The sequence below is a fragment of the Litoribrevibacter albus genome (assembly GCF_030159995.1).
Lineage (GTDB): Bacteria > Pseudomonadota > Gammaproteobacteria > Pseudomonadales > Litoribrevibacteraceae > Litoribrevibacter > Litoribrevibacter albus.
Genome location: NZ_BSNM01000006.1, coordinates 1 through 56,256, shown reverse-complemented (window position 1 = coordinate 56,256; position 56,256 = coordinate 1). Strand labels below are relative to the sequence as shown.

Genomic DNA, 56,256 nt, shown 5'->3' with positions numbered 1-56,256 from the left:
GCTGAACAGAAAAGCGTCAGGCACAAAAAAGCCCGTAACGACGGGCTTTAGGAGAGTAGTGAAAAGCTTACCAACACAGTTATCCACACCCTATGTGAGTAACTTATTTCACGGCGGACTGCTTTTTTCAAAGCGAAGTCACGCCTCGAATAATCTCAACATAATCTTGAGATTGTCATTGGCCTGGGATTGAACAGAGGTTTGTGCCTGTTCCTTAACCAATTTCGCCGCAAGTTCAGAGATCTCTTTGGCTAAATCTGCATCAGCAATTCGACTGTTCGCTGCGGCTTCATTTTCCACATTCACCTGTAAGTTACTGATGGTGGATTCGATACGATTCTGGGTTGCTCCAAGATTCGCTGCCGTCTCATTAGTAGCGTCTAACGCATCGTCTGCCAAACCAATGGCCGACACTGCACCGCTCTGAGTAGAAATATCAATATCCGCGATACCAAGGTCTTCCAACGCTTGCTGGAGATTATTACCACTCACACCTAATTGATCATCGGCATTCGGGCCAACCTGAAACTGCAGATCACTGTCATTATTAAGCAAAGAAATACCGTTGAAGTTACTGTCTTCAATGGTGCTGGAAATGTTTTCCACCAGCTGATTTACTTCGGCCTGTAACCCTTGTCGGTCGGTATCCGACAAAGTGCCGTTTGCAGACTGCACTGACAACTCACGAATTCGCTGCAAATCATCACGCACCGAACTCACCGCCCCCTCTGCCGTTTGAGACAAGGAGATGGCATCGTTACTGTTACGAATGGCCTGCTCTGAACCAGAGATGGAGGCATCGAAGCGGGTACTGATGGCAATGCCCGCCGCATCATCGGCCGCCGAATTAATCCGACTGCCCGAGCCAATTCGCTGAAAGTTCTGGCTTGGGTCATTCTGAATCCGATTCTGAGCAAACGCAGCTTGTTGAGCTCCGGTATTAAAACTCACTGCCATAACGCACTCCACTGATTAAATTTCATACAACTTTTAGTGTGAACCTTAATGAAGTAATCAACAAGCATCTCTTAGCAACAGTTCGTTATCAAAATGTTACCTGTTATTGCTTAGGAGACTATCTACAGTGAATCCGGTCACCCACTCCGGAAACAACCGCATTTTAAGATCACGACGCCCTGAGCGCCGTACCCCAGTCAATGCCTGAACACAGGTTTCATAGTTCGCCAACACAGCCCCACCACGGTTGAATGATGAGGGTGTCGCCCAAATACCCACCTGCAAAGCTTGAGTTTCTTTCGTGGCCCCAGGATCACCTTTCATAGCTCCAGGATCACCTTTCGTAACCCTAGATTCACCTTTAGTAGACATGGGTTCATACAGAATCGCCAACCCATTGGACTCCAACCACCGTTGTGCAAACACTCTGGGTATCGCGGCCGCAAAGACATCGCCATGCAACAACAGTGTCATCACCCCCTGATACTGATCAGAGTGCAACACAGTTAGCTGATCCTTAGTGACCCCTAGCATTGCCAGCTGAGCCAACGGACGCTGATAACCGATGAGGGAAAGTTCTGACAACAGAGCTACTCGTTCACCGATGAGACTTTCTATTCCCCCGCCCAACGCCGTGCGGCGAATGACCCAAACACTGTCCAAATCTTCAGACGTCAATTCTATTGGCACGAGTAAAGGCGCATCCTGCAAAGCCGAACCCTGACGATCCGCACGGACATCAAACACCAAATCCCCTTGTGCGCCATCAAGCTGCGCCACCACGTCCGCTTTACAGCCCTGATCGAGCAACCAACGCTCCAGTGCTGCCTGATAGCGAGGCTTCACGAGGCCACCTTCCGCCGTATTAATACCGAATTTCAGAGGCTCAGCGTAGCTGTCCACAGAACCCACAAGAGAGAACTGAACGCATAACAGAAGTACAAAAAAAATGCCCGTATGAATCCATAAGGGCAAAGGAGGGTTAGAAAATGACAAGTGAGGTACCAGCTTTCGTACAAAGCAACGAAGCATACAGAGAGGGGTAATTGTCGCCATTGCTTGCACTCGCATACCTGACTGTTTTACTAGGTTAATAGAGAAGTATGAAAGACGCCATTGATCCAGATCACTTTTTAATCATTTCACAACTCTTACGTTCTCTCAAAAGATTCGACAGTCCGCTAAAAACGCTGGCATAGTAATGCGAACAAAAAGACCCGATCAAAAAAACGACCAAGCCAAAGAACTTTAACGCTGAGAACGTCACAAAAGATACTGGGTACAAAAATTGAATAATGAAACCCTGAGGATGCTTTGAGATGGGATAAAACGCCCATCTAAGAGTCTAAGACACGTCGGCAGGGCTGATCTTCATCTAAACTTAACAGAGACAAACAAAGGACACAGGTAGCATCAAACGAGAGATAACCTCATGGATTTATTGGTATTTCTCTGACAACGAATAAAAACAAACTCCAATGACAGACACGCATAGGACTCAGGTAGGAGACATGATGTCAGACTCTACAACAGCATTCGAACTTATTCTATTTGGTGCAGCGGGTGACCTATCCTTGCGCAAATTAATTCCGTCACTCTACTGCCTTCACCTCGACCAGCGTATTCATCCGGAGGGGCGAATCATTGCGGTAGCCCGCCGAAATTATGAACGGGAAGACTTCCTGAAAGTGGTCAAAAAAGCGTTGATCAAACATCTCAACGTCGACTTATTTGATGAAGAAACCTGGAACAGCTTCGCTAAGCGACTTAGCTACGCGCAGATGGATATTACCGATCCGGCAAGCTACGACACCACGTTGAAGCATTACCTCAATCGTCCCGATACGCCTAAAGTCTTTTATCTGGCCACCCACAGCGACATGTACGGCGTGATTTGTCAGCACTTATACAGTCATCAAATGCTGCGTGGTGAGGCCCGTGTGGTTTTGGAAAAACCCATTGGCATGGATTACCAAAGTGCCGTGGAGGTCTGTAAAGAGGTCGATAAATACTGCAATGAAGAACAGATCTATCGCATCGACCACTACTTGGGCAAAGAAACCGTGCAAAACCTATTGGCGTTGCGTTTTGCCAATTCCATCTTTGAACACCAGTGGAATCAACGCTACATAGACCACATTCAAATCACCATCGCCGAAACATTGGGGGTTGAACAACGTGCCGGTTTTTATGAAGCCGCCGGCGCCATGCGGGACATGATGCAGAACCACCTGTTGCAACTCTTGTGTATGGTGGCGATGGAACCACCGGCTCAGCTCAATGCCGAATCCATCCGTGATGAAAAAGTAAAAGTGCTTAAAGCACTGAAGCCTATTACCGGCGAACTGATCAATGCCAACGTCGTGCGAGGACAATATCAGGAAGGCTCGCTGAACGGACAGCCAACCCCGGCCTACCGTGAAGAACCGGGAGTCAATCCACACTCAGATACCGAAACCTTTGTCTCAATGAAGGTGGAAATCGACAACTGGCGCTGGGCAGGCACGCCCTTCTACCTAAGAACCGGAAAACGGCTACCCGATCGGGCTTGTGAAATCGTCATCCAGTTTAAAGAAGTGCCGCATTCGGTGTTTGAATTACAGCATCCGGCATCGATGGCCAACAAACTGATCTTCCGTCTACAACCGGACGACGGCATTAAATTACAGCTCTGTGAGAAACGGGTCGGCAAAGGCATGAGCGTCAAACCGGTATTACTCAACCTCACCGCCGAACACGCCCGAAAAGACCGGGTACCCGATGCCTATGAGCGCCTGTTATCGGATGCCATCGAAGGCAACCCGACGCTGTTCCTACGGGAAGATGAACTGTTGACCGCCTGGCAATGGATCGATCCGATTCTCAAAGCCTGGGAGCACAGTGGCTCTAGGCCGGAGTTTTATCACGGCGGCATTTGGGGGCCTGCGGCCTCAACCTTGTTACTCGCACGAGATGGACGTCTCTGGCAAGAAAATCACTAGGGATGTCCCTGGAAACTTAGTTGCCCATAACCGTTCCATCTAAACTGATTATTACCAGTATGAACGCTGAATAGTACATACGTTATGAACAGTGTATTCGTTATGAATAGCGCACACGTTGTGTATTCAGGAGGTACCCGATGAAACTGCAAGAACAAACCTTCGCCAGTCATCAAGCAATGATCGACAGTCTGACGTTACAGATCACCGATCACCTTAAAAGTGCGATTGAACATTACGGACAAGCCAGCTTCATAGTCAGTGGCGGCAGCACACCCAAACCGCTCTATGAAGAACTCAGCCACCAGCCTCTGGCCTGGGATCACGTGACCTTGTGCCCGTCGGACGAACGCTGGGTTGAGCTGGGCCACCCGGACAGCAATCAAACCATGATTGAGTCAACCTTACTGCAACACGCAGCCTCCGAAGCGTCGTTGATTTCACTGCGCCCTCAAATCCCATTCAGCGATGCCCCGGCGATCGTCAATCAATCGCTGATGGCGATTCATAAGCCCTTTAATCTGGTTTTGCTGGGCATGGGGGAAGACGGTCACATTGCCTCGCTCTTTCCGGACGCTAACGAACTTGAGCATGGTCTGGCGGCGCCCCATTCAGAACCCTGCATCAGTGTTCACTCGGCCAGTAAAGGTGCCCGACTCAGTTTGACCCTACCCTCCTTGCTGAACAGTGAACAGATCTATCTCCTCATCACAGGGGAGAGCAAACGTGAGGTGTTCCAGCGTGCGAAGCAACATCTGGATAACCCTACTCTGCCCATCGAACATTTATTAAGTAAAGCCACCTGCCCGATCACGCTTTGTTGGAGCCCCAATTCATGAGTCCCACTCCAGCCCATCCGCTGAACCCCGTTGTAGAACAAGTCACCACCACCATTACCGAGCGCAGTCAGGTATCTCGGGAGCGTTATCTGTCGCTTATGCGTCAACAAGCCGAGACAAAACCTCACCGATCCAAATTAAGCTGCACTAACCTCGCGCACACCTTCGCCGCCTCGGAAGACGACGAGAAAGTCATCCTCAAACAGCTTCACAGTAATGCCAACATCGGTATCGTCACTGCGTACAATGACATGCTGTCAGCCCATCAACCGCTGAAAGATTACCCGGAGCTGATCAAACAAGCCTTACTGCCGTTAGGTCATACCGCCCAGGTGGCAGGTGGCGTACCGGCGATGTGTGATGGCATCACTCAAGGACAGGCCGGTATGGAGTTGTCGTTGTTCAGTCGCGATACCATTGCCTTAGCGGCGGCAGTGGGGCTGTCGCACAACGTCTTTGACGGCATCTTATGCCTGGGTGTCTGTGACAAGATCGTCCCCGGTTTATTAATGGCCGCCCTGCGTTTTGGTCACCTGCCTTGTATTTTCGTCCCTGCGGGCCCAATGCCCAGCGGCATCAGCAACAGCGAAAAGGCCAAGACCCGTCAAAAGTTTGCGGAAGGCAAAGCCACCAACGAAGAGTTACTGGACTCGGAAACCAAGTCTTACCACAGCCCGGGCACCTGCACCTTCTACGGCACCGCCAACACCAATCAGATGCTGATGGAAGCGATGGGCTTACATCTGCCGGATTCCGCCTTCTGTGCCCCCGATTCAGCACTGCGTCATGCCTTTGTGCAACGTGCCGCAACCCGGGTTTCAGAGATCACCGGATTAACCGAGCATTACACCCCAGTTGCCGATGTGGTCTGTGAACGATCCATTGTGAACGCGATGGTCACCTTGCTGGCAACCGGAGGGTCAACCAACCTCATCATCCACCTGACGGCCATTGCCCGTTGTGCGGGGATACATATCACGCTAGACGATTTTGACCGACTCTCCGATGTGGTTCCGCTAATCACTCGGGTGTACCCCAACGGTCAGGCCGATATCAATCAATTCCATCACGCCGGTGGTACCAGTCGGGTGATCTATGAGTTGTTGTCCGCAGGGCTAGTTCATGAAGACGTCAAAACCGTCGCAGGCCAGGGCTTAAAAGCCTACGCAAAGAAAGCGGAGTTGGTGAACGATCACATCAGCTATCACCCTGCCGGAACCGGCACCGACAAGGAGATCATCCGTACCGTCGCCGATCCGTTTGCACCAATGGGCGGAATTAAGCGCCTGAAAGGCAATCTGGGCGATGCCATCATCAAGGTATCGGCGGTGCCCGAAGAACACTGGCACATTCATGCGCCAGCCCGGATCTTCCATGATCAAGGCGACTTTATTCAGGCATTTCAGGATGGACAAATGACCGGCGACTTTGTCGCGGTAGTACGTTTTCAAGGCCCGAAAGCCAATGGCATGCCAGAGCTTCATAAACTCATGCCACTGCTCGGTGTTTTGCAGGACAGAGGACAGAAAGTCGCCCTGGTTACAGACGGCCGATTATCTGGAGCCTCAGGCAAAGTACCTGCCGCCCTGCACGTTTGTCCGGAAGCAATGCAGCTGGGTGCCATCAGCCAGATTGAAGAGGGGGATATGGTTGAGCTGAACTGTCACACCGGCGAGTTAAACGTCACCAGCTCAGATCTAAGCACCCGCCCCTTTGCTCAACCACCAGCAGGTCATGCAACCGGCATAGGCCGGGAGTTATTCAGTGTCTTCCGGCATTCCGTCGGGCCAACCAGTCAAGGCGCGATCAGCATTCAATGGGAGGAACAAGGATGATGTCATTTAAGGGCTTAATCAGCCAATACAGCCCACAGCAAAAGCCCATCTTGCCGGTGATTGTGATCAACGACCTGGAACACGCCGTACCTCTGGCACAAGCCTTGGTCGACGGCGGCATCCATTTTCTAGAGATCACTTTGCGTACCGAACACGGGTTGGAAGCCATCAAACTGATTAAGCAGGAAGTTCCGGACGCCTGCGTTGGTGCCGGTACAGTGACCAATGAGCGTCAGTTTGAGCAATGTCTCGACATGGGCGCCGAGTTTCTAATCAGCCCTGGCATCACCAAAGCCATGGCCCATTATGCAGAAGACAGCCCGGTGCCCTATGTGCCCGGTATTGCTACGGCATCGGAAGCCATGCTGGCGATGGAACATGGCATCACCGAAGTGAAGTTCTTCCCGGCCGAACAAGCGGGCGGCGTGCCCATGCTGAATGCACTGGCGGCCCCCTTCCCGGAATTGAGCTTCTGTCCTACCGGTGGCATTAATGCCAACAATGCAGGCAATTACCTGTCATTAGCCGCAGTGATGGCCGTGGGTGGGAGCTGGGTTTGCCCCAACGCACTCATTCAACAAGGCCAATGGGCCGAGATCACCCGATTATCCCAACAGGCGATGACCGGCCTTGCGCCCCAATAATCATTAACCTTCCCCCTACTGCCCTTAGATCAGAGATCCGTCAATTCGGTGTAAGGCTAGGCAGCAGGGGCTAATCTCCCCTGCGCCATACGCCGTCTAACATCCCACGTCATGCCCCTAATTTTTGTGCTGTTTTAGCCAATCAACATCCTTGCCAACGCCTCAAATTTTCGCATTTAAAACATTGATCCAGATCAATTAATTCATCTGGCACCATCACAAGACACTACATATAGTATCCATTAAATAAAAACACCACTACATATAGACACACGAAATATACGGATATTCCAATGGATGCCACACCAAGTGCCAATTGTCTGCCTGCAAATCAAAAGAGCACGCACCAACAGATCATCCCGCTAACACAGCACAATTCTGCTGACGGTTTAATTTACCGGGACACAGATTCGGAGCACTCGAAAAGAGTCGCTCTTAGTAAAGCGTTCAATTGCTCTGAACCGGATGTGGTCTTTCAGGAATTACCCAATCACGTTGCGCTCGCATTCACCATTCATGGCTGCCCCTTTCAGTGCCCGGGCTGTCATAGCGAACACACTTGGGATCCGAATACAGGTCACGCACTGACCGATGAGCGTTTTGAAAGCTATTTAAAACAATATCGGGGGCTGATCTCTGCCGTGGTCTTTCTTGGCGGAGAATGGAACGCCTCCGCGTTGCGGAACAAGCTCCGAATCGCCAAACAGTTTGGCTTGGTCACCTGTTTATATTCCGGAGGCAATCACGTTTCGCGCGCTCTTCGCCCACATCTGGATTTCGTCAAACTGGGGGCTTGGAAAGAGCATCTGGGAGGACTGGATAGTCCAACCACCAATCAAGTCTTTATCGAATTAAAAGAGGGGGAGTTATGGCACGACCGGACCTATTGGTTCCAGGAACATCTGCCATCAACCACCCAAAACACGACTGTCTTTCAAACATCACGAGGAGTTTCTTATGCTTCGGCTTAATGCAGAACAAATCACCGATAAACTGGATTTTATCGAGACGTACATTCACGCCAACAACGCGGCAGAAGGCTCGAAAGTCGATGCCAATGCCAACGTTACGCATAAGAACATCGCGACGCTGGAAGCAGAATTAATGAAAGACGCGATTATCCAGATCAATCGCGCCAAGATAAAACAGCAGATCAGCCAGCTGTTTGGTGCAGAGCTCGCCGAAGAGTACGAACGCCAAATCGAAGATCATGAGATCTATGTCCACGACGAGACCAGCCTAAAACCTTACTGCACCTCCATTACCATGTATCCGTTTCTACTGGAGGGGTTAAAAGGCTTGGGCGGCGAATCCGGTGCACCGAGACATCTTGAATCTTTCTGCGGTTCATTCGTCAATCTGGTGTTTGCGATCAGTGCCCAGTTCGCTGGGGCAGTAGCTACGGTTGAGTTCCTTACCTATTTCGATCACTTTGCTCGTCAGGACTATGGGGAAAACTACCTGCAAGAGCACCCGAAAGCCATCGCCAATCATCTCCAACATGTGGTCTATGCCTTGAACCAACCGGCAGCGGCACGCGGCTACCAGAGTGTTTTCTGGAACATCTCAATCTACGATCAATATTACTTTGATTCGATGTTCGGTGACTTTGTCTTTCCACCAGATCGCAACGGCGACATGCGGAAACCCCAATGGTCCTCGGTGGATGCACTCCAGCGTTTCTTCATGAGCTGGTTCAACGACGAGCGTAAGAAAGCTATCCTCACCTTCCCGGTGGTCACTGCGGCCATGCTCACCGAAGACGGTCAATGTCGGGATCGCGAGTTCAGCCAGTTCTGTGCGGAACAAATGGCTGATGGCAACAGCTTCTTCGTCTATCAGTCGGACAGTGCCGATTCATTGGCGTCCTGCTGCCGTCTGCGTAATGAAATTACCGACAACACCTTCTCTTACACCTTAGGCGCGGGCGGCGTAGCCACCGGCTCGATCAATGTCATTACCTTGAATATGAACCGTTTGGAGCAGGACGGCCGGGATCTCAAAACCGAAGTCGAAAAGATTCAAAAATATCAGATGGCTTATCGAACACTGATGGAAGAATACCAAGAGCATGGCATGCTGCCGGTCTACGATTCCGGCTTCATCACTCTCAACAAACAGTTCCTGACCATTGGTATCAACGGCATGGCCGAAGCCGCCGAAAGTCGGGGCATCACCGCAGGCAATAACCCAGAATACAAAGGCTTTGTGCGTGAACGCTTAAAAGTAATTTATGACGCAAACCAGGCCGCGAAAAAAGCCACCGGCTACCTGTTCAACACCGAATTCGTACCGGCCGAAAACCTCGGTGTCAAAAACGCAAAATGGGATAAAGCCGACGGTTATCTGGTAAATCGCGAGTGCTACAACTCCTACTTCTATGTGGTCGAAGACGACGCCTGTAACGCTGTGGATAAGTTCATCATGCACGGTAAAGAACTGACCGAATATCTGGATGGCGGTTCGGCGCTGCATCTCAATCTCGATGAAGCACTCAGTCCGGAGCAATACCTCAGACTCTATAACATTGCGGCGGCGACTGGTTGCAATTACTTCTGCATCAACGTCAAAATCACCATCTGTAATGAGTGCGACCACATCGATAAGCGCACCCTTCATGCCTGTTCCAAGTGCAACAGTCAGAACATAGATTACGGCACCCGAGTGATTGGTTACCTCAAACGCGTTTCGGCGTTCAGTCAGGCCCGACAACAAGAGCACCAGCTAAGGCATTATCACCGACAATCGCACCAGGCCGCCGGTGATCACAGTCTGGCAATGGATCGTTCGCAAGCGGTGAACTAACTGATCGGATACAACCAGCATCCTGTTCTGAAGTACTGTTCTGAAGAGCTCGTCTAAAGTACGCTGAAAAAAGACTGAGTTCGGGTTAACACCCGACTCAGGTCTTTGCTCCTTGATAATTGAATCAGCAAAAAACTGTCTTTCCCGACAGCGAATCATTACACTTTAGTCATACGTTTCAAGAAAGGCGTTGTAAGAAAGGCGCTTTAAGAAGAGCGTGGTCAGAAGGGCATTTTCAGGAGGAGTTTTCAGGTGTCAAAAACAGCCATTATTACAGGTGCAACATCCGGTTTTGGACAATCGTGTGCGAAGAAATTCGCCGAAGACGGCTACCGTCTGGTGATCATAGGTCGACGAAAAGAACGCCTCGATGCACTTGCCAACGAACTGTCAAAAATCACCGACGTCCACGCCATTTCGTTGGATGTACGTGAGCGCCAAAGCGTGCTGGACGCCTTCTATGAACTACCGGCCCCCTTCAATCAGCCAGATGTTCTGATTAACAACGCCGGCTTGGCACTGGGCTTAGAACCTGCCCATAAAGCCAATCTCGACGACTGGGAAGACATGATCGACACCAACTGCAAAGGTCTGATGTACTGCACCCGTGCCTTGCTGCCGGGCATGGTTGAGCGCAAGCGCGGCCACGTGATCAATGTCGGCTCCATGGCGGGTAATTGGCCATACCCGGGCGGTAACTGCTACGGTGCCTCCAAAGCCTTTGTTCAACAGTTCTCCCGCAATCTGCGTTCTGATGTACATGGCACTGGCGTTAAGGTAACTAACATCGAACCGGGCTTTTCCAAAACCGAATTTTCTTTGGTGCGCTTTAAAGGCGACGAAAATCGTGCTGACTCCCTGTACGACAACACCGAGCACCTAACACCGGATGACATTGCCGACATTATTCTTTGGGTGGCCAATACTCCGGCCCACGTCAATGTGAACACGTTGGAAGTGATGCCGACCTGCCAAAGCTGGTCGCCACTGTCCATTCACAAAGCCGATGACTAACTCACGCTTTCATAGGAATCTATGTTGTGGCCCTGTTTCAAATGGAATTTCATCCACGCTGGTCGGATCTCGATCCGAACCAGCATTTGCGTCATACCGCCTATAACGATTTAGCCACTCAGGTGCGCTTTACCTTTCTTCAGGAACACGGGTTCTCGCAGGAACGTTTCATGGAGTTGGGTATTGGAGCGGTGCTGTTTCGGGAAGAAACCACCTTTCGTAAAGAAATCGGCATGTCCGACACCTTCCTCGTCGACTTCGATGTGGTGGACCTGAGCAAAACAGGTAAGCGTTGGAAGTTTGCCCATAACTTCTGGTTAATCCGCGAAACAGAAGACGGCTCGGAACAGAAGATCAAGGCCGCCACCGTTTCGGTGGAAGGCAGCTGGATTAACCTCAGTACTCGAAAGTTCACCAGCCCACCGCCGGAACTACTGACCTTGTTTCAATCGTTAACCGCCTAATATCACCCCATTCAAGAAGTCACTCAACATGGACTACCAATTCAGTTTCGATGCATTGCATCGCCCTATTGCCCACTGTTCAATGGAACACGAAGCCTTCGGCGACTGGCTTACTCATGACCTGAAAGACGATGCACAACAAATCAAAGCATTACTAAGCAAGCTCGACACCTTACTCAATAAACAAGGCCGTGAGTTTCATTTCAAAGGTCAAGACTACCGACTAACGCTTACTCAGGAAGATGCCATCCTAAGATCAACCCAGCTGCACAATGCAGGTGATCCCTTCGATGATGTTGCTGGCGCATCACATTCCTTCGGCGAGCCTTTCGACCATTCCTTTACAGAAACAGAGGATCTGCTGTTTGATGATGATCAGGAATACGCTTTGGACCCCGATGATCTTTCGATCGATGATCAACAGGGACACGCCATGTGTGGTCTCGAAGATTTTCAGGCGCTGTTAACGGCCTGGCAAAACTTCCTTCAGTCAGGCTCATAATAAAAATATCGTTTTTAGAATCCTGCGCTTGACCTGTGTGTTACACACAGCTCTATGGTATACACTAACAAGATACCAGGAGCACACAATGACAGTTTCAGAACTCGCGAAACGCGCAGGAGTCACAGCCGATACGGTACGTCATTACGTCCGCACTGGCCTGTTAACTCCCCAGCGCGACCCAAACAACGGCTACAAACGATTTTCCGAGAGTGACTTAAAACGCCTTCTTTTTATTGTTGAAGCCAAATCCCTAGGGTTTTCGCTACCAGACATTCAGGTTATTTTTGGACAAGCTGCGGAAGGTCAATCCCCTTGCCCTCAAGTTCGTGAAATCATGTCGGTACGCATGTCAGAGGTCGCCAAAAAAATTGAAGCCATGCAGGCCACCTACCGTCATATGGAAGACGCAATGGATCGTTGGGCCTCGCAACCCGACTGCATTCCAACCGGGGACCACATTTGTCATCTGATAGAAGGATTTAGCGAAGGAGAATGCTGCCATGACTGATCACACGCAAACCTGTTGCAGTACAGTAAAAGATCAGAAGGACATAGAGCCTTCAACCGAAAGCAGCTGCTGTGCCTCCAAGAAAGCGCCCCAAGACAAAACCTGTTGTAGTACTCAGGACGCATCGGCGGAACAACACCAGCATCCAACTCACGCTCACAGTGCTCACGACCATTCAGCATCGAAGGCGGGTAGCTGTTGCGGTTCGCAGGCCGCTGCCAATAAAACCGTGTCCAGTTGCTGTGATGACGATGCGAAAGCCAGTTTTGATTGGATTCTCTGGGGGTCCACCAGCCTCATCGCGGGTTTATTAGCATTATCTTTCTGGCCCGAAAGCAGTGAAATTAACTGGCTCAACACGATGATTGAGACCTCCATCGAAATGCTGCATGCCATGTGGTGGGGTGTATTGCTTGGGATTGTACTGGTGGGCTGGTTAAACCGGATTCCTCGTGAAGTGGTGATTTCTGCGCTGGGTCCCGGGCACACCAAACGCGGTATCTTCCGGGCGACTCTCGCCGGTTTATTACTGGATCTGTGTAACCACGGCATTCTGATGGTCGCAATGAAGCTCTATGAGCGAGGCGCCAGTTTGGGGCAGGTGATGGCCTTTATGATTGCCAGCCCATGGAATTCATTCACACTCACCTTGATTCTGTTTGGCTTAATCGGTATCCCCTGGACGCTCGCCTTTATTGTTTTTTCCATGGTGATTGCGTGGATCAGCGGTTGGATCTTTGATCGGTTGGAACTCAATGGCACCTTACCCATGAACCCGAACAAAGAAGCCTTGCCGGCCGACTTCAAACTCAAACCGGAACTGATGCGTTTAATAAAAGAGGCCGACTATTCTCCTAATGCCACCTTGCACATGTTATGGGATGGCGTGAAAGGCGCGAAGATGGTTATTCGCTGGATTATGTTCGGGGTGGTCTTAGTGGCCTTATTGCGAGCCTTCGTGCCATTAGAGATCTTTGAAACCTGGTTCGGTGCAAGCGTCGGAGGACTCTTCCTAACCTTGTTAGCCGCCACAGTAATTGAAGTGTGCTCGGAAGGATCAACGCCGATTGCAGCAGATCTGGTCACCCGAGCTGCGGCGCCCGGCAACGGTTTCACCTTCCTGATGGCTGGCGCCGCCACCGACTATACGGAGATCATGGTTGTTCGGGATACCATGAAGAGCTGGAAGATCGCCCTCTTCCTACCACTCATTACCGTACCCCAAGTGCTCTTTATCGGCTGGGCCATGAACGTGTTTGGTGGCTAAGTGCCGCCAATGAAAGATCTCTCCTAGTTACAACAAAAAAGGGAAGAACTCAGCTCTTCCCTTTTTTTGCTTTTCCGACAGTAACGAACATCCTGGATGCGTTACTTAATATCGGATTAGTTATTTGTAGTTAAGTAGTCATAAACAATTTCAATAATATCCCCTTCTTCAGGCACCGAAGTCCCGTAAAACACAACAGAATTGGATAGACTGATGTAATTCCAGCCATTGATACTGCTTTTGGTCACTTCTAGGCCATTTACAGTCACCTTAATAGATCCAGAAATAGGTGAATGCGGTAATTGGAAGGCACTGGCAGCAGCCCCCGCCTTAGTCGCGATATCATCCATGATTGCATCGAAGCTAGAAGTATTTGAAATATCGGCTACCGAGCCACCACTCGCCAAGGCCAGATCATCATACTGACTAGTAAAGAACTGACTGTCCGGTTCAACGATCGCATACACACGGTAATTTCGAGCAAGGAATAAGTTATTACTGACATCAAACTCTTCACCTGCACGATATTCATATTGGCTTGGCTCATCGCTTAATATGACGACCGACATAGAAGCATCAGCTCTTGGAAAGCCAGCTTCGGTAACAACGCCATCATTGACATCGCCTAATGCAATTGAATACAACGCTCGTTCAGCATTATAGATACCGGTTTCTCGACTGGAACCATCAGTGCCCTGATTAATCACATCGTTTTTAAATTCGCTGAGATCTGAGGTAAAACTACCATCCTGGTTGGTATCTGCCAGAAGGATGTAACTCCCCGTATTGATGGTACCAATTCTGATATCCAGCCCTGAATTATTAATTCTGGCTTCGAAATCATCTGCTGCATTGGCTACAGCCTGTTGTTCATCAAACATACTTCCGGAATTATCAATGACAAACAAGAAGTCCGCTTTACTTTGCACTGAAGAACCCGTAAATGTACTTGCTCCTACAGTAGTCGTATCCGTTGGCTCAGCAATGTTGGTTCCGTCAGTTAGGCCACTGATCAAACCTTCAAACGATTCAACCTCTGTTTCATTAACAAGACTTACCAACAGAAGGACTTTATTATCATCCTCAGCAATTGGATCATTTTCCAGGAACACAACCGTCATATTCAGACGATAATTGGTTTCTCCTATCTCGGAATCCAACGCTACAGGTAAATTGGTAATAACCCCCCCGATCTTATTCACACCCAACAATTGTACCAGGTCATTGGCGACATCCGTCGGCGTTTGTTCTGTTCCTGAAACCAATTGGTAACTACCAAGTGCGATGGCTCCAGCCTCAAGTTGTGAAGTAGAAATATTCTGTAATGCATAATCAGTGTCTTGAGCAACAGTATTTGCAAAGTTAGCCAACACGGCTTGCGCATTACTCCCCGAATTCAACACCGGTCTTTCAGCCACAAATGCAGAGACCTTTCGAACAGTCAATGCTGCGGCTCGAACACTCGATATGCTTGGACCACTGGATTCACCGGCATACAACATGACACCATCAAAATCTCCCTGAGGCTGTGCTTCTGGTTGTTCATAGCCCGACGGAATAAATACCTGTTTAGATGTCGTCGTTACAGAATCGACCGATGCAGGTTCCGATTGTTCTCTTACATTCAACGTTAACTGCGCAATTTCTTCTTGCCCCAGAGAACTGATGATGGTTGCTTGATATGTAATAGCACCTGCGGCCTCAGGTGCTGTAACCGTTAAAGTGGCAGCATTGTTTTCAATGATCTCTGATAACGTAGTATTTTCCCAACGATAACCAAAGGTTTCACCGTCTTCCGGTTGTCTAGACAGTGCAATCGTCATAGTAACGTCTGAGTTAATTTCAGGGTTAGCAGGATTAGCAGAGAAACTTGAAATCAAATCAATTGCATCATCGGTGGCATCGTTTGCATTACAAACGATTTCTTCCCGGATTGTGCTATTTTGTTGAAAATTAACTAAGTAACCGCCCGTTGAACAACGCAGATCACCAAAGCCAATACTTACGGTACTGATAATTCTATCAATGTTTTCTTCCGTGATCTGACCGTCACAAATAACAAGATTTTCAGTAACCTCATCATCACCTAACGTACTGTCACCATTAGTATCTACACCCGCAGCAAACGCATTCCCGCCTGCCGGACAGGCATCACTGGGTGCCACACCAAAAGCAGCCGAGAGAATCTTACTCTCTGTTGAATCATCATTGCTGTGTTTTTTATCACTATCAAATAGATTACACCCCGTCAGGAGCGATCCCGACAGCACTAAAATAGCAGGTAATCGCAAGCCAAATTGATTGGTCATAGAATAATTCCCTTTACCCTTCGTTTTTATAAGAAGCATGAGTCCATAAAATTGCTCAGAGAGAGCAATTCATCGCAGTAAATCGAAACGGCTTGTTCCAACTCTGCTTGGCATAGTAAGAGTAAGGAAATTACGTATTGATCAAGTTAGTAGCAAATATGTGAACCGTCTCTCACTTCCAAAGCAACTGGGTTCACTATCTAAGGGAATGGGTTGATATCAAGTTTGGTTCGGTTAGCAACCTTAACACACTCTTGAGTTTGTGGCGGAGGTGTTAGAAAAAGAAACTAATGTCCTTCTCCGTCCATACCAATCTGGTACACCGTAGAGCAATTCCGTCCATTACGTTTACAGTGGTAGAGCGCAATGTCCGCTCGCTCAAGCCAGGTTTTATAATCATTAAGGTCTGAAGCTATTTCAGAAATCCCGATACTGATGGTGTAATTAATCTCCAACCCATCATACTTCACCGTGATCGCTTCGATGGCTTCTCTCAATCGTTCAGCAAAGGCGTAGGCATCCTGAGCATTGGTGTCCACCAGAATCACACCAAACTCTTCGCCACCATAACGGCCGGCTACATCCGTTTGACGAAGGTTATCCCGTAAGGCTTGCGAGGTCACCCGAATCACTTCATCCCCGGCTTGGTGACCATAGGTGTCGTTCACTTTCTTAAAATGATCGATATCGAACATGATCAGGGAACTGGTCAAATGGCTGCGTTGGCAACGTTGGTACTCTTTTGCCAAACAGTCTTCCCAATGCCCCCGATTATAAAGCTGGGTCAGACGATCCGTCTGACTCAATATTTCGAGTTTCTTGTTCGCTTGTTCCAATTGGGCTTTGCTGGTGGCCGCATCCGTCACGTCGTAGACCAGAATACACACGTGATCGACGGTTCCGTTCAGCGACATCAAAGGAATAATGGAAATGTTCTGGTACATGAAATCGGCGGTACCAGTAATCGTGCGGTAATTCTTAAACTTGAAGACATAAGGCCGTTGCTCCCATGTAGTAAAAGCACGGCTGTGTAATTGAAACACTGAATCAATTTTGTGGCTGAACCAATCCCTGGGGACTTCCGGAAAGAGATCAAACAACACTTTCTCTTTCACCGCGTCAGGATCTAACCCCGAGTGATTCTCCATGAAGCTGTTCCAGATTTGCACTTGGTAGTTGTTATTCAATACCACCAAACCCACATCAATGGTTTGGAGCATATCCATCATCCAGTGAAATTCGGAGAGGTCTAATTTAGTTTCTGACGGCATAATTATTCCAACAGCTGCATTACGTCTTTCAAGCCGGATACATCCAAGCCCATTTCGTTAAAAATGAATGTTTCAACTACGAGTTTTTCAACCACGAATATTTCAACTACAAATATTTCAACTACGAGCACTTCTGGTGCCTTTTTCCCCGAGTTCGCTAAGGGCCGTTACTCCAACAAATAAGAAGCTATTTCATTCAGTCTAATGATCGAGTCATCCGAAAATAACAACAACAGATCGCAATTAATGTTGTGATCTTTAATGGTGTAATTAATCTCCAGAGTCAGCACTTTATTCCAACGTGCCGAGTTGGCCGTAATCAGATCTTTAATATCACAGTGTTGCCCAAGTACCACCGGATGGCCCTGACTGAAACTCATGTCGAGCTGCTCAGCCAGACCGTTCAAAAACGCCCCTATCAGGATGCTGGAAATGTCCATCTCTAGTTCCAGCTGAACCGCGTCATCGATTTCGCCTTCATATTTCATTAACTTGGCGATGTCGCTGAAACTGGAATCGTTAAAGATTAATAAGGCTTCACCCGCCACACCCTTTCCAATGAACCCTTGGCAAACCGCCGACACAGATTCACTTTCAGACGCTGCATGCAACGCCATTTCTAATTCGCCCGCTTCCATGATGTTCACATTTGGAATAGGCAATACTACAAACACATCTAAAAGTCGTGCTAGGCGATCTGCCGCTTGCCCCATGGCAACGTTAGTCACTTCCTGATAGACATCTCTTAAATCTTCGTTGAGTTCCACTTCTTGATCGCTCACATATACCTCTTTGAAATACTTCCGCAGATCAGGCTAGTTACGCCCGATAGTTAAGCAATGATTCCATATGCGGTTAATATTTCGTTGATTTTGTCCGTCGTGATCGGCTTTTTAATAAATTCCAACGCGCCAAGTTGCTTCACTCTGTCCCTGGCTTCCGGTTGGATATCTCCAGACACCACGATCACCATGGTTGGTAAATCCTGCTCACGAATTGCTTCCAGTACGCCATAACCATCTAAGACCGGCATGGTAAGATCCAAAAACAAAACATCGGCCTTACCTTCTTTAATTGCATCTAGTGCTTCTTGACCGTTACCTGCAAAAGAAAGCTCGATATCCCATTGGCTGGGCAATGCTCTCGCCATCTGCTTACGAGCAAAACTAGAATCATCACATATCAGTACAGGTGTCGACATGTTCCCTACTTCGTTGTCTCGTGAATTTAATATGAAAGAAGGTCGCCTAACGCTGGCTTACCCTCTATCCAAGTAAAGTCATTAACCTGCTGTTTTTCAAGGATGACGTGTAACTAACAGACCCGTCATTGTAATTTCCGGACTGATTTATTGTCACACCCAAAAATACAGAGTACAAAAAAGGCCGTTTTCACGGCCTTTTAACTACGAATTAACTACTTAACGCGTTTTACCCGAATCTTCTTACTGCGACCCTCTTCCGTCAATGCGTAAGAGCCCAGTAATAATTTGAAGATACGCACTTGCGGTTGATCCGATTGGAAACTGAAACGCTCTTCTTTCGTCTGCTTCCACACCTGACCATTCTCCATCGTAATAGACCACAAACCACCAGGCTCACGATCAACACGGACAGCTTGCATCACCATCTCATCATTCGCTTGTTCCTGATGAGTCAGGCCAAAGTCAGCCACCGCACGTTTCTTGATCAACTCTTGTTTCTCAGGGTTTGCTTTGGCAATCGAACGAGAAATATCGTCATAACAAACGATGCGCTGTTGTTCGTCGGTCATTTCAAAACATTTCAACATCTGCTCATCCAGACCTTTAGTCTCAGCAGCATGGACATTAGAAAATAATGCAGAGGCAAGCAAAGCCCCCAGAATCATTGGCTTGTTCATGTAGGTATCCGTATGTAGGCCATCCAAAATCCCAGTTAAAGTACCATAAAATCCACAGAGATACAGATTTCTTGAATGCATACTCTAATGGCTTGCATTAAAGTGAATCGATACTGAATCAAATCTCTCTGTAGGAAGCGCTGTATTGTAGTAGTGAGATAGCACTGAAACCACAGGGTATTGCCAGTTCGCCTTCAGCGAAATACCCAGCATTGTTAATGTGAGGAGCAATACCATGACCGCTACGTCTCAAGACAAACCCTCGTCTACACTCGTCAAACTGGCCACCACCGCCATCGGCGTCGCGTTATTAATCAATGACCGACGTAAACAGAAAAGCCAACAACTGATTGAGTCCACCCAAAAAACCTCTGCCGATTTGATCGAGCGTGGTGCCATCGTTGATCAGCAATTACGTTCATCCACCAATCAAATCATCGAAGAAACCCAGTCGAAACTGGAACAACAACTGGACTCCGGTAAATCCGTGCTGAAACAGGCTCAGCACTCTGTAGAAAAAGCTGCCGATCTCAGCCGCGACCGGTTACTGTCGATCTCTGGCGTGGCGACCCACAAAGACGTTAAGGACAACGCTAAACTGGCTCATTTGAACGCATTATCGAGTCAAATCGCGGTATCCAGCGACCATATGGATTTCCAACTCAAGAAACAATTCAATGAGTTATCCCAAAAGGCAGACAAGTTTGATCTGGCCCCATTGGCCCGATCGGTTGAACTGAAAGCCTTGGCAAAACAGGAAGATCTACACAAACTAGCCACCCATGAAGATCTCACCTCGCTGGCCACATCCGAAGAACTAGCGGCTTTGGCCACCAAAGCCGATCTTGAGTTATTGGCGCACATTCCGATTCTGACTGAGAAAGTCGACACTCTGACAACCAAAGACGACCTGGTGCCGTTAGCCAAAGAGCAATCCATTAAAGCGGTTCAGAAAGTTCTGGAAAATCAGATGGAAACACATCATGCGCGCATTGAAATCCTTATGGCTCAATTGGCAACGCGCGAGGACGTTCATGATGTCAGCAGAGGACAGATCACCCGACAGGATATCGACAGCGCCACCTCACTTCTGGCCTCGAAAGAAGATGTGGAAAGCGTGGTGAAACAACTGATCAAACACATCCATCATTTAGAACGTCAGGTTGTGTTATTGAAAGAGAAACTTCCCGACACTGATCGCCCTGAAATGCCTAAAAACGCTGCAATTTCTACAGTCCCGGCTAAACCTGAGAAGGCGAGTGCAGAGAAAAATACCACCGCAGACACTATCGATTCAGTTCAAGTCAGGGCACATTAATTGAACATAACCGCTTATTGAACGATTCAGTCCTTCGAACAGGCCATAACATACAACAGTTAGCTCATTGCTCGCCTACCAGACCCCAAACATTAGGATAAACTCTGGTAGGCCTTATTCATCGCTTTCACTAAGTTATCAAACAACACCGGCTTGGCGAGAAAGTCGTTCATGCCCACCCGATAACATTTACGCTCTTCTTCCATCATCGCAGACGCAGTCAGCGCAATGATATAAATGTTTTCATACGGTTTCTGGGAGTGTCGAATAGAGGCAGAGGCTTCATAGCCATCCATCACCGGCATTTGGCAATCCATCAGAATCAAATTAAAGTCTTGCTGATCCAACATATCCAACGCAACCTGGCCGTTTTCTGCGATGGTATAAGAAACCGATAAACGATCCAGCATATTTCCGGTCACCAGCCGATTGATATCGTTGTCTTCAACCACCAGCACCTTCAGTTCATCACCTTGGAACAAGGGCGTTTCATGATGTCCCGTTAAATCCTGATGGTCTTTTACTTCCATCAGCTCCATCGGAAGCGTAAACCAGAATCGGGTGCCTTCTCCTAATCTCGAATCAACACCAACCGTGCCCCCCCAAGCCTCAACAATGGTTCGGACAATGGCCAGGCCCAGACCGCTGCCGCCTTTACTTCTAGCCACCGCATCCACTTGCTGAAACTTATTGAAGATATTTTCACACTGAACCTGAGGGATGCCCCGACCGGTATCCTGCACCGAGCCTTTTAACACCCCCAGTGGTTGATCTAGCGTTGGCGGGATGAAATCTAAATCCACATCCACACGCCCTTTATCAGTGAATTTAAGCGCATTACCAATGAGGTTCATCAATACCTGATACAGACGTTTAGGATCCCCCCGCAGTAGATCAGGCATGGTGTTGGAGTATTGAACGGTAAACCCCAGACTTCTTCGGTCCGCTTCTGGCTTCAGATTCTGCATTACATTCCTGGCAATGTTTTTAATCTGCAAGGGCTGCTGTTCGATGACAAACTCATCCATCTCGGCACGCGAAAGATCAAGCACATCATCAATAATGGACACCAGATGCTCTCCCGACTGCATAGCAACGTCTAATAGCTTCTGGTGTTGGCTATTAAGATCGTCCGAGCGAATTAGATCCAGAATTCCCAAAATGCCATTTAATGGCGTGCGAACGTCATGACTGATGCTGGCTAAGAATGCCAACTGGTTTTTCCCTTGCTGCTCAACCGTCTCATTCTGTTGCTTCAATTGAGTAATCAACTGACAGTTATTGATCAGCGTCCGCACACGAACGATCACTTCATGAGGTAACACAGGTTTAGACACATAATCGTTTACGCCGCGCTGCAACAGCTCAATCCGGCGCACGGAATCGTCATAGCCGGTAATCGCAATGATCGGAACGTCACCTTTCTCACCACCAAGGCGACGTATCTTATGGACTAACTGCAATCCGGATATTTCTCCCGGTAACACGATATCGGTCAAGACCAAATCATAATGATTGATCTCAAAGGCTCGCCATGCGGCTTCACCACTTTCAAACGCATCTACCTGTAAGCCGGTTTCTTCAAGAAAACTCATCATCGATAATTGCTGACTGACCGAATCTTCAATATACAAAACCCGACCTTCAATCTGACGATGACGTTCAATATGACGAGTCAGATACGCGGCCAGTTCCGCCATTTCATTTCGATTAAAAATATCTGTGACGCCAGCCCCAAAGGCTTCACTCTGGGTGGTATTCGCATCGGATGTGGTCAGAAGAACAATCGGAGTGTATTGATAACCCGGCAAGTCCCGAATAAATCGGCATGTTTCCAGGCCGTTCATTGAACCGGGAATATGCATTCCCAGACAAATGAAATCAAAATGTGTTTTTTCCAAAACCTGCTGAAGAGATTCCGTCGAATCCAACAGTTTTGCGCTCATCCCCGCCATACTAAACAAGCGTTCCAACACAGCCCGTTGTGTCTTACTGCCTTCGACGGCTAACACGTTCGATGTCATTGTATTTCCTTATCGCAGACCAGATCGATTTCAGCATGTTGTAAACAAGAGATGGAGAGATTCATCAAGTATAGCAGCGCTGCCATAAAGCCAAGTTTTGCATCAAAAAGAATTGCGTTAGAACACGACCAAGTATCCAGGCTTCAGATATACTGAGCCCTTTCAATCAAATATGTATCGACCAACGTTTTATCAACAAGCGCTTATCAACAAACGCTTATCAACTAACGTTTATTAACAAGCAATGAGGTGCAGACTGTGCGTGTAGTAGCCGTCATCGGTGGAACCGGGCTAAATCAATTTCCAAATGCCAACGCAGTGGAAACCATCGAGTTATCCACACCCTATGGCACACCTTCTGGGCAGATCCAGAAAATGGCCCACAAAGACACGACCTTCTATTTCCTGGCACGACACGGCCAGCCACACAGTTTACCTCCGCATCAGATTAATTATCGGGCTAACATCCATGCACTGCACCAACTAGGGGTGACCGATATTTTTGCGGTGAACGCCGTTGGCGGTATCACTGAAAATGCGCCAACCGGACAACTGTGCATTCCCGATCAACTCATTGATTACACCTGGGGACGGGAACACACCTTCTCTCAGCAAGACAACAGTAATGACCTGCTGTCGATTCAGCACATCGATTTCTCGCAGCCCTTTACCGAGAGTCTGAGAGAGTTGCTGTTAGATCAAGGCCACCACTTAAACCTGCCGATGACCGATGGCGGCACCTATGCCGTAACCCAAGGCCCGAGATTAGAAACTGCCGCTGAAATTACTAAATACGAACGTGACGGTTGTGACATTGTCGGTATGACCGCCATGCCCGAAGCCGCATTAGCGCGAGAACTCGATATCCGTTACGCCAGCATTTGTCTGTCGGTCAACCCAGCCGCCGGAAAAAGCGAGGTCGAAATCACTATGGATGACATTCGAGCCGTCATCAACAAAGGCATCAACCAAGTGACGGAATTACTGGATGCAACTCTGGAAGCCATCGCGACACAAGATAGCGAAGCCGCCCAGGAACGTGAAGGCGCTCAGGCCCAGTAACAGTTAATAGTAACAGTAATAGTTACCCGGTAAACATCGCCGTAAACATCACCAATACAACCCGTAAAAGAACCGACACACCCGATGACCAGTTTATTGAACGAACAACAGACGAGCTTTATCCCGGAAGAATTCAGCCCGATTCGATGGAGTCAATCCGCCCTGGAATTACTCGACCAACGTAAATTACCCGCACAAACCGAGTGGCTGAGATTTAACACCGCACCCGACGTAGCCAAAGCCATTCATGACATGGTCGTCCGAGGAGCCCCAGCCATTGGCATCACCGCCGCCTACGGCGTTGCCTTGTCAGCGATTGAACATCAACAGGCACTTGGCCGAGGCGACACCACGGCCATTAATCAGGACATCGAGCAATTGGCAGAGAGCCGTCCCACGGCAATCAACCTGATGTGGGCACTGAATCAAATGAAAACCATTTTGGCCGCGCAGCCAAATGCTCAGGTGATTCCGACCTTAGTGGCAGAAGCCATCAAAATCCACCAGCAAGACATTGAGTTTTGTCACAGCATCGGTCGTCACGGAGCATCTCTGATTGAGCCGCAAAGTACCGTCTATACCCACTGTAATGCAGGTGCCTTAGCCACCGGTGGTCACGGCACAGCGCTCGGCGTCATCCGAACCGCCTTCAGCCAGAACAAAATTGCACAAGTCTTTGCCGGAGAAACGCGTCCCTGGTTACAAGGCGCCCGATTGACCAGTTGGGAACTTCAACAGGCAGGCATTCCGACCCGACTCGTTACCGAAGGCGCGGCAGGTCATACGCTAAAGAATAACGAAGTGCAGTGGGTGATTGTAGGTGCAGACCGTATTGCCGCCGATGGCTCGGTTGCCAACAAAGTAGGGACTTACAACCTGGCGATTTTGGCTCGTCATCATCACTGCAAAGTCATGGTGGCCGCACCAAGCTCAACCTTCGATCTCACCATCCACTCCGGTGAAGACATTCCCATCGAACAACGGGCGGAAGAAGAAGTGACTCAACTCCAAGGCATTCAGATTGCACCCGAAGGCATCTCTGCCCTGAATCCCTCATTTGATGTAACCCCTCCTGAGTTAATTGACGCCATCGTCACCGAGCAAGGGATCATTGAGCAACCAGACGCCGAAAAGATTCGTCGCCATTTTCAGCGGTAGTCCAGACACCAAACACCTCCACTAACCGTTCGATCGGTTACGTCTGAAAACGTCCACCTGTACTCGTCGAGGCCAACTCACTGGCCTCGTTTAAGAATGGTTATGTATTACTTGCCTCGCACCACACTTTGCGGGTCTTGGTGGATCAGGATATCGGCATCAGGAAAGGCGTCTCTCAACGAAGCTTCCACTTCATCCGACACCTGATGGGCTTCGGACAGCGGAATAAAGTCGTCCAATTCCAAATGAAACTGAATGAATTTGGTTGGCCCGGACTGGCGGGTTCTAAGTTCGTGCATGCCATGCACTCTCGGATGATTCATCACCGTGTCTTTAATCAAGTAATGACTGTCATCATCCAGAGCCGTATCCATCAAGGCATTTACCGCTTCCTTACCAATACACCAGGCGCTGTAGAGAATATAAACCGCAATACATAAAGCAAACCAGCCATCGACTTCGTTGAATCCGTAGGATGCCAGGACTAACGCCACCAAAATGGCCAGATTCATCAACAGGTCGCCTTTGTAATGCAATGAATCGCCTTTAATCGCCAAGCTGCCGGTCACCTTCGCCACATAATGCTGGAAGCTCACCAATGCCAAGGTCGCAATCATCGATATGATCATCACCACAATTCCGATTTCCGGTTGACGCACCGGCTGAGGCTCAAGGATTCGATCCATCGCATGCAACACCAATAACACACATGACCCAGAGATAAAGGTCCCCTGGGCTAAGCCCGCCAGCCCTTCGGCCTTACCATGACCAAACCGATGTTCTTTATCCGCCGGCTGAACCGCCAGCTTAAGCGCGTATAAATTGGCCGCCGATGCCGCCAAATCCAACAAGGAATCCGTTAATGACGCCAGCACACTGGAAGAACCGGTCATCATCACCGCCACAACTTTGGTGGCAATCAGAAACAGAGCCGTGCCGGTTGCAACCCAGCCCGCCAACACAGTTAATCGCGCATAATCATGCATAGTGTGCCGTTCTCATTAATTAGGTTCTTAGTTCAGATGATTATTTAGGCAAGTGCGCTATCGCCCGTTTGATACGTTCCAAGGCTTCTTCCAACAGCGCACGCTGACAGCCAAAATTTAGACGAATAAACTGGTCCCAGCCAAAGTCACGACCCGGCGACATTCCCACACCGAATTCCTCAAAATAGGCCGCCGGGTTCTCAAGCCCTAACGCCGAGGCATCAATCCACGCCAAAAAGGTCGCTTCTGTGTGCAGCATCGACAAGCCGTCGATGTCTGCCACTTGTTGTTCAATGTAGTCTCTATTATCCCGAAGATACTTCATCTGTTCGGCGAGCCACGCTTCACCATGTTCGTACGCGGCCACCGCTGCCTCAATGGCCATTAAGTTCACTTCAGGCACAATCCCCTGCGCCTGTCGTCTGAACTGCATTCGCAAGGCAGGGTTCTGGATAACTGCAAATGAACAGCCTAAGCCCGCAATATTCCAAGTCTTACTGGGCGCCATTAAGATACAACTGCGTTGAGCGGCAGCCTCCGAGACCGAAGCAAACGGAACGTGTGGCAGATCATCCAGCAACAAATCACAATGAATTTCATCGGAACACACGATCCAATCGTGTTGCTCCGCCAGTTCCGCAATACGGTTCAGCTCCTCACGACGGAACACCGTTCCACCCGGGTTTTGAGGGTTACATAACATCAACAGATGAATTTCAGCCGCGTTAGCTTCCAACTCCGACCAATCGATCATCCAACGCCCGTCCTGATTCGTGAAAGGTAAAAAACACGCTTCGGCTCCCGCATTAGAAACCGAGGACACAAACGGCGGATAGATCGGTTTAGGAATGCCTACTTTCTTTCCGTCTTTGGCATAAGCCCTGGCCACCAGATTCAAACCACACACCAACCCGGGAATAAAGACAATATCTTCTTTTTTGACCTGCCAGTTATACATGGTCGACATGCGTTCAATGATCAAGGCAATGAGTTGATCAGGTATCAGGGTATAGCCAAAAATACCGTGATCGGCCCGGGCTTTCAGGGCATCAATAATCTCATCGGCAACCCGAAAATCACTGTCCGCGACCCACATCGGCAACACATCTTTTCCGCGATACTTCTCCCATTTCATACTGGACGATTGAGTACGATCAATGGTGTGATTAAAGTCGATCCCGTTCATGACATCCTCTGACTGATCAAATGATTGGTGCATTGTTGCTATAGTGAAAAGACAATGAGAAAGACGTCATAACCGCTGATTTACCCAGCGCTATCGTTTTCACGTAATCTCTCAAAATAAGTACTTTACCGCGTTACTTAGTCAAAAAAACAGAAAAAGGTTTCATTTTTAGTACGTTTCGTTCTAGCTCCAGCAAGCAAACCATCTTGAGCCACCCGCCCCTCTGCTGTATATTTATTATACAACTCATCTGAAAGTAGCAGGCTGCGTATGACAACAGTGACCGCAACTACAGGTATCAACCCTTTAGTCCAACCGTTAAATACCGGTGAGGAAGAACAGCGTGTTGCCAACGTTACACGTAATATTGAAGACAATGTTGTGGCACGAGCCCCCGAAGCTACTGATGAAACATCACCTCGTAACAACAGCCAATCCACGACGCAACCTCAAGAAGAGTTGAACCGCCGGGATGATCCTGAGCTACAAGCCCAGCGACAACAACTGGCCGAACAAAACCGTACCAACAACGACGATAATGAAGGTACGACACGTCCACCAGCACCGGAAGAATCTGTCACCGTCACCCTCTCTGAACCAGATCAACAACCTCAAGCACCGGCTCTTTCACGGGAAGACTTGATCGCCCGTGAAGATCGGGAAAATCCTAATAATCAACAAGCCGCCACTGAGCCCGAGAGTGAACCTCAACCCGACACGGCAGCCCAAAACACTAATGGCCAAGGTCCTGCACAACGTAATGATCTTACCGATGGCGACAATCTACGTGCAGCCCAGGCTGAGAACAATGCGGAATTGGAACGTGCACGAGCGGCAAGTGCTGAAGCCAGCCAATCGAGCGCCAGCCAATCGAGAGTTGAAACGCGCCCTGAGCCACCAGCCGAGACTGAAGAACCAAACTTTAATACATCTCTTGCTGAATTAGACGATGAGGAAACAGCGCCTAATCCCAGGGTTGCCAGTTTTCTTGAACAGAATGCAGAACAACGTGTAGGCGTTAACCTTAACGCCATCGCCTGATCGTTCTTTGGTCTCCCTGCCAAACGTCTACATCACCAGCCTTTTTAGCCTTCACAATTGAAATCAGGGCGCGACGCCCTCATTATTGGAGCAATAGCTGATTTATCGCTAAGCTCACTTTAAACGTCAGCAGGCGATTCACCTCACAGAGATGTAATAGATGATCGAATTGGAAAACTCTGCCGCTCCGGCCACCCAACTAGGCAACATTGTTGAAATTACTCCGGAAAACTTCCAACAGGCACTTCTGGAAGAATCTCAAAAGCGCCTTGTAGTGGTCGATTTCTGGGCAGATTGGTGCGCGCCGTGTAAGGCACTGATGCCAATCCTTGAAAAACTGGCCAATGAATACAACGGCCAAATCCTTCTTGCCAAGGTCAACTGCGATGAACAGCAAGCCATTGCCGCGCAGTTTGGCGTTCGCTCGCTTCCGACCGTTGCACTACTCAAAGACGGACAACCTGTGGACGGATTTATGGGCGCTCAACCCGAGTCTGAGATTCGTCAGATGCTCGAAAAGCATCTACCGAAAGAACATGAAGTGGCTTTCCAACAAGCCCAGGAAAAACTGGCAAACGGCGAACTGGAAGACGCCTGCGCGTTGCTCAATGCGGCTCACCTTGCTGATCCTAAACGCTCAGATATTGCGCTTACGTTTGCCGACGTGTTGATTGAATTGGGGAACCTGGAAGCCGCACATGCAGTGATTGGTTCCATTCCATTGCAAGATCAGGACGCACAATACAACCGGATCAAAGCCAAGCTTGAACTGGCTGAAGACGCCGTCGATTCTCCAGAGCTGAAATCCCTTGAAGAACAGCTTGCCAAGTCCCCCGACGATGCTCAACTCTCCGTCGAATTAGCGGTCCAATACAGTCAGGTCAACCGTCACGAAGAAGCACTTGAACTGCTGCTGGCGTGTTTGAGGAAAGACCTTAATGCCGCCGAAGGCGAAGCGAAAAAAACCATGACGGACATTCTGTTTTCTTTAACGAACTCGGATGCATTGAAAGCCAAATATCAACGCAAACTCTATACCTTGCTTTATTAAGCAAACGTATTGTTCTGACATGAAAAGTCCGCACTAATACGACTGAGTCAATAGTGCGGACTTTTTTGTTTATCGAACTTTCGAACGCAAACCTACCTTCAGTCAGCAGCTAACCAAGCCGGTTTGTGCTGCTGCCACTGCAGTTCCGCTTCCAGCTGGGCCGCCACCTGAAATAGCGTAGTCTCATCCCCCATTGGTGCCATGAATTGCACCCCCACAGGTAAACCATTGTCAGCCCAGTGCACAGGCACAGACATCGCCGGCTGCCCGGTAAGATTGGCTAACTGGGTAAACGGCAACTTTTCCAATTGACGGAACGCCAACTGCTCAAACACTCCGGTACGCTTCAACAGATGTGCCACCGGCAAGTTATACAAGCCTTTGAGGATCAACTTCTCTATCGGCGTCGGCATCAGTTCACCGACCTTAGCGGGCAGATCAGCCATCGTAGGCGTCAGATAAAGATCATATTTTTGGTGAAATTTACCCATGGCTCGCGCGTACTGATTCCAGGCATGTAAGGCTTGAGCAAATTCCTTGGCCGAATAAGCTTTACCCAGTTTCACCAACATCGCGGTCATTACTTCGATGTCCTGACCAGGTTTTAACGAACGTCCCAGCTCTTCTTCAATATGCCCTACCGCTGCAGCGGTTTCCCCTAGGTTCATCGATAAATAACATTGATAGAGTTGCTGAGCATCGTATTCTGGCGTGGCTTCCTCCACCTCATGTCCAAGGCTGCGAAGCAATTGGGCCGTCTTCTCGACCGCACGCAGGCACTCTGGATGTAATGAACCTCCGGTTGGATTGTTAGTGCTGAAGGCAAGGGTCAGCTTTCGAGGCGCTTCTTTGATCACCTCCGAATACGGTCTATCAGGAAGCGCGACCGGAAAATGCCCGCCCTGATCCAACCCGGCAGTAAGATCCAACATCAAAGCACTGTCCCGGACACTGCGAGTCAGTACATGCTCAACCGCTGCACCTTGCCACAACTGCCCCTGATCCGGTCCGGTAGGCGTGCGTCCGCGTGACGGTTTGAGACCAAAAACACCACAGCAAGAGGCCGGAATTCGGATCGACCCTCCGCCATCACCAGCTGACGCGATCGGTACGATCCGCGACGCCACAGCAGCGGCACTGCCACCACTGGAACCACCCGGTGTATGAGCCGTATTCCACGGGTTGCGGCTGGGGCCAAAGAGTTCTGGCTCGGTCACGCCCATCAAACCAAACTCCGGGGTGTTGGTTTTCCCCAAGTGAATCAAGCCCGCGTGCTTAAAACGTGTCACCATTTCCGAATCGTGATCCGGGATATAATCGGCCAACACTCGACTACCACAACTGAATGGCACCCCTTCAAATGCAGCCACCAAATCCTTTAAAAGAAAGGGAACGCCATACAACGGGCTGTCTGAAGCAGTCTTGGCAAAATCAGACGGCCAACGTTCCACCATGGACGTAACGATGGAATTAATCTGAGGGTTTCGGACTTCAATACGGTCAATGGCCGCCTCCACCACTTCTTTTACAGACAACGCCTTAGTTGAAATTTGATGCGCGATGTCCACAGCATCCATGTCATCGTACTCGGGTAGCCTTACCATTATGAATTCCTCACAGTGTTTTCTTTTTTATACCTGAGCTTTTACTCTAGATCCATGTCAAAACAGGTATTTCTTCATGGGTAAAGATCACACTTTTAAGAATTATGAAGTGCATCGTCGTGCCATCAGAAAATGACTTGCTATACTTGAAAGACATTTGGTTGAAATACAATAAAAATATGTCAGACCACCAAGGTTCATATCGCGGTTGCGAACTCATTGAAGTAAAGTTGAATACAGCACAGCTTGAAATAGGTATGTACGTGAAGGAACTGGACCGTCCCTGGTTGCAGACACCCTTTATGTTTCAAGGCTTTAGAATCACCACCGAGCGTGAACTTCAGCAATTACGTGCCCTCTGCAAACACGTCACCATTGAAGTAGAGAAGCACTACTGGTTCTCCTACCAAAAGCATCACATCAATGAAAAAACCCAGGAGTCCTCTCTCAAAGAGCCGCAGGTCACGACACCACTGCATAAAACGCTCCCCGAAGCCAAAACGCTCTACGACAAAGCCAATGTTGAAATTCATTCAATACTGAACAAAGTCAAAGAAGCGGAAGACATTGATATCGAACCGATTCGGGAAACGATCAACGGCTTTGTTCGCAGCGTGGTTTCGAATCCAAATGCGTTACTCTGGCTAACCCGTATAAAAAACCGGGATGAATACACCGCCGAACACTGCTTGCGGGTTGCCATATTATCCATAGCCTTTGGACGTCACCTTGATCTGGATGAATCAGAACTGTCGCTTTTGGGAATGTGCGGCATGCTGCATGATGTCGGAAAGATGATTATTCCTGACGAGATTCTCAATAAGCCAGGTAAGCTGACTCCGGAAGAGTACGATGTGATGAAAGCTCATGCGTCGAGAGGCGGGGAACTTCTGGAGCAACAGAGCGATCTCGATCCGTCAATTATCACCGTCGCCCGACACCATCATGAGCGTCTCGACGGAATGGGATATCCATCCAATCTAAAAGCGGAAAATATCTCCTTATACACCCGCATTGTGACTATTGTTGATGCGTATGATGCCATTTCCAGTGAACGCTGCTACAAGCCCGCTGCTACACCCGCTGAAGCGCTGAGAATTCTCTACGAGAACCGTGGCACGCAATTCGACCCTGAATTGTTGCAACATTTCATCTTAATGGTCGGTATTGTACCTACCGGCAGTATTGTTGAATTGAATAACGGTCAGGTAGGCATTGTGCTGGCCAACAACCCACAATACAAACTCAAACCTAAGGTATTACTGGTTCGTGATGAACAGAAACGACCGCAAGAAGAACGAATCATCAACCTTGCAAAGTGCCCAATCAAAGCCGACGAGAAACCGCTGGAAATTTCTAAAGCGTTAAGCAATGGCAGCTTTGGTGTCGATATTCTGGATTACACTAAATCCAAAGAATACCCGCACTTATCTGAATTTAACTGGCTGTGATTCCCCATCGAATCCAGTTTTATACAGAACGACCAGCTGACCAAGCATTTATACTGCAGTCTTGCCCGACTCAGACGGATTGCTCGGCATCCCAGTGCTTTAACGCCTGCTGATAATGCTCATGAAGGTCTCTGCTGATTTTCTTATACGCCTGGATGTTTTCCCACAAAGAAGACTCCCAGCGATCGCTATACGCTTTTAGCTTACTCACCGGTAACGCCTCCATAGGCATACCAAGCCGAAACTCATTGATCACAAGTTCGGCCAAATCCGGGAACGCGGAAAGCAGTTGAGTCGTCAACCGGGATAGCCACTTGGATATGGCATCCACAAACTCGAACTCGTTGTGAGTAAAGCGAATATCCAGGTAAAAACCGTCTTCGGAATGAGTCACATAGTGACGAAGCTGGTCACGTTTAAAGGCATCTTGCGTGGAAGACAAAGAAACGACGCTGGCGTCGTTATTCCGACGATGCTCGTAAGAACCTGTGGCGAGGTAACATGTTTCTACTCGGGCTTCTAGCAGAGCCACCACAGGTATTTGGGTCTGGTTGGTCACTATCTCGTACATAGGCCACCTCCTTAGTTAGTCTATCGGCGGCGAAGGAGTAAATATTACGACCATTTACCCCTTTTTTTCACGAGAGCGTTGTCACTCTCCTACGGGATATAACAAAGCAAATTAACGACCAGCTTTTTGTTCTACAGACAGACGGCAGCTAGTCATTGACGACTGACCAGTCTCCCGACTTTCCTCCTGATTTAGACAACACACGAACACCTTCGATCCGCATCATTTTATCAACGGCCTTACACATGTCATAGACAGTCAAACACGCCACTGATACGGCTGTCAGAGCCTCCATCTCAACGCCCGTCTGCCCGGTAAGCTTGCACATTGAGAGCACCCGAATTCGTCCCTGCTCAGGCTGAGCATCAAAATCCACCTTCACTGAACTCAACATTAAGGGATGACACAACGGGATCAAATCTGACGTTTTCTTTGCCGCCTGAATCCCGGCAATTCTTGCCACCGCCAAAACATCGCCTTTTTTATGAGAGCCTTCGACGACCATCGCCAAAGTCTTGTCGTTCATGTATACAAACCCTTCGGCTTGTGAAGTGCGCGTCGTTTGATTTTTCTCAGACACGTCGACCATGATCGCGTTGCCATGATCATCAATGTGCGTAAATTTAGACATGTAATTTCCTGAAACTCACTGGGTAATACAGACGGGGCTCTCTTTGCCAGCCTAGTTCGCTGGCTCTGAGTTTTTTAATCGACGATCAGCCAACTTAACTACCACCTTGGCCAATTCAACACGCCAGGAACGCTGCTTAATTCCAAAGGTATAAAGTAGTTTCTGACAATTCAGAACCGCATTCATCGGACGTTTCGCAGACCCTTTATGCTGAGAGCTACTAACCTGTTCAACATGGCGAGCATTCAACTCTGGATGACGTTCGGCTTCTTCAATGACCGCCTCCAGGAACTCTCGGCGTGTCACAGCTTCGACATCACAATAATGATAGATACCCCAGACATTAATCTCACACGACAGCTGTTTGCAGATCGCTAGGATCACTTCAGCGGCGCTGCATGCAGAAGTCGGACAGGCTAACTGCTGACCAATCACTTCCATCCGCTCATCCTGACCCCCATGGTCCAGTACACGCCCGACAAAATTATCTTCGCCCGAACTGAATACCAGCCCTAAACGTAAAATAATGTGCTTTTCCAAAATGGCAGACACGGCTTCTTCGGAGGTCTGATGAATCTCACCATACAAGTTAACCGGATTGGGAACGTCTTTCTCGGTATAAGGCCCCACTTTATCGCCGTCAAACAAATACGGGGAGGTCAGATGCAGCATAGGAATATCCACCGTACTGCACGCTTTAGCAAGGGCGCGAGGGATCTCCAGGTTTTTCAGTCGGCAGCGCTCAATTTCGGCTTCCGCCCGATCAACAAATGGATACAACGTACTGTTGATCAGGAAGTCCGGTTGATGCTCCTGAATTAACTGAGCAATATCCCGTTGATCAATAAATAGCTGTTCATCGGAGTCAAAGGCCACAAAATCAATGCCCTGCGTTTCCAGCAGAGTCACTAATTCGCTCCCCACCTGACTCTCCGAACCAACCACCATTAGTTTCATCGATACCTCACCTGATCATACCTTTAGACGATTCTTTCGATTATCAACAATGACGCCACAAATTACCACACAAGGCGCACCCGATCTTATCTCCGGCTTACAAAATACTTGACCTGAGACATCAAACTTTCTGGTAGAATAGCTGACAATAGTCAGAGAACGTTATTTGATGTATTGTCAGCCTGACCGGTACTAGAGAGCAGAAACTATGGCTTTGATTGATCAGTTTGGACGCGTCGTGAACTATGTTCGCATGTCCGTAACCGACCGTTGTGACTTCCGATGCGTGTATTGCATGGCGGAAGACATGACCTTTCTGCCTAAATCATCGATCCTGACTCTCGAAGAAATTGAACGCATTGCAACAGCGTTTGTCGACCTTGGCGTCTCCAAAATCCGTCTCACCGGTGGCGAGCCACTGATCAGAAATAATGTCATTAGCTTGTTTCAACAGCTCGGCAAACTGGACGATCTGCATGATCTCGTTACCACAACCAACGGCAGTCAGCTAACAACGCTCGCTCAGCCACTTCGAGATGCCGGAGTTCAACGCCTTAACATCAGTCTCGATAGTTTAAACCCAGAACGTTTTAAAGATCTCACCCGATTCGGCAAGCTCGATACTGTGCTAGCAGGGATAGATGCGGCCAAAGACGCAGGTTTTAAACAAATCAAACTGAACTCAGTGATCATTAAAGGTCGAAATGACGACGAAGTTCTGGATTTGGTCAATTATGCCCGGGAAAAAGCCATTGATATCAGTTTCATTGAAGAAATGCCTTTGGGTGTGATTACGGAACATAATCGAGGTGAAAGCTTGTGCACCAGCGATGAAGTTCGTCAGATTATTGAGCAAGAATATGAATTGATTCCTGATACGTTCAAGACCGCAGGTCCTTCTAGGTATTATCGATTCACCAACAGTGACTCCAGAGTTGGCTTTATTTCGCCTCACTCTCATAACTTCTGTGGTGACTGTAACCGCGTACGAGTGACAGTCGAAGGCCGCTTATTGTTGTGTCTCGGCAACGAGCATTCGGTGGACTTAAGAGAACCGCTACGCAATGGCTGCAGTGATGAAGAGTTGAAAGCCATTATTGTTGATGCGATGAAGATCAAACCTAAAAGCCACGAGTTCGACGTTCATGATGAGCCGCAAATCCTTCGTTTCATGAACACCACTGGCGGTTAGCCCGCCACTCGCCAACACACTCGCCGCAATCTTTAGTTCAACTGTTCCAGCGCATTCACATTCCGCATATGCGCTTTGTCGGTCTCAACCCAAATCACCCCAAGCCGCTTAAACACACGGAAGACACTTCGTTCCCCGTCATTAAACGCGGCCGTTATTTCAGAGAACAGTGAACGATGAATCAGACAATGCAACGGATGGGATTTCTCATCATCAGACAAGGCAAATAAATGGTGATCAGGCGCTTGTGTTGCCGCTTGAAGCAGTTGCTCAAAGTCACTCGTCGTTACTAACGGCGTATCACATGGCGACACCAGCAACCACTCTGCACGGATTCGTTCAATGGCACTGACCAATCCACTCAAAGGCCCCTGGTAATCAGACGCCTGATCTTCCACAATCTCATCCACCAGCGTCAGATACCGATCAAGGTTACGGTTACAGCTAATCAGAATGCCACCACACAGCCCTTCCAACGCCTTCAGCGGATAACGCACCAGCCACTGATCATTCCACAACTGGAGCCCCTTATCGACGCCGCCCATCCGAGAAGCCTGGCCACCAGCTAATATTAATCCTTGAATTTCCATAGCAATATCAACGTTATATGCATTAAAAAGCCCCACAGTCGTGAGGCTTTTTACAATCTACTTTACATACAGATCCTAAGGCAATGCTTAGAACGGAATGTCATCATCAAAATCGTCGAATCCGCCTGGTGCCGGAGCTGGCGACTGAGGTTGAGCCGCAGGTTGTGGCTGATACGGCTGCTGCACTGGCGCGGCGGCTGGTTGCTGATGCATTGGTTGAGCCGGTGGCGCCATATTTGGTGCTTGTTGAACAGGTGCCGCCGCTGGTTGCTGATAACCGCCGCCCATTGGCTGCTGGTTCATAGGCTGTCCACCCATTTGATCACCACCACGGCTGTCTAGCATCTGTAAATCATTCGCAACAATTTCAGTCGTGTAACGATCCTGACCTTGCTGATCCTGCCATTTACGAGTACGTAACGCGCCTTCGATATACACCTTAGAGCCTTTACGAAGATACTGACCTGCGATCTCACCCAGCTTGTTGAATAGCACAACACGATGCCACTCAGTACGCTCTTGTTTTTGACCAGTTGCTTTATCAGTCCACGACTCACTGGTAGCAATGGTGATATTCGTCACAGCACTGTTATTGGCGGTGTATCTTGTTTCTGGATCTTGCCCAAGATTACCGACCAAGATGACTTTGTTAATTCCTCGTGCCATGAAACTCTCCAGATGAATCTAACTTACGACTGAAAATAAAATTAAGGGGATCATTGTAGCCTCAGACTCAGCTTAGGCCAAGCGGCCACCCTGCAAAGTTTTATGAATTATCCCTTCATTCGTCAGGTCGGGATCATATTTTATGTACAAAGTTTGCATCTCTCCGTAATGGTACACTTCCAACACCCCTTCTACCTGACGAAGGGCTTCCAGAGAGGAAGAAGAATCACCGGTCAGGTCAAAGGGTAAAGATAATCCCTTCAAAAACTTTGGCGGCTGCATGGTGGTAACCAAAATCAACCATAAAACCAATAATCCAGAACAGGCCATCAGAAGAAAACTTTCACCTTTCCATTGCAACGCCATACCGCCTAGCCAGCCACCAATGAACGCACCTAAGAACTGGTGGGATGAGAACAGCCCCATCGCACTGCCACGGGTGCCTGCCGAAGCAAGCTTCGCCACCAAGGATGGCAATGTCGCTTCCATAAGATTAAAGGCCGTGAAAAAGACCAGAAGTAACATAGCCATGGCATAACCAGCCGTTACATCTGCCATCAGACTAACCGTCACAAGCAGCATCAACGCGACAGCCAGAACCATCATCCACTTCATTTGACGTTTTACTTCTGCCACCAGAATAAAAGGCACCGCCAGCACAAACCCCAATACAACTACAGGTAAGTAGATCCACCCGGTCATAGAGGCTTCAATGTCGAAAGCCGCAATGATTTTAGTAGGAAGGAAAATAAACAACGCCGTCAGCAGCGCATGAAGAATCAAAACGCCCCAATACACGCGCTGTAACTCTCCATTAAAATAACTCTTCGACAACCCTTCTTTCGTCGACAAAGTTTCCAAGGAATACACAGAGTTTGGTGGGTTCGGCACCATCTTCCATAAAATCACCAGGCCGATCACACCCAACAACGCCGTCAACCAGAAAATGCCATGAATGCCCCAATACGCATCGACAATAGGCCCAAGCACTATCGAGATCGCAAACGAAACGCCGATACTGGCGCCAACCATAGCCATAGAACGGGTTCGAGTCTGTTCAGATGTTAAATCACCTAACAGCGCCATAATACAGGCAGCTACAGCTCCGCCTCCCTGTAGTACCCTACCGAAAATAATTCCGTAAATGGAATCACTCATTGCAGCAACCAAACTGCCGCTTATGAACAAGCAATATCCAACCGTGATTAAAAATTTTCGTCCGTAACGATCAGACAATGATCCAAACGGAATCTGCATCAGAGCTTGAGTTAAACCATAGCCGCCTATTGCCAAACCTATCAATAATGGTGTAGCCCCTTCTAACGTCTTACCTGTCGATTCCGGAGACATATAAAGTGATAAAACCGGAAGCACCATAAACAGGCCCAACATACGAAATGAGTACAGCAACGCCAGTGACAACGTGCTTATGCGCTCATTAGAATTCATGCCTTCTCCACTCCTTTTTGTGATCGGGCGCAAGTTTATCACTTTTACGATTACGACAATATCTTCTTGATATGTAGGAAATTAGACATAGAACAAGAATCCTACATTTTTTTATGGCTTAATGGCTGTCTCGCGAATAGAGAACACCCCCGAGATTAAGTAGTAAGGGATTTAATCAGTTTTGCCCCAAGGATAAGGAGCTAACCATGACTGCTTTAAAGAAATCGTTACAGAACATTCTACTGGTCGGTCAACAAAACCTTCAAAACTCTGTGATCATTAACTATCTGATCAACGAGCAACATCTGTCAGCACAGCTAACCAACCAAGCAGATGCAGTTAAACGTATTTCCGCTGAAGAAGAGCTTACCAGCCTGTTACTGTTGGATGTACGAGACATTCGACCAGAACAAGCCATTCGCTTCCTCAATGAGCTTTACCAAAAGAACAGCGCGATTTCCGTTGCCTTCATCAACGTATTGTCGGATTCCAAGTTCGAAAAGCTGATTGATCATCCAACGATCGCAGGTATTTTTTACGCTCACCAACCACAGAGCCAGGTTTATAAGGGCATTAATGCTTTACTTGCTGGCGACTTATGGATTCCACGTAAACTGCTTAAAGTTTACTTACAACAAACTCGTACTGCCTACCGTACAGCAGAAGACTCCAGCCAGCTACTAACCAAGCGTGAGCTTCAGATTCTCAAGTTAACAGCTACTGGAGCGACTAACGCCCAAATTGCCGACAAGTTAAATGTCAGCATGCACACAGTCAAAACCCACATGTATAACCTGTTCAAAAAGATCGGGGCATCTAACCGGGTACAAGCCATTAACTGGGCCAACGAAAACCTGGACTCTGATGCAGTAAATCGTTCTAACGCAGCATAAAGATAAAGAGCATCCTGCTCTTTATCTCATCCTCATAGTCCCTATAATGATTCCTTTTATTATTTGGGCTAGAGGCTTTAATGGACAAGATTTCCGTTCGCGGCGCCAGGACACACAACCTTAAAAATATCGACCTCGATATCCCTCGGGACAAGCTGGTAGTTATCACCGGCCTATCCGGTTCAGGAAAATCCTCACTGGCCTTTGATACGTTATACGCAGAAGGCCAAAGACGTTATGTTGAAAGTCTTTCTACTTACGCACGCCAATTCTTGTCCATGATGGAAAAGCCTGATGTAGATAGCATTGAAGGTTTATCTCCTGCCATTTCCATCGAACAGAAATCAACTTCACACAATCCTCGTTCAACCGTTGGTACGGTTACCGAGATCTACGACTACTTAAGACTGCTCTTTGCTCGTGTCGGTGAAGCCCGCTGCCCTACTCATGACTTACCGCTACAAGCTCAAACCATCAGCCAGATGGTGGATCAGATCATGACCTTACCGGAGGACAGCAAAATCATGCTTCTGGCTCCGGTGGTTCGTAACAGAAAAGGCGAACACCTGCATCTGTTCGAAGATCTACAAGCGAAAGGCTATATTCGCGTAAGAATTAATGGTCGCATCTATGAACTGGATGAACGTCCGGACTTAGACAAAAACAAAAAACATACAATTGAAGTGGTCATCGACCGCCTCAAAGTCAAACCTGAGATTGAAACAAGACTGGCGGAATCCCTAGAAACCACCATAGAGCTTTCTGAAGGGATTGCATTGGTCGCTTATATGGACAGCGATCAGGAGGACCTTACCTTCTCTGCAAAGCATGCCTGCCCGAGCTGCGGTTATTCCATTGCAGAGCTAGAGCCAAGATCTTTTTCATTCAACAACCCGGCAGGGGCCTGCCCTACCTGTGACGGGCTAGGGACAAAACAGTTTTTTGATCAATCAAAGATTGTCGTTGATGAATCACTGTCTCTGGCAACCGGGGCTATTAAAGGCTGGGATAAACGCAGCTTGTATTACTTCCAGCTTCTCGACTCCATCGCCAACCATTATGGCTTTTCACTAGACACGGCATGGAAGGATCTTGATTCAAAGTTCAAGAAGCTCATCCTTCAAGGCTCGGGCAGTGAGAAAGTAGCGTTCAAACATGTTACAGCCAAAGGCGATGTGTATTTTAAAGAACAAAGCTTTGAGGGTGTGTTACCAAACCTGGACAGACGCTACAAAGAAACTGAAAGTCCATTAGTCAGAGAAGAACTCTCAAACTACCTTAGTATTCAGCCCTGTCCTAGCTGCGATGGTGCTCGATTAAAAGAGTCATCTCGCCATGTCTTTGTTAATGAACAAACTTTACCATCCGTCACGAGACTGTCGGTTGGTGATGCTCAAGCGCTGTTTTCATCAATGGAACTCGAAGGGGCAAAAGCTCAGATTGCCGACAAAATTGTTAAAGAAATTGGCGATCGCCTTCACTTTCTGGTCAATGTAGGACTGGAGTACCTGACTTTGGACCGAAGTGCAGACACCCTCTCCGGCGGTGAAGCCCAGCGAATTCGTCTTGCAAGTCAGATCGGCGCCGGTTTGGTAGGCGTGATGTACATTCTCGATGAGCCTTCTATTGGCCTCCATCAACGAGACAACGATCGCCTGCTTGAAACACTGAAGCGTCTTCGCGATCTCGGCAATACAGTTATTGTCGTCGAACACGATGAAGATGCCATTAAACTTGCGGATTACGTAATTGATATCGGTCCAGGAGCAGGCGTTCACGGCGGTCAAGTGATCTCACAGGGTACACCTGAAGAAGTTAGCTCAGACAAGAACTCGTTAACCGGACAATACCTGTCAGGTATCAAACAAATTGAAGTGCCCGCTCAACGACATCCTGTAAGTGATTCCTGGTTAGAACTGCTTGGTGCCGGTGGCAATAACTTAAAAGATGTAAACCTTAAACTCCCTATTGGGCTTATGACCTGTGTCACCGGTGTTTCCGGATCAGGTAAATCAACGCTAATCAATACAACCCTTTATCCGATCATGGCCCACAAACTTAACGGGGCACATCAGTCAACCACCGCACCTTACCAGGACATCAATGGGGTTGAGCACCTAGATAAGGTTATTGATATAGACCAAAGTCCGATTGGCCGTACACCACGCTCGAACCCAGCCACATACACAGGTATATTCACCGGCGTTCGTGAGCTTTTCTCAGGAACACAAGAAGCTCGTTCTAGAGGCTATAAACCAGGTCGTTTTAGCTTTAACGTCAAAGGTGGGCGCTGTGAGGCCTGCCAGGGTGATGGGGTGATCAAGGTAGAAATGCACTTCCTACCTGATATTTATGTTCCATGTGACATATGTAAAGGAAAACGTTACAACCGAGAGACCCTCGAAATTACCTATAAAGGAAAAAACATTCACCAAGTTCTGGATATGACGGTTGAGGATGCACGGGAATTCTTTGATGCCATTCCAGCCATTGCCAGAAAGCTTCAAACCTTATTGGATGTTGGCCTTGGCTACATAAAGCTGGGGCAAAGTGCTATTACACTGTCAGGCGGTGAAGCTCAGCGGGTGAAGCTATCTAAAGAACTTTCTAAGAGGGACAGCGGCAATACGCTTTACATTCTGGATGAACCAACAACAGGGCTTCACTTCCATGATATACAGCAACTGCTCACAGTACTGCATAAGCTTCGTGATCGAGGAAACACCGTCGTAGTTATTGAGCACAATCTTGATGTGATTAAGACGGCAGACTGGATCGTGGACTTAGGTCCAGAAGGAGGTAAGGGAGGTGGTACCATTATTGCCGAAGGTACACCTGAAGAGGTTTCACAAGTAGCAGGCTCCCATACCGGGCATTATCTAAAAGCCATGCTAGAGAACTAAATAAAAAGGGAGCATAAGCTCCCTTTTTTACGCCGGCTAGAATGTAAATAGCCAGACAATAAAAAGCCGGGTGTTAAACCCGGCTTTTTATTAATCTTCTGCGCTGTCTTCGCCAGCTGGCAAAGGACGATCGACTAACTCAACGATAGCCATAGGCGCATTATCACCTGCACGGAATCCGCACTTAAGGATACGGATGTAACCACCAGGACGGTTCTCATAACGAGGACCTAGTTCATTGAACAATTTGCCTACCGCTGCATTGCTACGAGTACGAGCAAAAGCTAAACGACGGTTAGCAACTGTATCTTTTTTAGCAAGAGTAATTAAAGGCTCTGCAAAGCGACGTAATTCTTTCGCTTTAGGTAGAGTTGTTTTAATAACTTCATGCTCAACAAGCGATACAGTCATGTTCTTGAACATCGCTTGGCGATGTGCACTTGTACGATTAAAGTGACGACCACTCTTACGATGACGCATGATTTAATTCCTTACCAAACATCAGAGTTCGGATGCTCTGATTACGGGTTTACTCTGTCGTCGTTTTTCAAACTTGCTGGAGGCCAGTTCTCTAGACGCATACCCAAAGACAGACCGCGAGAAGCTAGTACATCTTTGATTTCCGTCAGAGACTTTTTACCAAGGTTTGGTGTCTTCAACAATTCAACTTCAGTACGTTGAATTAGATCACCAATGTAGTAAATGTTCTCAGCCTTCAAACAGTTTGCAGAACGAACTGTAAGCTCCAGATCGTCAACAGGACGAAGAAGGATTGGATCAATTTGATCTTCTTCTTCTTTAACTTCCGGCTCAGCTTCATTCTCAAGATCGACGAACACAGCTAACTGCTGCTGTAGGATAGTTGCTGCACGGCGAATGCACTCTTCAGGCTCAATAGTGCCATCAGTGTCCAAATCAATCACCAGCTTATCCAGGTCCGTACGTTGCTCAACACGCGCGCTTTCTACACTGTAGGCAACACGACGAATTGGGCTGTACGTGGCATCCAACTGTAGGCGGCCGATTGGACGAGTTTCGTCTTCATCAGATTCACGCGTATCAGCTGGCTCATAGCCGCGACCTTTTGCAACTTTAAGAGTCATTTTCAACTCTGCTGCTTCATTCAAGTTAGCGATTACGTGCTCAGGGTTAGCAATTTCCACTGAGTGATCAACTTGAATGTCTCCTGCCAATACAGGACCAGGACCAACCTTAGACAGGCTTAAAGTAGCAGTGTCTGCTTCGTGCATACGAACAGCTACACCTTTAAGGTTCAACAGAATTTCAATTACGTCTTCCTGCACACCTTCAATTGCACTGTACTCATGTTGAACGCCATCAATTTCAGCTTCAACGATAGCAGCACCAGGCATAGAAGAAAGCAGGATCCTACGCAACGCACTACCCAGCGTATGACCAAATCCACGCTCCAATGGCTCAAGAACCACCTTCGCGCGTGTGTTACTGTATTCAGTCACATCAATGTGACGTGGAACTAAAAAGTCGTTCACGGAACGCTGCATAGTTGCCTCTTAATTAGCTATACCTGTTACTTAGAGTAAAGCTCAACAATCAGGTTTTCGTTAATTTCTGCCGACAGATCAGAACGTTCAGGAGCAGCCTTGAACGTACCTTCCAGCTTCTTCTCATCTACTTCGATCCACTCAACCGCTGCACGGTTTTTGCTCAATTCAAGAGCACTTTGGATACGAAGTTGACCTTTCGCACCTTCACGAACGCTAATCACGTCGCCAGGAGCTACTTGGAAAGAAGCGATGTTAACTGTGCGACCGTTAACTTGAATCGCTTTGTGGCTTACGATCTGACGTGCTTCTGCACGAGTAGAACCAAAGCCCATACGATAAACAACGTTATCTAGGCGTGCCTCAAGAAGTTTCAACAGGTTTTCACCAGTTGCACCTTTAAGACGCGCTGCTTCTTTATAGTAGTTGCGGAATTGTTTCTCAAGAACGCCATAAGTACGACGTACTTTCTGTTTCTCACGCAACTGTAGTCCGTAATCAGACAAACGACCACGACGTTGGCCGTGCTGACCCGGAGCTGTCTCTAGCTTACACTTAGAATCAAGTGCACGGGCACCACTTTTCAAGAAAAGATCGGTGCCTTCACGACGAGACAGTTTACATTTTGGTCCGATATAACGAGCCATACTGCCCCCTTCTTACACGCGACGCTTCTTAGGAGGACGACAACCATTATGAGGAATAGGTGTTACGTCCGTAATGTTACTGATCTTGTAACCACATGCGTTTAGTGCACGCACTGCGGATTCACGACCAGGGCCAGGGCCCTTAACTTCTACATCCAGGTTCTTAAGACCATACTCTTGCGCTGCAGTACCTGCGCGCTCTGCCGCAACCTGAGCTGCGAACGGCGTAGACTTACGAGAACCACGGAAACCAGATCCGCCTGCAGTTGCCCATGCTAGAGCATTGCCTTGACGGTCAGTAATAGTCACGATGGTGTTGTTAAAAGAAGCGTGGATATGTGCGATACCATCCGCAACTTGCTTTTTAACTTTTTTACGTGCCTTTGAACTGCTTGGCTTTGCCATGCTTCAGTTTCCTGCTATCAAAGATTATTTCTTAATAGGCTTACGAGGACCTTTACGGGTACGAGCATTCGTTTTAGAACGCTGACCACGTAGAGGAAGGCTACGACGGTGGCGAAGACCACGGTAGCAACCCAAATCCATAAGCCGCTTGATGTTCATATTGATTTCACGGCGTAAGTCACCTTCAGTGTCAAACTTAGCAACTTCCGCACGAATTTTATCCAATACTTCTTCAGACAAGTCTTTTATCTTAGTAGTTGGCTCAACACCTACAGAAGAAAGAATCTTCTGAGAAGTTGTACGACCAATACCAAAAATGTAGGTGAGTGAAATCACCGCATGTTTGTTGTCTGGAATATTGACGCCTGCTATACGGGCCATCTAAATTACTCCGTTAAACTTTCGTAACGAATTGTTCACGACTATCGTGAAAGGCGCAACAGCATAATGCGTGATCAAATAAAAATCAAGCACTGTTGCACCCACCGTTCAGATAATTAGCCTTGACGCTGCTTGTGACGTGGTTCTGCATCGCAGATTACACGCACAACACCGTTACGGCGAATGATCTTACAGTTACGACAAATTTTCTTTACTGATGCACGTACTTTCATGATCGCATCTCCAATTCAAGTGCTAACCAGGCTTAAGCGCCCTTAAGGTTAGCTTTCTTCATCAGCGAACCGTACTGGCTAGACATCAGATGAGATTGCACTTGCGCCATAAAATCCATGATCACTACTACTACGATCAACAACGAGGTACCACCAAAATAGAAAGGTACATCAAAGAAGATCACTAAAAGCTGAGGTAATAAAGATACCGCAGCGATATAAGCAGCACCGAACAGAGTTAAACGCGAAAGTACGTTATCAATGTATCGTGAAGTCTGTTCACCAGGACGAATCCCCGGTACATATGCGCCAGAACGTTTGAGATTGTCTGACACATCTTTAGGATTGAACATTAACGCTGTGTAGAAATAGCAAAAGAACACAACACTTAATGTAAACAAAATCAGGTAAAGCGGCTGACCTGGAGCGAGAGCCAATGCTACTTCCTGCAACCATTCCATACCCTCACCTTGACCAAACCATTGACCAAGAGAAGCTGGGAACAACAGGATACTAGAAGCAAAAATCGGTGGAATAACACCCGCCATATTCACTTTTAACGGTAAATGACTGCTTTGCGCTGCAAAAACCTTACGGCCTTGCTGACGCTTTGCATAATGGACAGTAATACGGCGCTGAGCACGCTCCATCCATACAACAAAAGCAATCGTCGCTACTGCTAAAAGCGAGATAACGATCAAACCAAGGAACGACATACCATCCTGCTGACGAGCAGTTTCGAAGGTTTGCCCGATCGCTGAAGGAAGCCCTGCAACAATACCAGCAAAAATCAGGATAGATATACCATTACCGATACCACGTTCGGTTACTTGCTCTCCTAACCACATCAAGAACACTGCACCACAAACAAGTGTGGTTGTAGCGACGAAGAAGAAAGAAAAACCTGTTGTAAACGAGATACCCTGACTTGCAAGCCCCATAGACATACCTAATGCCTGAACGGTTGCAAGAACCACGGTACCGTAACGCGTGTATTGGCTGATCTTTCTACGCCCAGCTTCACCTTCTTTCTTCAGTGCCTCCAATTGAGGAGATACTGCAGTTAGAAGCTGCATGATAATGGACGCAGAAATATAAGGCATAATTCCGAGCGCAAGAATACTCATGCGCTCCAAAGCCCCTCCGGAAAACATATTGAAGAGGCTTAGAATCGTTCCCTGATTTTGCTCAAACAAGGCTGCCAGTCTATCTGGATTAATTCCAGGTACAGGTATATGAGCACCGATGCGATAAACAACGATAGCCATAAATACAAATAACAGGCGAGATTTTAACTCACCTAAGCCACTTGCCGCACCTGCTGGCAATGCTCCTGCTTTAGCCATTATTCTTCAACCTTACCGCCTGCAGCTTCGATTGCAGCTTTAGCGCCTTTAGTTACGCGCAAACCTTTAACCGTTACTGCTTTATTAATTTCGCCAGATAGGATGATTTTGGCGTATTGAATGCTGCCGTTTACAACATCAGCAGCTTTCAATGCGTTCAAATCAACTACATCACCTTCAACTTTAGCTAGCTCACTTAGGCGAATCTCTGCAGTTACAAGAGACTTACGTGAAGTGAAACCAAACTTAGGAAGACGACGTTGTAATGGCTGTTGACCACCCTCAAAACCAGGAGCTACGCTGCCGCCAGAACGTGATTTAAGACCTTTGTGACCACGGCCACCAGTCTTACCAAGACCGCTACCGATACCACGACCTACACGCTTTTTAGCAGTTTTTGAGCCTGGTGCTGGGCTTAGAGAATTAAGACGCATAGCTTACTCCCCTATAACTTCTACTAGGTAGTTAACCTTGTTGATCATGCCACGAACTGATGGCGTGTCTTCAAGTTCAACTACTTGACCAATCTTACGTAGACCTAGACCCTTAACGCAAAGCTTATGCTTAGGCAGAGTAGAAATTGGGCTACGAACCAGTTTTACTTGTACTTTCTTACCAGCCATCGTATTACCCCAGAATCTCGTCCACTGAAAGGCCACGCTTAGCAGCAACTTCTTCAGGTGATTTCATCTGCTTCAAGCCGTTAAACGTTGCACGAACAACGTTTACTGGGTTCGTTGAACCGTAGCACTTAGCTAGTACGTTCTGAACACCCGCAAGCTCTAGTACAGAGCGCATTGCACCACCTGCAATTACACCAGTACCTTCAGATGCTGGCTGCATGTACACTTTAGAAGCGCCATGACGAGCAGTAACAGGGTACTGAAGTGTGTTACCGTCAAGCTGAACAGTAATCATATTACGACGTGCAGATTCCATTGCTTTTTGAATAGCAACAGGCACTTCACGTGCTTTACCACGACCGAAACCTACACGACCTTGGCCATCACCAACTACAGTTAAAGCTGTGAAACCGAAGATACGACCACCTTTTACAGTTTTCGCAACACGGTTTACCTGTACTAGCTTCTCTTGCAATTCGGTAGTAGTTTGTTCTGTATTTGACATCTTCTACCCCTTAGAACTCAAGGCCAGCTTCACGAGCTGCGTCAGCTAAAGCTTTAACGCGGCCATGATACTTAAAACCAGAACGGTCGAAAGCAACTTTAGTTACACCTGCTTCTTTAGCACGGTTAGCGATAAGCTCACCTACTTTTGCAGCTGCATCTTTATTACTAGTTGCACCAGAACGCAATTCTTTATCCAAAGTAGAAGCTGACGCTAGTACTTTGTTTCCGTCACCAGAAATGATTTGCGCATAAATATGTTGTGATGTGCGATTAACACACAAACGAGACGCACCCAATTCACGCATATGAGAACGAGAACGGCGGGCACGACGCAAGCGACTTTCTTTCTTACTAAGCATACCCTACCCTTACTTCTTCTTAGCTTCTTTAGTACGAACCGTTTCGTCTGCGTAGCGGACGCCTTTACCTTTGTAAGGCTCAGGTGGACGGAATGCACGGATTTCAGCTGCGACTTGACCAACTTGCTGCTTACTGATGCCTTTAAGAACGACTTCAGTCTGGCTTGGCGCTTCAGCAGTAATACCTTCAGGCAATTCATATTCAACTGGGTTAGAGAAACCTAATTGAAGATTCAACTTTTTGCCTTGAACTGCAGCACGGTAACCAACACCTTTAAGCTCAAGTTTCTTCTCGAAACCTTGAGTCACACCAACAACCATGTTGTTGATTAAAGCGCGGGTAGTACCAGACATAGCACGCGATTGCTTGCTACCATCTTTCGCAGCGAAAGTTAGCTGGTTGTCTTCTTGGTTAATTTCAACAGTGCCATTCAAAGCTAACTCAAGACTGCCCTTAGCGCCTTTAATCGTTACTTTTTCACTGTCGATTTTCACTTCAACACCGCTCGGTATTGCGACAGGGCTTTTAGCTACTCGAGACATCCTGCCCTCCCTTAGAATACCGTGCAAAGAACTTCACCACCAACGTTCTCTTTACGAGCTTGGCGGTCAGTCATAACGCCTTTAGAAGTAGAAACGATAGCCACACCTAGGCCAGCCTCTACTTTAGGCAGATCATTAACACCACGATATTGACGCAAAGAAGAACGTGATACACGCTCAATACGCTCAATAACTGGCTTACCTTCGAAATACTTAAGATCTACAGTAAGTTCAGGTTTAACACCTTCAGTTACTGAAAAATCGCTGATGTAACCTTCGCTCTTAAGAACGTTAGCTACAGCAACCTTAAGCTTTGAAGACGGCATTGAAACACTTAGGTGCTCAGCCATCTGTCCGTTACGGATACGGGTAAACATATCCGCCAACGTATCTTGCATACTCATTTAGGTCTACTCCTAGGTTGTGCAGCAGAAGGCCCTCATAAGAGGGCACAACCGCTTACCAACTTGCTTTTTTCAAACCAGGAACGTCACCGCGCATCGCAGCTTCGCGAAGCATGATACGGCTTAGTTTGAACTTGCGATAAACTGCGTGTGGACGACCAGTAAGCTGACAGCGACGCTGTAGACGAGCTTTACTAGAGTCACGAGGCAGTTGTTGCAGCTTAAGCTGCGCTTCCCACTTTTCATCATCAGAGCTTTCTGGGCTCAAGATAATTGCTTTTAGGGCAGCACGCTTTTCAGCATACTTGGCTACAAGTTTTTCGCGCTTTAGTTCGCGCTGTTTCATTGATACCTTTGCCATGTCAACCCCTTACTTGCGGAATGGGAAGTTGAAGGCTTCTAACAAAGCCTTGCCTTCTTCATTGGTGTTCGCTGTAGTGCTGATAGTGATATCCATACCGCGAAGGCGATCGATTTTATCATAATCAATCTCAGGAAAGATAATCTGTTCCTTAATACCCATGCTGTAGTTACCACGACCATCAAATGATTTTGGATTAACACCACGGAAATCACGTACACGAGGTAGCGCGATGTTCATGAAGCGGTCCAAGAATTCCCACATTTGATCGTTACGCAAAGTCACCTTACAACCGATCGGCCAGCCTTCACGAACTTTAAAGCCAGCTACAGATTTACGAGCGCGAGTCACAACAGCCTTTTGGCCTGAGATCTGCTCCATATCTGCAACAGCGTTTTCGATTAGCTTACGATCGCCAATAGCTTCACCAACACCCATGTTAAGAGTAATTTTGGTGATGCGAGGCACTTCCATTACATTTTTGTACTCAAACTGCTCGCGCAGCTTGGGTACAACTTGATCTTGATAAAATTGCTTTAATCTTGCCATTGTCGTACCCAATGCCTTATGCATCAATAACTTCTTGATTAGACTTGAAGATACGAACCTTCTTGCCGTCCTCAAGCACCTTGAAGCCTACGCGATCAGCTTTGTTTGTTGCAGTGTTGAAAATTGCAACATTAGAAGTCTGAATTGCAGCTTCTTTCTCAACGATACCACCCGGTGTACCTAGGAATGGGTTTGGCTTCTGGTGTTTCTTAACTAGGTTAATTCCAGAAACAATCAAACGACCATCGTTAAGTACTCGAGATACTTTACCGCGCTTACCTTTGTCTTTACCCGCGATTACGATTACTTCATCGCCACTTCTGAGTTTATTCATAATTCTCCTCCCCCCTTATAGCACTTCAGGTGCAAGGGAAATGATTTTCATGAACTTCTCAGAGCGTAACTCACGAGTTACCGGACCAAAGATACGAGTACCAATTGGCGCTTCTGATGCGTTCAACAAAACTGCAGCATTTCCATCAAAGCGAATGATAGAACCGTCTGGGCGACGAACACCCTTCTTAGTACGAACAACTACAGCGTTCATTACCTGGCCCTTCTTCACTTTACCGCGAGGAATAGCTTCTTTAACTGTAACTTTAATGATGTCACCAATGCCCGCATAACGACGGTGTGAACCGCCTAGGACCTTGATACACATCACACGACGTGCACCGCTGTTATCAGCGACGTCAAGCATTGTCTGAGTTTGAATCATAGTTCACTCCAATACCTATGTTGTCGCCGACTTAGTCGGCTGCTTTTTCAACGACTTCGACCAAGGACCAAGACTTAGTCTTAGACAATGGACGAGTTTCACTAATAGTAACCACATCACCTAGACGGCACTGGTTGCTCTCATCATGCGCATGTACTTTTGTAGAGCGCTTAACATACTTCCCATAGATTGGGTGTTTAACGCGACGCTCAACAAGTACTGTGATGGTTTTATCCATCTTGTCGCTCACGACTTTACCTGAGACAGTGCGCGCATTTGTTTGCTGTTCTGTCATCTTAATTACCTGCTTTCTGGTTCAGCACAGTTTTTACGCGAGCAATGTCCTTACGAACTTGAGTAAGCAAGTGCGTTTGGCTCAATTGACCGGTCGATTTCTGCATACGCAAGTTAAACTGGTCGCGTAGCAAGTCGAGTAGTTGTTGCTGTAGCTCTTCAGAGCTTTTTTCTCTCAATTCACTCGCTTTCATTACATCACCGTTCGCGTTACAAAGGTTGTTGATACAGGTAGCTTAGCGGCAGCTAGAGCGAATGCTTCGCGCGCTAGTTCTTCGCTAACACCTTCCATTTCGTACAACACTTTACCTGGCTGAATCTGCGCAACCCAGTATTCTACAGAACCTTTACCTTTACCTTGACGAACCTCAAGAGGCTTCTGGGTAATAGGTTTGTCTGGGAATACTCGAATCCAGATCTTACCGCCACGTTTAATGTGACGAGTCATAGTACGACGCGCTGCTTCGATTTGACGAGCAGTGATGCGACCACGACCAGTAGCTTTAAGGCCGAACTCACCAAAGCTAACTTTACTTCCGCGATTAGCAAGACCACGGTTGCGGCCTTTCTGCATTTTACGGAATTTCATACGTTTAGGTTGTAACATAATTCATTACCCCCTTACTTAGCTTTTTTCTTAGACGCTTTTTGAGCTCGAACTTCTTCGATACCGCCCAAAACTTCGCCTTTAAAGATCCAAACTTTAACACCAATGATGCCGTAAGTTGTGGATGCTTCGTATGTCGCGTAATCGATGTCTGCACGTAGAGTATGTAGAGGTACACGACCTTCACGATACCATTCAGTACGAGCAATCTCAGCACCGCCTAGACGACCACTTACCTGGATCTTGATACCCTTCGCACCTTGACGCATAGCATTTTGTACAGCACGCTTCATTGCACGACGGAACATAACACGACGCTCTAGCTGACCAGCTACGTTAGCAGCTACCAGTTTTGCATCCATGTCAGGCTTACGAATTTCTTCGATGTTGATGTGTACAGGTACACCCATCATCTTAGAAGCTTCTTGACGTAGTTTTTCTACATCTTCGCCTTTCTTACCAATCACAATACCAGGACGAGCAGTGTGAATAGTGATGCGAGCATTCTGTGCAGGACGCTCGATAATAATATTGCTTACAGATGCCTTAACAAGACGTTCTTCAAGGAACTTACGAACTTTAAGGTCTGTTAGCAGCTTGTCTGCATAGGCACTGCCATCAGCGTACCAGATCGAGTTATGATCTTTAGTAACGCCCAGGCGGATACCTGTTGGATTTACTTTCTGACCCATCTGGCCGTCTCCTAATTGTCCGCTACTTTAACAGTGATATGACAAGTTCTCTTCAAGATACGATCTGCGCGACCTTTAGCACGAGGCTTGATACGCTTAAGAGTCATACCTTCATCTACCATGATTGTGCTTACACGCAATTCATCGATATCAGCACCTTCATTGTGCTCTGCGTTAGCGATGGCAGATTCAAGAACTTTCTTGATAATTGCAGCGCCCTTTTTAGGACTGAAGGCCAAAATGTCTAGCGCTTCTGCTACTTCTTTACCGCGCACCTGATCGGCAACCAAGCGTGCTTTTTGAGCAGACAGACGCGCACCTTTTAATACTGCGGATACTTCCATCTTTAAATACCCCTAGGATTAGCGCTTGGCTTTCTTATCAGCTACGTGACCACGGTAAGTACGTGTCGCAGCAAATTCACCCAACTTGTGACCTACCATGTCTTCGTTTACGAAAACAGGTACATGTTGGCGTCCGTTATGAACTGCAATGGTCAACCCAACAAATTCTGGGAAGATCGTCGAACGACGAGACCAAGTTTTAATTGGCTTCTTGTCGCCAGCTTCCAAAGCAGCTTCAACCTTTTTCATCAGATGATGGTCAACAAATGGACCTTTCTTTAATGAACGTGGCACAGTCTACTCCCCTTACTTGGCGTTGCGACGACGAACAATAAACTTATCCGTGCGCTTGTTCTTACGAGTCTTGTGTCCCTTAGTTGGAACACCCCAAGGTGTAACAGGATGACGACCACCTGAAGTACGACCCTCACCACCACCGTGTGGGTGATCAACCGGGTTCATAACTACACCACGCACAGTCGGACGAACACCACGCCAGCGAGAAGCACCTGCTTTACCAAGTTGGCGCAAGCTGTGCTCACTGTTGCTTACTTCACCAAGAGTCGCACGGCAATCTGACAATACTTTACGCATTTCACCAGAACGCAAACGAAGTGTGCAGTATGCACCTTCACGAGCAACCAACTGAACAGAAGCACCAGCAGAACGTGCCAATTGAGCACCTTTACCTGGCTTAAGTTCGATACAGTGAACAGTACTACCTACAGGAATGTTACGAAGCGGCAAAGTGCTACCAGCACGAATTGGCGCATCAGAGCCTGACGCGATTGGATCGCCAGCTTTAACACCCTTAGGAGCAATGATGTAACGACGCTCACCATCAGCGTATTTGATCAGTGCAATGTGTGCACTACGGTTTGGATCATATTCCAAACGCTCAACTACTGCCGGGATACCATCTTTGTTACGACGGAAGTCAATTTTACGGTAGTGCTGCTTATGACCACCGCCAATGTGACGAGTTGTAATACGTCCATTGTTGTTACGACCACCAGATTTCGTCTTCTTCTCAAGCAGTGGAGCATAAGGTTTACCCTTATGAAGCTCATCACTTACTACTTTGACAACGTGGCGACGACCCGGGGACGTAGGTTTACACTTAATAACTGCCATTACCTTACCCCTTCTTACTCAGCGCCCAGAAAATCAATGTCACTGCCTTCAGCAAGACGAACGTAAGCTTTACGAGTATCGCTACGCTTACCTAGACCACGCGCAGTGCGCTTTGTCTTACCTTTCTGGTTTAGAACCTGGACGGACTCAACTTTCACGTCGAACAATTGCTCGACAGCTTTTTTAATTTCAGGTTTAGTAGCGTCTGGAGCAACTTTGAAAACAACCTGTTGGTTCTTTTCTGCAACAACGCTAGCTTTTTCTGAAACATGTGGACCTAGCAAAACCTTAAAGACGCGCTCTTGGTTCATGATAACGCCTCCTCAATCTTCTTAAGAGCAGGAACCGTAACCAATACTTTCTCATGCGCGATCAAGCTAACAGGATCAATACCAGCTGCATCTAGAACTTCTACACCAACAAGGTTACGTGCAGCTAGATATAGGTTTTGCTCAACATTTTCAGAAACAATCAATACGTTATCCAGGTTAAGCTCAGTTAGCTTACCTAGTAACTCTTTAGTTTTTGGTTGTTCGCAAGCCACTTCGTCAACAATAACTAGACGCTCTTGACGAACTAGTTCAGAAACAATGCTCTGTAGCGCAGCGCGATACATTTTCTTGTTAACTTTCTGTGAATGGTCTTGAGGCTTAGCAGCAAATGCTTTACCACCACCAACCCAGATAGGGCTACGAATAGTACCAGCACGTGCACGACCAGTACCTTTTTGACGCCATGGCTTCTTACCACCGCCACGTACTTCAGAACGAGTCTTCTGAGCACGAGTACCTTGACGAGCACCAGCAAGATAGCTTGTTACTACCTGATGGATCAGTGCTTCGTTGTACTCACGACCGAAAGCTACGTCAGATACCTGAACAGTGCCTTCAGCACCTGTAATATTCAGTTCCATGCTGCCTCCTAGCCGCGCGCTTTAATAGCTGGTTTAACGATAACGTCATTACCAGGAGCACCAGGAACAGCACCCTTGATTAACAACAACCCACGCTCAGCATCAACACGTACAATCTCAAGAGTTTGTACAGTTACGTTAGCGTTACCCATTTGACCGGCCATTCTCTTACCTTTCCAAACACGACCAGGTGTTTGACACTGACCAATCGAACCAGGCGCACGGTGAGACAATGAGTTACCATGAGTTGCATCTTGCATCGAGAAGTTATGACGCTTAACACCACCTTGGAAACCTTTACCTTTTGATGTACCAGATACATCTACTTTTTGACCAGCTTCAAAGCGATCAACGGTCAATTCCTGACCAACTGCAAGCTCTTCTTCGCCATCTACACGAAATTCCCATAGACCACGACCCGCTTCAACTTCAGCTTTAGCAAAGTGACCTTGCTCAGCTTTAGTCAAACGACTTGCTTTTTTAGAACCAGTTGTAACCTGAACCGCTTTATAACCATCAACTTCAAGCGTCTTAACTTGAGCGATACGGTTTGGTTCAACCTCAATTACTGTAACAGGTACGGATACACCTTGTTCGGTGAATACGCGAGTCATCCCGCTTTTCCGCCCTACTAAACCAATAGTCATTACTATCTTCCTCAATCTGTACGGGACTTTCACCCTCTATGGTCGCCCTTTCCAAGGCGTTCCAAACATCGAATCACGTCTACGACGTGAAAAATGAGATACTCAGTCTTAGCCAAGGCTAATTTGAACATCAACACCCGCTGCCAGATCCAACTTCATTAGCGCATCAACTGTTTTTTCAGTTGGCTCAACAATGTCAAGCATACGCTTATGAGTGCGAATCTCGTACTGATCACGAGCATCTTTGTTTACGTGCGGTGAAATCAACACAGTAAAACGCTCTTTACGAGTAGGCATTGGGATTGGTCCGCGAACCTGAGCACCAGTACGTTTGGCAGTCTCAACAATCTCCTGAGTCGAAGCATCGATTAGGCGATAGTCAAAAGCCTTCAAACGAATCCTGATTTTTTGGTTTTGCATTATCCAAACTCCACAAGATCATAAACATCGGTTCATTTTTGATGAACCGACCCCATTTAAAAGGACGCGCATTGTAAGCAACTGATCATTTTTTGTCAACTCCCTACAAGACACACAAAAAAAGGAGGCCAAAGCCTCCTTTTTTAACTCAGTATTATTTACTTAAGTCTGCTGATATTACTCAACAATCTTAGCAACAACACCAGCACCAACTGTACGACCACCTTCACGGATCGCGAAACGTAGACCTTCGTCCATCGCAATTGGAGCAATTAGAGTTACAGACAACTGAACGTTATCACCAGGCATAACCATTTCTACGCCATCAGGTAGTTCACAAGAACCAGTTACGTCAGTTGTACGGAAGTAGAACTGTGGACGGTAACCTTTGAAGAATGGTGTGTGACGACCACCTTCATCTTTACCTAACACATATACTTCTGCTTCAAACTTGGTGTGCGGAGTGATTGAACCAGGGATAGCCAATACTTGACCACGCTCAACTTCATCACGCTTAGTACCACGAAGAAGAATACCACAGTTCTCACCTGCACGACCTTCGTCAAGCAGCTTACGGAACATTTCAACACCAG

66 protein-coding genes are annotated in these 56,256 nt (G+C 47.7%); 20 read left to right on the top strand and 46 right to left on the bottom strand.

All coding sequences use genetic code 11. The features are described from left to right. Positions 1-138: 138 nt before the first annotated feature. The gene (locus QQL66_RS05100; RefSeq protein ID WP_284379555.1) at positions 139-957 is read right to left on the bottom strand and encodes a flagellin N-terminal helical domain-containing protein; all 819 of its coding nucleotides are present in this window, start codon (positions 955-957) and stop codon (positions 139-141) included. 96 nt (positions 958-1,053) lie between these two features. Next, complete coding sequence (locus tag QQL66_RS05095; RefSeq protein ID WP_284379553.1) at positions 1,054-2,028, bottom strand: PhnD/SsuA/transferrin family substrate-binding protein; 975 nt, start codon at positions 2,026-2,028, stop codon at positions 1,054-1,056. A 440-nt stretch (positions 2,029-2,468) separates the two neighbouring features. Between QQL66_RS05095 and zwf the strand changes: the two genes are divergently transcribed. From zwf to QQL66_RS05040, 11 genes are all read left to right on the top strand, one after another. After that, on the top strand, positions 2,469-3,938 hold the full coding sequence (gene zwf / locus QQL66_RS05090) for a glucose-6-phosphate dehydrogenase (RefSeq protein ID WP_284379550.1): 1,470 nt from the start codon (positions 2,469-2,471) through the stop codon (positions 3,936-3,938). Between the two features lie 140 nt (positions 3,939-4,078). After that, positions 4,079-4,777, top strand: a complete 699-nt coding sequence (gene pgl / locus QQL66_RS05085; RefSeq protein ID WP_284379547.1) for a 6-phosphogluconolactonase — start codon at positions 4,079-4,081, stop codon at positions 4,775-4,777. Next, complete coding sequence (edd, locus tag QQL66_RS05080) at positions 4,774-6,612, top strand: phosphogluconate dehydratase (RefSeq protein WP_284379544.1); 1,839 nt, start codon at positions 4,774-4,776, stop codon at positions 6,610-6,612. The genes pgl and edd overlap by 4 nt, the downstream gene beginning before the upstream one ends. Further along, on the top strand, positions 6,609-7,256 hold the full coding sequence (locus tag QQL66_RS05075; RefSeq protein WP_284379541.1) for a bifunctional 4-hydroxy-2-oxoglutarate aldolase/2-dehydro-3-deoxy-phosphogluconate aldolase: 648 nt from the start codon (positions 6,609-6,611) through the stop codon (positions 7,254-7,256). The genes edd and QQL66_RS05075 overlap by 4 nt, the downstream gene beginning before the upstream one ends. A 293-nt stretch (positions 7,257-7,549) precedes the next feature. Further along, entirely contained in the window at positions 7,550-8,227 is a 678-nt protein-coding gene (nrdG, locus tag QQL66_RS05070) for an anaerobic ribonucleoside-triphosphate reductase activating protein (RefSeq protein WP_284379538.1), read from the top strand. Next, complete coding sequence (gene nrdD / locus QQL66_RS05065) at positions 8,214-10,061, top strand: anaerobic ribonucleoside-triphosphate reductase (protein WP_284379535.1); 1,848 nt, start codon at positions 8,214-8,216, stop codon at positions 10,059-10,061. The genes nrdG and nrdD overlap by 14 nt, the downstream gene beginning before the upstream one ends. Before the next feature lie 252 nt (positions 10,062-10,313). After that, positions 10,314-11,075, top strand: coding sequence for an SDR family oxidoreductase (locus QQL66_RS05060; RefSeq protein WP_284379533.1), 762 nt, complete (start codon positions 10,314-10,316; stop codon positions 11,073-11,075). Positions 11,076-11,101: 26 nt separating this feature from the next. Next, positions 11,102-11,539: an acyl-CoA thioesterase gene (locus QQL66_RS05055; protein WP_284379530.1), complete on the top strand. Its 438-nt coding sequence runs from the start codon at positions 11,102-11,104 to the stop codon at positions 11,537-11,539. A 28-nt stretch (positions 11,540-11,567) separates the two neighbouring features. After that, a complete protein-coding gene (locus QQL66_RS05050) occupies positions 11,568-12,041 on the top strand; it encodes a YacL family protein (protein ID WP_284379527.1) in 474 nt (157 codons plus the stop codon). Between the two features lie 88 nt (positions 12,042-12,129). Then, on the top strand, positions 12,130-12,552 hold the full coding sequence (locus tag QQL66_RS05045; RefSeq protein ID WP_284379524.1) for a MerR family transcriptional regulator: 423 nt from the start codon (positions 12,130-12,132) through the stop codon (positions 12,550-12,552). Next, on the top strand, positions 12,545-13,819 hold the full coding sequence (locus QQL66_RS05040; protein WP_284379521.1) for a permease: 1,275 nt from the start codon (positions 12,545-12,547) through the stop codon (positions 13,817-13,819). The genes QQL66_RS05045 and QQL66_RS05040 overlap by 8 nt, the downstream gene beginning before the upstream one ends. A 116-nt stretch (positions 13,820-13,935) precedes the next feature. Here QQL66_RS05040 and QQL66_RS05035 read toward each other — a convergent pair whose 3' ends face one another. The 5 genes from QQL66_RS05035 to QQL66_RS05015 form a co-directional block, all read right to left on the bottom strand. After that, the gene (locus QQL66_RS05035; RefSeq protein ID WP_284379518.1) at positions 13,936-16,128 is read right to left on the bottom strand and encodes a vWA domain-containing protein; all 2,193 of its coding nucleotides are present in this window, start codon (positions 16,126-16,128) and stop codon (positions 13,936-13,938) included. Between the two features lie 287 nt (positions 16,129-16,415). Then, positions 16,416-17,399, bottom strand: coding sequence for a GGDEF domain-containing protein (locus QQL66_RS05030; protein WP_284379515.1), 984 nt, complete (start codon positions 17,397-17,399; stop codon positions 16,416-16,418). A gap of 167 nt (positions 17,400-17,566) precedes the next feature. Further along, complete coding sequence (locus QQL66_RS05025; protein ID WP_284379512.1) at positions 17,567-18,181, bottom strand: histidine kinase; 615 nt, start codon at positions 18,179-18,181, stop codon at positions 17,567-17,569. 50 nt (positions 18,182-18,231) lie between these two features. Continuing rightward, positions 18,232-18,600 (bottom strand): response regulator, encoded by a 369-nt coding sequence (locus tag QQL66_RS05020; RefSeq protein ID WP_284379510.1) that lies wholly within the window; start codon positions 18,598-18,600, stop codon positions 18,232-18,234. Positions 18,601-18,815: 215 nt separating this feature from the next. Next, positions 18,816-19,280 (bottom strand): hypothetical protein, encoded by a 465-nt coding sequence (locus QQL66_RS05015; RefSeq protein ID WP_284379509.1) that lies wholly within the window; start codon positions 19,278-19,280, stop codon positions 18,816-18,818. A 235-nt stretch (positions 19,281-19,515) separates the two neighbouring features. Between QQL66_RS05015 and QQL66_RS05010 the strand changes: the two genes are divergently transcribed. Beyond that, positions 19,516-20,598 carry a hypothetical protein gene (locus QQL66_RS05010; RefSeq protein ID WP_284379506.1) on the top strand — a complete coding sequence of 361 codons (1,083 nt, stop codon included), beginning with the start codon at positions 19,516-19,518 and terminating at the stop codon, positions 20,596-20,598. Between the two features lie 92 nt (positions 20,599-20,690). Here QQL66_RS05010 and QQL66_RS05005 read toward each other — a convergent pair whose 3' ends face one another. Further along, positions 20,691-22,622: a response regulator gene (locus QQL66_RS05005; RefSeq protein WP_284379503.1), complete on the bottom strand. Its 1,932-nt coding sequence runs from the start codon at positions 22,620-22,622 to the stop codon at positions 20,691-20,693. Between the two features lie 258 nt (positions 22,623-22,880). Between QQL66_RS05005 and QQL66_RS05000 the strand changes: the two genes are divergently transcribed. Both QQL66_RS05000 and mtnA read left to right on the top strand, forming a co-directional pair. After that, the gene (locus QQL66_RS05000; RefSeq protein ID WP_284379500.1) at positions 22,881-23,684 is read left to right on the top strand and encodes an S-methyl-5'-thioinosine phosphorylase; all 804 of its coding nucleotides are present in this window, start codon (positions 22,881-22,883) and stop codon (positions 23,682-23,684) included. 84 nt (positions 23,685-23,768) lie between these two features. Continuing rightward, a complete protein-coding gene (gene mtnA / locus QQL66_RS04995; RefSeq protein WP_284379497.1) occupies positions 23,769-24,842 on the top strand; it encodes an S-methyl-5-thioribose-1-phosphate isomerase in 1,074 nt (357 codons plus the stop codon). A 107-nt stretch (positions 24,843-24,949) separates the two neighbouring features. Here mtnA and QQL66_RS04990 read toward each other — a convergent pair whose 3' ends face one another. Next, complete coding sequence (locus QQL66_RS04990) at positions 24,950-25,828, bottom strand: cation diffusion facilitator family transporter (protein WP_284379495.1); 879 nt, start codon at positions 25,826-25,828, stop codon at positions 24,950-24,952. 40 nt (positions 25,829-25,868) lie between these two features. Then, positions 25,869-27,014 (bottom strand): MalY/PatB family protein, encoded by a 1,146-nt coding sequence (locus tag QQL66_RS04985; protein WP_284379491.1) that lies wholly within the window; start codon positions 27,012-27,014, stop codon positions 25,869-25,871. Positions 27,015-27,284: 270 nt separating this feature from the next. Between QQL66_RS04985 and QQL66_RS04980 the strand changes: the two genes are divergently transcribed. Both QQL66_RS04980 and trxA read left to right on the top strand, forming a co-directional pair. After that, a complete protein-coding gene (locus QQL66_RS04980) occupies positions 27,285-28,055 on the top strand; it encodes a hypothetical protein (protein WP_284379488.1) in 771 nt (256 codons plus the stop codon). Between the two features lie 160 nt (positions 28,056-28,215). Then, positions 28,216-29,106 (top strand): thioredoxin, encoded by an 891-nt coding sequence (gene trxA, locus QQL66_RS04975; RefSeq protein WP_284379485.1) that lies wholly within the window; start codon positions 28,216-28,218, stop codon positions 29,104-29,106. A 98-nt stretch (positions 29,107-29,204) separates the two neighbouring features. Here trxA and QQL66_RS04970 read toward each other — a convergent pair whose 3' ends face one another. Next, the gene (locus tag QQL66_RS04970; RefSeq protein WP_284379482.1) at positions 29,205-30,710 is read right to left on the bottom strand and encodes an amidase; all 1,506 of its coding nucleotides are present in this window, start codon (positions 30,708-30,710) and stop codon (positions 29,205-29,207) included. Positions 30,711-30,871: 161 nt separating this feature from the next. Here QQL66_RS04970 and QQL66_RS04965 point away from each other — a divergent pair, with 161 nt between their 5' ends. Beyond that, positions 30,872-32,161, top strand: a complete 1,290-nt coding sequence (locus tag QQL66_RS04965) for a cyclic di-GMP phosphodiesterase (protein ID WP_284379479.1) — start codon at positions 30,872-30,874, stop codon at positions 32,159-32,161. Between the two features lie 70 nt (positions 32,162-32,231). Here the strand turns inward: QQL66_RS04965 and QQL66_RS04960 are convergent, their stop codons facing one another. The 3 genes from QQL66_RS04960 to QQL66_RS04950 form a co-directional block, all read right to left on the bottom strand. Then, positions 32,232-32,732 (bottom strand): hypothetical protein, encoded by a 501-nt coding sequence (locus tag QQL66_RS04960; protein WP_284379477.1) that lies wholly within the window; start codon positions 32,730-32,732, stop codon positions 32,232-32,234. Positions 32,733-32,880: 148 nt separating this feature from the next. Further along, positions 32,881-33,363, bottom strand: coding sequence for a cyclic pyranopterin monophosphate synthase MoaC (gene moaC / locus QQL66_RS04955; RefSeq protein ID WP_284379476.1), 483 nt, complete (start codon positions 33,361-33,363; stop codon positions 32,881-32,883). Between the two features lie 51 nt (positions 33,364-33,414). Next, entirely contained in the window at positions 33,415-34,320 is a 906-nt protein-coding gene (locus tag QQL66_RS04950) for an SDR family oxidoreductase (protein ID WP_284379474.1), read from the bottom strand. A gap of 208 nt (positions 34,321-34,528) precedes the next feature. On the opposite strand from QQL66_RS04950, the gene moaA reads away from it, so the two are divergent. Beyond that, positions 34,529-35,512 carry a GTP 3',8-cyclase MoaA gene (gene moaA / locus QQL66_RS04945; RefSeq protein WP_284379472.1) on the top strand — a complete coding sequence of 328 codons (984 nt, stop codon included), beginning with the start codon at positions 34,529-34,531 and terminating at the stop codon, positions 35,510-35,512. A gap of 32 nt (positions 35,513-35,544) precedes the next feature. Here the strand turns inward: moaA and mobA are convergent, their stop codons facing one another. The 3 genes from mobA to QQL66_RS04930 form a co-directional block, all read right to left on the bottom strand. Further along, the gene (gene mobA, locus QQL66_RS04940; protein ID WP_284379470.1) at positions 35,545-36,102 is read right to left on the bottom strand and encodes a molybdenum cofactor guanylyltransferase MobA; all 558 of its coding nucleotides are present in this window, start codon (positions 36,100-36,102) and stop codon (positions 35,545-35,547) included. Positions 36,103-36,189: 87 nt separating this feature from the next. Then, positions 36,190-36,768, bottom strand: a complete 579-nt coding sequence (gene ssb / locus QQL66_RS04935) for a single-stranded DNA-binding protein (protein WP_284379469.1) — start codon at positions 36,766-36,768, stop codon at positions 36,190-36,192. A gap of 72 nt (positions 36,769-36,840) precedes the next feature. Further along, positions 36,841-38,217 (bottom strand): MFS transporter, encoded by a 1,377-nt coding sequence (locus tag QQL66_RS04930; RefSeq protein ID WP_284379466.1) that lies wholly within the window; start codon positions 38,215-38,217, stop codon positions 36,841-36,843. Between the two features lie 206 nt (positions 38,218-38,423). On the opposite strand from QQL66_RS04930, the gene QQL66_RS04925 reads away from it, so the two are divergent. After that, the gene (locus QQL66_RS04925) at positions 38,424-39,110 is read left to right on the top strand and encodes a LuxR C-terminal-related transcriptional regulator (protein WP_284379465.1); all 687 of its coding nucleotides are present in this window, start codon (positions 38,424-38,426) and stop codon (positions 39,108-39,110) included. A gap of 80 nt (positions 39,111-39,190) precedes the next feature. Continuing rightward, positions 39,191-42,013, top strand: a complete 2,823-nt coding sequence (gene uvrA / locus QQL66_RS04920) for an excinuclease ABC subunit UvrA (protein WP_284379463.1) — start codon at positions 39,191-39,193, stop codon at positions 42,011-42,013. A 90-nt stretch (positions 42,014-42,103) separates the two neighbouring features. On the opposite strand, the gene rplQ is transcribed toward uvrA, so the two are convergent. From rplQ to QQL66_RS04775, 29 genes are all read right to left on the bottom strand, one after another. Continuing rightward, positions 42,104-42,493 carry a 50S ribosomal protein L17 gene (rplQ, locus tag QQL66_RS04915; protein WP_284379461.1) on the bottom strand — a complete coding sequence of 130 codons (390 nt, stop codon included), beginning with the start codon at positions 42,491-42,493 and terminating at the stop codon, positions 42,104-42,106. A gap of 41 nt (positions 42,494-42,534) precedes the next feature. Next, the gene (locus QQL66_RS04910; RefSeq protein ID WP_284379458.1) at positions 42,535-43,536 is read right to left on the bottom strand and encodes a DNA-directed RNA polymerase subunit alpha; all 1,002 of its coding nucleotides are present in this window, start codon (positions 43,534-43,536) and stop codon (positions 42,535-42,537) included. A 26-nt stretch (positions 43,537-43,562) separates the two neighbouring features. Beyond that, positions 43,563-44,183, bottom strand: a complete 621-nt coding sequence (gene rpsD / locus QQL66_RS04905) for a 30S ribosomal protein S4 (protein ID WP_284379455.1) — start codon at positions 44,181-44,183, stop codon at positions 43,563-43,565. A gap of 12 nt (positions 44,184-44,195) precedes the next feature. Next, on the bottom strand, positions 44,196-44,588 hold the full coding sequence (rpsK, locus tag QQL66_RS04900) for a 30S ribosomal protein S11 (RefSeq protein WP_284379453.1): 393 nt from the start codon (positions 44,586-44,588) through the stop codon (positions 44,196-44,198). 24 nt (positions 44,589-44,612) lie between these two features. Next, positions 44,613-44,969, bottom strand: coding sequence for a 30S ribosomal protein S13 (rpsM, locus tag QQL66_RS04895; protein ID WP_284379451.1), 357 nt, complete (start codon positions 44,967-44,969; stop codon positions 44,613-44,615). Between the two features lie 116 nt (positions 44,970-45,085). Continuing rightward, entirely contained in the window at positions 45,086-45,202 is a 117-nt protein-coding gene (gene rpmJ, locus QQL66_RS04890) for a 50S ribosomal protein L36 (protein WP_284379448.1), read from the bottom strand. Between the two features lie 32 nt (positions 45,203-45,234). Then, the gene (gene secY / locus QQL66_RS04885; RefSeq protein WP_284379445.1) at positions 45,235-46,548 is read right to left on the bottom strand and encodes a preprotein translocase subunit SecY; all 1,314 of its coding nucleotides are present in this window, start codon (positions 46,546-46,548) and stop codon (positions 45,235-45,237) included. After that, a complete protein-coding gene (rplO, locus tag QQL66_RS04880; RefSeq protein WP_284379442.1) occupies positions 46,548-46,982 on the bottom strand; it encodes a 50S ribosomal protein L15 in 435 nt (144 codons plus the stop codon). The genes secY and rplO overlap by 1 nt, the downstream gene beginning before the upstream one ends. Before the next feature lie 3 nt (positions 46,983-46,985). Then, positions 46,986-47,171, bottom strand: a complete 186-nt coding sequence (rpmD, locus tag QQL66_RS04875) for a 50S ribosomal protein L30 (RefSeq protein ID WP_284379440.1) — start codon at positions 47,169-47,171, stop codon at positions 46,986-46,988. Positions 47,172-47,175: 4 nt separating this feature from the next. Beyond that, positions 47,176-47,676, bottom strand: coding sequence for a 30S ribosomal protein S5 (gene rpsE / locus QQL66_RS04870; RefSeq protein WP_284379439.1), 501 nt, complete (start codon positions 47,674-47,676; stop codon positions 47,176-47,178). Between the two features lie 10 nt (positions 47,677-47,686). Continuing rightward, a complete protein-coding gene (gene rplR, locus QQL66_RS04865) occupies positions 47,687-48,037 on the bottom strand; it encodes a 50S ribosomal protein L18 (RefSeq protein WP_284379436.1) in 351 nt (116 codons plus the stop codon). Positions 48,038-48,046: 9 nt separating this feature from the next. Next, positions 48,047-48,580, bottom strand: a complete 534-nt coding sequence (rplF, locus tag QQL66_RS04860) for a 50S ribosomal protein L6 (protein ID WP_284379433.1) — start codon at positions 48,578-48,580, stop codon at positions 48,047-48,049. Positions 48,581-48,591: 11 nt separating this feature from the next. Then, a complete protein-coding gene (rpsH, locus tag QQL66_RS04855; RefSeq protein ID WP_284379430.1) occupies positions 48,592-48,984 on the bottom strand; it encodes a 30S ribosomal protein S8 in 393 nt (130 codons plus the stop codon). Between the two features lie 55 nt (positions 48,985-49,039). Next, positions 49,040-49,345, bottom strand: coding sequence for a 30S ribosomal protein S14 (gene rpsN, locus QQL66_RS04850; RefSeq protein ID WP_284379428.1), 306 nt, complete (start codon positions 49,343-49,345; stop codon positions 49,040-49,042). A gap of 9 nt (positions 49,346-49,354) precedes the next feature. Next, positions 49,355-49,894: a 50S ribosomal protein L5 gene (rplE, locus tag QQL66_RS04845; protein WP_284379820.1), complete on the bottom strand. Its 540-nt coding sequence runs from the start codon at positions 49,892-49,894 to the stop codon at positions 49,355-49,357. 16 nt (positions 49,895-49,910) lie between these two features. Then, the gene (gene rplX, locus QQL66_RS04840) at positions 49,911-50,228 is read right to left on the bottom strand and encodes a 50S ribosomal protein L24 (RefSeq protein WP_284379426.1); all 318 of its coding nucleotides are present in this window, start codon (positions 50,226-50,228) and stop codon (positions 49,911-49,913) included. Between the two features lie 15 nt (positions 50,229-50,243). Continuing rightward, positions 50,244-50,612, bottom strand: coding sequence for a 50S ribosomal protein L14 (gene rplN / locus QQL66_RS04835; RefSeq protein ID WP_284379425.1), 369 nt, complete (start codon positions 50,610-50,612; stop codon positions 50,244-50,246). A 31-nt stretch (positions 50,613-50,643) separates the two neighbouring features. Next, the gene (rpsQ, locus tag QQL66_RS04830) at positions 50,644-50,907 is read right to left on the bottom strand and encodes a 30S ribosomal protein S17 (protein ID WP_284379424.1); all 264 of its coding nucleotides are present in this window, start codon (positions 50,905-50,907) and stop codon (positions 50,644-50,646) included. Position 50,908: 1 nt separating this feature from the next. Further along, positions 50,909-51,100 (bottom strand): 50S ribosomal protein L29, encoded by a 192-nt coding sequence (rpmC, locus tag QQL66_RS04825; protein WP_284379423.1) that lies wholly within the window; start codon positions 51,098-51,100, stop codon positions 50,909-50,911. Next, positions 51,100-51,513: a 50S ribosomal protein L16 gene (rplP, locus tag QQL66_RS04820; RefSeq protein ID WP_284379420.1), complete on the bottom strand. Its 414-nt coding sequence runs from the start codon at positions 51,511-51,513 to the stop codon at positions 51,100-51,102. The genes rpmC and rplP overlap by 1 nt, the downstream gene beginning before the upstream one ends. A gap of 14 nt (positions 51,514-51,527) precedes the next feature. After that, the gene (rpsC, locus tag QQL66_RS04815) at positions 51,528-52,205 is read right to left on the bottom strand and encodes a 30S ribosomal protein S3 (protein ID WP_284379418.1); all 678 of its coding nucleotides are present in this window, start codon (positions 52,203-52,205) and stop codon (positions 51,528-51,530) included. A gap of 11 nt (positions 52,206-52,216) precedes the next feature. Then, on the bottom strand, positions 52,217-52,549 hold the full coding sequence (gene rplV / locus QQL66_RS04810; protein ID WP_284379415.1) for a 50S ribosomal protein L22: 333 nt from the start codon (positions 52,547-52,549) through the stop codon (positions 52,217-52,219). A gap of 18 nt (positions 52,550-52,567) precedes the next feature. Then, positions 52,568-52,843 carry a 30S ribosomal protein S19 gene (gene rpsS / locus QQL66_RS04805; protein WP_284379412.1) on the bottom strand — a complete coding sequence of 92 codons (276 nt, stop codon included), beginning with the start codon at positions 52,841-52,843 and terminating at the stop codon, positions 52,568-52,570. Positions 52,844-52,855: 12 nt separating this feature from the next. Next, positions 52,856-53,683, bottom strand: a complete 828-nt coding sequence (rplB, locus tag QQL66_RS04800; RefSeq protein ID WP_284379409.1) for a 50S ribosomal protein L2 — start codon at positions 53,681-53,683, stop codon at positions 52,856-52,858. Between the two features lie 14 nt (positions 53,684-53,697). Then, on the bottom strand, positions 53,698-53,994 hold the full coding sequence (rplW, locus tag QQL66_RS04795) for a 50S ribosomal protein L23 (protein WP_284379407.1): 297 nt from the start codon (positions 53,992-53,994) through the stop codon (positions 53,698-53,700). Then, positions 53,991-54,596: a 50S ribosomal protein L4 gene (rplD, locus tag QQL66_RS04790; RefSeq protein WP_284379404.1), complete on the bottom strand. Its 606-nt coding sequence runs from the start codon at positions 54,594-54,596 to the stop codon at positions 53,991-53,993. The genes rplW and rplD overlap by 4 nt, the downstream gene beginning before the upstream one ends. Before the next feature lie 8 nt (positions 54,597-54,604). Continuing rightward, positions 54,605-55,243, bottom strand: coding sequence for a 50S ribosomal protein L3 (rplC, locus tag QQL66_RS04785; RefSeq protein WP_284379402.1), 639 nt, complete (start codon positions 55,241-55,243; stop codon positions 54,605-54,607). Positions 55,244-55,351: 108 nt separating this feature from the next. Then, positions 55,352-55,663, bottom strand: a complete 312-nt coding sequence (gene rpsJ / locus QQL66_RS04780; protein ID WP_284379400.1) for a 30S ribosomal protein S10 — start codon at positions 55,661-55,663, stop codon at positions 55,352-55,354. 177 nt (positions 55,664-55,840) lie between these two features. Then, the coding region (locus QQL66_RS04775; protein ID WP_348524833.1) for an EF-Tu C-terminal domain-related protein at positions 55,841-56,256 on the bottom strand (416 nt) is incomplete at its 5' end.

Excerpts from the sequence above, each read along its gene's own strand:
- QQL66_RS05005 (WP_284379503.1), bottom strand. The coding sequence starts at position 22,622 with ATGACATCGAACGTGTTAGCCGTCGAAGGCAGTAAGACACAACGGGCT.
- rpsJ (WP_284379400.1), bottom strand. The coding sequence starts at position 55,663 with ATGCAAAACCAAAAAATCAGGATTCGTTTGAAGGCTTTTGACTATCGC.
- moaA (WP_284379472.1), top strand. The coding sequence starts at position 34,529 with ATGGCTTTGATTGATCAGTTTGGACGCGTCGTGAACTATGTTCGCATG.
- QQL66_RS05010 (WP_284379506.1), top strand. The coding sequence starts at position 19,516 with ATGACCGCTACGTCTCAAGACAAACCCTCGTCTACACTCGTCAAACTG.
- rpsE (WP_284379439.1), bottom strand. The coding sequence starts at position 47,676 with ATGTCAAATACAGAACAAACTACTACCGAATTGCAAGAGAAGCTAGTA.
- nrdD (WP_284379535.1), top strand. The coding sequence starts at position 8,214 with ATGCTTCGGCTTAATGCAGAACAAATCACCGATAAACTGGATTTTATC.
- rpmJ (WP_284379448.1), bottom strand. The coding sequence starts at position 45,202 with ATGAAAGTACGTGCATCAGTAAAGAAAATTTGTCGTAACTGTAAGATC.
- rpsN (WP_284379428.1), bottom strand. The coding sequence starts at position 49,345 with ATGGCAAAGGTATCAATGAAACAGCGCGAACTAAAGCGCGAAAAACTT.
- mtnA (WP_284379497.1), top strand. The coding sequence starts at position 23,769 with ATGACCAGTTTATTGAACGAACAACAGACGAGCTTTATCCCGGAAGAA.
- moaC (WP_284379476.1), bottom strand. The coding sequence starts at position 33,363 with ATGTCTAAATTTACGCACATTGATGATCATGGCAACGCGATCATGGTC.
- rplO (WP_284379442.1), bottom strand. The coding sequence starts at position 46,982 with ATGCGTCTTAATTCTCTAAGCCCAGCACCAGGCTCAAAAACTGCTAAA.
- nrdG (WP_284379538.1), top strand. The coding sequence starts at position 7,550 with ATGGATGCCACACCAAGTGCCAATTGTCTGCCTGCAAATCAAAAGAGC.
- QQL66_RS04910 (WP_284379458.1), bottom strand. The coding sequence starts at position 43,536 with ATGCAGCGTTCCGTGAACGACTTTTTAGTTCCACGTCACATTGATGTG.
- QQL66_RS04950 (WP_284379474.1), bottom strand. The coding sequence starts at position 34,320 with ATGAAACTAATGGTGGTTGGTTCGGAGAGTCAGGTGGGGAGCGAATTA.
- rpmC (WP_284379423.1), bottom strand. The coding sequence starts at position 51,100 with ATGAAAGCGAGTGAATTGAGAGAAAAAAGCTCTGAAGAGCTACAGCAA.
- QQL66_RS05050 (WP_284379527.1), top strand. The coding sequence starts at position 11,568 with ATGGACTACCAATTCAGTTTCGATGCATTGCATCGCCCTATTGCCCAC.
- rpsC (WP_284379418.1), bottom strand. The coding sequence starts at position 52,205 with ATGGGTCAGAAAGTAAATCCAACAGGTATCCGCCTGGGCGTTACTAAA.
- rplQ (WP_284379461.1), bottom strand. The coding sequence starts at position 42,493 with ATGCGTCATCGTAAGAGTGGTCGTCACTTTAATCGTACAAGTGCACAT.
- rpmD (WP_284379440.1), bottom strand. The coding sequence starts at position 47,171 with ATGGCTGGTAAGAAAGTACAAGTAAAACTGGTTCGTAGCCCAATTTCT.
- rpsM (WP_284379451.1), bottom strand. The coding sequence starts at position 44,969 with ATGGCCCGTATAGCAGGCGTCAATATTCCAGACAACAAACATGCGGTG.
- rplV (WP_284379415.1), bottom strand. The coding sequence starts at position 52,549 with ATGGAAGTATCCGCAGTATTAAAAGGTGCGCGTCTGTCTGCTCAAAAA.
- rpsK (WP_284379453.1), bottom strand. The coding sequence starts at position 44,588 with ATGGCAAAGCCAAGCAGTTCAAAGGCACGTAAAAAAGTTAAAAAGCAA.
- rplB (WP_284379409.1), bottom strand. The coding sequence starts at position 53,683 with ATGGCAGTTATTAAGTGTAAACCTACGTCCCCGGGTCGTCGCCACGTT.
- QQL66_RS05045 (WP_284379524.1), top strand. The coding sequence starts at position 12,130 with ATGACAGTTTCAGAACTCGCGAAACGCGCAGGAGTCACAGCCGATACG.
- rplF (WP_284379433.1), bottom strand. The coding sequence starts at position 48,580 with ATGTCTCGAGTAGCTAAAAGCCCTGTCGCAATACCGAGCGGTGTTGAA.
- mobA (WP_284379470.1), bottom strand. The coding sequence starts at position 36,102 with ATGGAAATTCAAGGATTAATATTAGCTGGTGGCCAGGCTTCTCGGATG.
- trxA (WP_284379485.1), top strand. The coding sequence starts at position 28,216 with ATGATCGAATTGGAAAACTCTGCCGCTCCGGCCACCCAACTAGGCAAC.
- QQL66_RS05095 (WP_284379553.1), bottom strand. The coding sequence starts at position 2,028 with ATGCGAGTGCAAGCAATGGCGACAATTACCCCTCTCTGTATGCTTCGT.
- QQL66_RS05020 (WP_284379510.1), bottom strand. The coding sequence starts at position 18,600 with ATGTCGACACCTGTACTGATATGTGATGATTCTAGTTTTGCTCGTAAG.
- secY (WP_284379445.1), bottom strand. The coding sequence starts at position 46,548 with ATGGCTAAAGCAGGAGCATTGCCAGCAGGTGCGGCAAGTGGCTTAGGT.
- rplN (WP_284379425.1), bottom strand. The coding sequence starts at position 50,612 with ATGATTCAAACTCAGACAATGCTTGACGTCGCTGATAACAGCGGTGCA.
- QQL66_RS04980 (WP_284379488.1), top strand. The coding sequence starts at position 27,285 with ATGACAACAGTGACCGCAACTACAGGTATCAACCCTTTAGTCCAACCG.
- QQL66_RS04960 (WP_284379477.1), bottom strand. The coding sequence starts at position 32,732 with ATGTACGAGATAGTGACCAACCAGACCCAAATACCTGTGGTGGCTCTG.
- QQL66_RS05015 (WP_284379509.1), bottom strand. The coding sequence starts at position 19,280 with ATGAACAAGCCAATGATTCTGGGGGCTTTGCTTGCCTCTGCATTATTT.
- zwf (WP_284379550.1), top strand. The coding sequence starts at position 2,469 with ATGATGTCAGACTCTACAACAGCATTCGAACTTATTCTATTTGGTGCA.
- rplR (WP_284379436.1), bottom strand. The coding sequence starts at position 48,037 with ATGCTTAGTAAGAAAGAAAGTCGCTTGCGTCGTGCCCGCCGTTCTCGT.
- QQL66_RS05075 (WP_284379541.1), top strand. The coding sequence starts at position 6,609 with ATGATGTCATTTAAGGGCTTAATCAGCCAATACAGCCCACAGCAAAAG.
- rplW (WP_284379407.1), bottom strand. The coding sequence starts at position 53,994 with ATGAACCAAGAGCGCGTCTTTAAGGTTTTGCTAGGTCCACATGTTTCA.
- QQL66_RS05100 (WP_284379555.1), bottom strand. The coding sequence starts at position 957 with ATGGCAGTGAGTTTTAATACCGGAGCTCAACAAGCTGCGTTTGCTCAG.
- pgl (WP_284379547.1), top strand. The coding sequence starts at position 4,079 with ATGAAACTGCAAGAACAAACCTTCGCCAGTCATCAAGCAATGATCGAC.
- QQL66_RS05035 (WP_284379518.1), bottom strand. The coding sequence starts at position 16,128 with ATGACCAATCAATTTGGCTTGCGATTACCTGCTATTTTAGTGCTGTCG.
- rplC (WP_284379402.1), bottom strand. The coding sequence starts at position 55,243 with ATGACTATTGGTTTAGTAGGGCGGAAAAGCGGGATGACTCGCGTATTC.
- rplE (WP_284379820.1), bottom strand. The coding sequence starts at position 49,894 with ATGGCAAGATTAAAGCAATTTTATCAAGATCAAGTTGTACCCAAGCTG.
- rplP (WP_284379420.1), bottom strand. The coding sequence starts at position 51,513 with ATGTTACAACCTAAACGTATGAAATTCCGTAAAATGCAGAAAGGCCGC.
- QQL66_RS04930 (WP_284379466.1), bottom strand. The coding sequence starts at position 38,217 with ATGAATTCTAATGAGCGCATAAGCACGTTGTCACTGGCGTTGCTGTAC.
- QQL66_RS04990 (WP_284379495.1), bottom strand. The coding sequence starts at position 25,828 with ATGCATGATTATGCGCGATTAACTGTGTTGGCGGGCTGGGTTGCAACC.
- edd (WP_284379544.1), top strand. The coding sequence starts at position 4,774 with ATGAGTCCCACTCCAGCCCATCCGCTGAACCCCGTTGTAGAACAAGTC.
- QQL66_RS04970 (WP_284379482.1), bottom strand. The coding sequence starts at position 30,710 with ATGGTAAGGCTACCCGAGTACGATGACATGGATGCTGTGGACATCGCG.
- rpsH (WP_284379430.1), bottom strand. The coding sequence starts at position 48,984 with ATGAGTATGCAAGATACGTTGGCGGATATGTTTACCCGTATCCGTAAC.
- uvrA (WP_284379463.1), top strand. The coding sequence starts at position 39,191 with ATGGACAAGATTTCCGTTCGCGGCGCCAGGACACACAACCTTAAAAAT.
- QQL66_RS04925 (WP_284379465.1), top strand. The coding sequence starts at position 38,424 with ATGACTGCTTTAAAGAAATCGTTACAGAACATTCTACTGGTCGGTCAA.
- rpsQ (WP_284379424.1), bottom strand. The coding sequence starts at position 50,907 with ATGACAGAACAGCAAACAAATGCGCGCACTGTCTCAGGTAAAGTCGTG.
- ssb (WP_284379469.1), bottom strand. The coding sequence starts at position 36,768 with ATGGCACGAGGAATTAACAAAGTCATCTTGGTCGGTAATCTTGGGCAA.
- QQL66_RS04985 (WP_284379491.1), bottom strand. The coding sequence starts at position 27,014 with ATGAACGGGATCGACTTTAATCACACCATTGATCGTACTCAATCGTCC.
- QQL66_RS05040 (WP_284379521.1), top strand. The coding sequence starts at position 12,545 with ATGACTGATCACACGCAAACCTGTTGCAGTACAGTAAAAGATCAGAAG.
- rplD (WP_284379404.1), bottom strand. The coding sequence starts at position 54,596 with ATGGAACTGAATATTACAGGTGCTGAAGGCACTGTTCAGGTATCTGAC.
- rplX (WP_284379426.1), bottom strand. The coding sequence starts at position 50,228 with ATGAATAAACTCAGAAGTGGCGATGAAGTAATCGTAATCGCGGGTAAA.
- QQL66_RS05030 (WP_284379515.1), bottom strand. The coding sequence starts at position 17,399 with ATGCCGTCAGAAACTAAATTAGACCTCTCCGAATTTCACTGGATGATG.
- rpsD (WP_284379455.1), bottom strand. The coding sequence starts at position 44,183 with ATGGCTCGTTATATCGGACCAAAATGTAAACTGTCTCGTCGTGAAGGC.